This window comes from Actinokineospora spheciospongiae (genome assembly GCF_000564855.1).
GTDB classification, from domain to species: domain Bacteria; phylum Actinomycetota; class Actinomycetes; order Mycobacteriales; family Pseudonocardiaceae; genus Actinokineospora; species Actinokineospora spheciospongiae.
In genome coordinates this window covers 1-57671 of record NZ_AYXG01000027.1, presented here as the reverse complement: position 1 = coordinate 57671, position 57671 = coordinate 1, and the positions used below count along the sequence as shown (strand labels likewise).

Here is a 57671-nt window from a genome sequence, read left to right as displayed (position 1 = left end):
CCCGGGTGCGCCCGCGCGCAGGTCGAGCCGCTCCCAGTACCCGTCGTCGCCCTCGCGGGCGAGCCACTCCCGGAACTGGGTGGAGCGGCGCCCGAGGAGGCGTTCGTCGGCCGTGCCGAGGGGCAGTTCGGCGAGCACCCGCTTCGACCGGCGCGCACCGCGGACGGAGGCGACCATGCCGCGCAGCAGCGAGGCCCCCGGGTGGTCGGCCTGCCACTCGACGGTGTGGACGAACCCGAGCACGACCGCGCCCGCGAACACGCCACCGGGGAAGACCAGCCCGTCCCGCAGTTCCGACGGGGTGTCCTGGAGGATCGCCAGCCGCCACTCGGGGACCTCCGCCCCGGCCAGGGACCAACCGGCCCGACCGATCGCGCTGAGCCCCCAGGTGACGATGACCCCCGGGAACCACGCCTGCGCCCGCAGCCAGCCGAGTACGGCGGGCGCGTCCGCCGGGTCGTGGCCCAGTTCGTCGAACGCGCCGCCCGAGCCGTCGGTCCCGCGCGCGGCCTCGATGAGCACGTCCGCGCCCCGGCGGGCGAACCGCTTGGCCGTCGACGCCATCTGCCCGCGCCCGTAGGGAGTCCGAATCCAGACGACCACCCCGCGGCTCGGCCCGGCCGGGTGGACGTGGTCGACGAGCAGGGTGGTGCCGTCGGCGGCGACCACGGGCAGGTCCCGGTCAACGCGCACCGGGGCCCCCGCCGAAGATCCGGTCCAGGTGGAGGTCGAGCACGGCCACGGCGAGGTCGGCCTCGACCTGCCCGGTGAGCACCTGGGTCATCAGGCCGTCGACGAGCGCGGTCAGCGTGGCGGCCTCCCGCACCGCGTCGCGCTCCCCCGGCACGGCGCGGATCTTCTCGGCGATGAACCCGCGCAGACCCGCACCGCCCTCGCGCAGGGACTCGGCCAGCGCGGGCTCGACCACCGCCCTGGCGAGGAACGCGGTCAACGCGGGCGCCTCGTCCCTGGCCGCCGTGCTCAGCGGCAGCAGCTCCCCCAGCAGCGCCCGGACCACGTCCCGCGCGCTCGGGTCCGGCCCGAGGGCGGTGACCGCCTCGGCGATGCGCCGCTCCACCCGGTCGCTGATCGCGCGGAACGCGAACAGCAGCATCTCGTCCTTGCCGGCGAAGTAGTGCTGCACCCGCCCCATGGACACCCCGGCCTCGGCCGCGACCTGCCGCAGGGTGACGGCGTCGAGCCCCTGCCTGGCCGCGAGCCCGCAGACCGCCGCCGCGATCTGCTCCCGCCGCTCCTGGTGGTCGACCTTCTTCGGCATCGGGCCCCCTTTCGCAATGCGAGTGTATTGCATTGCGGGCGGAGATCAACTGCGAAGGTGTTCCCCCGTGCGGGCGCGGGTTCGCGCCGCGGGTGTCAACACGACCCGCGGCGGAGGTGGACCAGGGTCAGTCGCGGGGCTGCTCGGCGAGGAAGCGCTCGAACTCCGCGCCCAGCTCGTCCGCGCTCGGCACCGGCTCGCCCTCGGCGATCAGCAGGTTCTGCGTGCTCTCGGCGTAGGCGTCGTACTGCTGCTCCAGCGCCTCGACCACCTGCACGACCTCCGCGGACTCGGCGACCTGGCGGGTGATCTCCGCGTCGGTCCGCTTGGCCGTCTCGCGGAGGGCGTCGGTGCCCAGGACCAGGCCGGTCGCGGCCGTCACCGCCTCCAGCAGGCCGACGGCCGCGGTGGGGTAGGTGGTCTGGGCGAGGTAGTGCGGCACGTAGGCGGCGAAGCCCAGGGCGTCGTGGCCCGCCTCCCCGAGGCGCAGTTCCAGCAGCGCCGAGAGGTTGCCCGGGACCTGCACGCGGCTGAACGGGGCCTTCTCGGCGACCAGTTCGGGCCGGGTGGCGTGGGAGATGACCGACAGCTCGCGGGTGTGCGGGACGGCCATCGGGATGCCGTGGCCGCCCACGGTCAGCCGGACCCCCCACCGCTCGACCAGGGTGCGCACGGCGGCCACGACGGCCTCCCAGCGGCGGTCCGGTTCCGGGCCGGTCAGCAGCAGGAACGGGGTGCCCGCCGCGTCGTGGACCAGGTGGACCGCCAGTTCGGGGGCGGCGTAGTCCTGCCAGTGGTCGGTGTCGAAGGTCATCGGGGGGCGGCGGGCGCGGTAGTCGATCAGGTCGTCGACGTCGAAGCGGGCGATCACCCGGTGCTCGTGGACCTCCAGGAGGTGTTCGACCAGCGTGGACCCGGCCGAACCGGCGTCCATGAAGCCGTCGAAGTGGTGCAGCAGGACCGTCCCGTCCAGGTCGGGGACGTCGGAGTCGACCTCGAACAGCTCGTCCGGGCTCTGTGCCACCTGGTACCTCCCACGCCATCACCTGCACCTGTCCTGGGGAGTCAGCGCCGCGGGGGCACCCGGTATTCCCGAGGTCGGGCGGAAGATCGGGCGGGCGTGTGGCGTGGGTGACACGGACAGGGGTGGGGTGGGGGCTTAGCCTGGGCGGGTCCGGGGTGTCAGCTCAGCGGGGAGCGTGTCGTGGCGGTCGTGGCGGTCGGTGGGCGTGAGTTGACCTACGTGCGGCGTGGGGCCGGTGAGCCGCTGCTGCTGATCCAGGGGATGGCCGGGCACCACGGGCTGTGGGGCGAGGAGTTCCTGTCCCTGCTCGCCCGGGACTTCGACGTGGTGGCGTTCGACCACCGCGGGGTCGCCGGGGGCGGGCGGGTCGACGAGCCGTTCACCGTGCGCGACCTCGCCGAGGACGCCGTGGGGGTCCTCGACGGGCTGGGCTGGGACTCGGCGCACGTGCTGGGGATCTCCCTCGGCGGGATGGTGGCCCAGGAGCTGGTCGTGGCGCACCCGCAGCGGGTGCGGTCGCTGGTCCTGGGCTGCACCTACGCCGGGCCCGACGGCGGGGCGCTGGACGGGCCGGGGCCGGTCCGGATGATGACCGCCGCCGCCACCCGCGACGTCAGCAAGTCCCTGCGGGCCGGGTACGAGGCGAACCTGTCCCCCGGGTTCCGGGCGGACGAGGCCGAGTTCGAGCGGTTCGTCGAGGCCGTGCTCTCCGAGCAGGTGCCCGCGCCGGTGATCGCCCTGCAGATGCAGGCCGCGTTGCAGCACGACTCGGTGGCGGGGCTGGCCGACGTCCGGGCCTCGACCCTGGTGGTCCACGGGACCGAGGACGAGATGATCACCCCCAAGAACGGCGACCACGTGGCGAGCCTGATCCCGGGGGCCCGGCTGGAGGTCTTCGAGGGGGTCGGGCACCTGTTCTGGTGGGAGCGGCCCGAGCGGACGGCCGAGCTGGTGCGGGAGCACGCGCTGGGCCGGTGAACCGTGACCGCCACCGGCCCAGGAGGCCGGTGGCGGTCGGTGGATCACTTCTTGCGCTGCTTCTTCTCCCGGACGCGGACCGAGATGCGGACCGGGCTGCCGGTGAAGCCGAACTGCTCGCGCAGCTTGCGCTCGATGAACCTGCGGTAGCCCGCCTCCAGGAACCCGCTGGTGAACAGCACGAACGTGGGCGGCCGGGTCTGCGCCTGGGTGGCGAAGAGGATCTTGGGCTGCTTGCCGCCGCGCACCGGGGGCGGGGTGGCGGCGATCAGGTCGGCCAGCCACGAGTTGAGCTGCCCGGTGGAGATGCGGGTGTCCCACGACTCCAGGGCGTTGCGCAGGGCCGGGGCCAGCTTGCGGACCGCCCGGCCGGTCAGCGCCGAGACATTGACCCGCTCGGCCCACGGGACGCGGACCAGGCCCCGGTCGAGTTCCTTCTCGAGCTGGTTGCGCCGGTCCTCGTCGACCAGGTCCCACTTGTTGAAGGCGAGCACGCACGCGCGACCCGACTCCACCACCATCGTCAGCACCCGCAGGTCCTGCTCGGCGATCGGCTCCGCCGCGTCGAGCAGCACGATCGCCACCTCCGCGGACTCGATGGCGGCCTTGGTGCGCAACGACGCGTAGTACTCGGTGCCGCTGGCGAAGTTGACCCGCTTGCGCAGGCCCGCGGTGTCCACGAAGCGCCAGAGCTGGTCGTCCAGCTCCACCAGGGAGTCCACCGGGTCGACCGTGGTGCCCGCGACCGAGTCGACCACCGAGCGGTTCTCGCCGGTCAGCCGGTTCATCAGGCTGGACTTTCCCACGTTGGGCTTGCCGACCAGGGCCACCCGGCGGGGGCCGCCGACGGCGCCGAAGCGCTCCCGGGGGGTCTCCGGGAGGGCCTTGAGGATGGCGTCGAGGAGGTCGCCGGAGTTGCGGCCGTGCAGGGCGCTGACCGGGAACGGCTCGCCAAGGCCCAGGGACCACAGGGCGGCCGTGTCGGCGAGCAGGCGGTCGTCGTCGACCTTGTTGGCGACCAGGATGACCGGCTGCTTGGAGCGGCGCAGGACCTTGGCCACGGCCTCGTCGGTGGTGGTGGCCCCGACCGTGGCGTCGACCACGACGACCACCGCGTCGGCGTGCTGCATGGCGTACTCGGCCTGGGCGGCGATCGCGCCGGGCAGGCCCTCCAGGCCCGGTTCCCAACCGCCGGTGTCCAGGACGGTGAAGCGCTTGCCCGCCCACAGCGCGTCGTAGGCGACCCGGTCGCGGGTCACGCCGGGGATGTCCTGCACCACCGCCTCCCGGCGGCCGAGGATGCGGTTGACCAGGGTGGACTTGCCCACGTTCGGTCGTCCGACGATGGCCAGGACGGGCACGGCCACCGCGTCGTCGGCCGCGCCCTCGTCGAAGGAGTCGGCCAGGGCGGCCCAGTCGGACTCGTCGGACCAGGTGCCGTCGAGCACACCGTCTGGATCAGTCATCGTGTCGCCTTGTTCTGCTGGGACGAGGGCTGGCGCCGCTCGTCGAGTTCGCGCACCAGGTCCGCGAGGCGGCCCCGGATGGTCTCGGTGGCCCGGGTCAGGCCGGTGCGCCCCTTGCCGACCTCCAGGTCGAACGGCTCGCCGACCAGCAGGTCGACGACGGGGCGCAAGCGCCGCGGGGAGCCCGCGGGCCGGTGCGTGCCGCGGCTGGCGACCGGCAGGACGCGCGCCCCCGTGGTGCGCACCAGCCAGGCCGCGCCCTGCTCGGCGGCGGACACGTCGCCCGCCCCGCGGGTGCCCTCGGGGAAGACGCCGACCAGGCCGCCACCGCGCAGCACGCGCACGGCGGACATCAGCGGCGCCCGGTCCGGGGTGCCGCGGCGCACCGGGATCTGCCCGATGCCGCGCAGCGCCCGGCCGAGCGGGCCGCGGAACAGCTCGCTCTTGACCAGGAACACCGAGCGGCGCGGCAGCATTCCGAAGATGAGCTGCGGCTCCAGCAGGGAGCTGTGGTTGGCGACCAGCACGACCGGCCCGGTGCCCGGCACCCGGTCGCGGTGGTGCACCCGGGTGCGGAACGCCGGGCGGTGCAGGTGGCCCGCCGCGAGCCTGGCGAGGTCGTGCAGCCGGGGCAGCGCGTCGGGCGGCAGGTCCGGGACCTGCTCGCGGCTCACCGCTCGGCCCCGCACAGGCCGCGCTCGCGCACGATCTCCAGCAACTGGGCCAGCACGGCGTCGATGCCCAGGTCGGTGGTGTCGACCTCGACGGCGTCGACCGCGGGCCGCAGCGGGGACACCGCGCGGGTGGAGTCGAAGGTGTCGCGGCGCTGCACGTCGGCCTTGGTCGCGTCCACAGTGGAGACGCGCCCCTCGGCGGAGTCCTGCGCGGTGCGCCGGGCGGCGCGGGCGTCGGCGGAGGCGGTGAGGTAGACCTTGAGCGGGGCCTCGGGGGCGACGACGGTGCCGATGTCGCGGCCCTCGACGACGATGCCGCCCAGGGTGGCGCGGCTCTCCCCGATGATCCGCCGCTGCCGGGAGACCAGCAGGTCGCGCACCCCGGCGACCGCCGACACCGCGGACACCGCGGCGGTGACCTCGGGCCCGCGGATCTCCGCGTCGACCGGCTCGCCGCCCAGCAGCACCGCCGACCCACCCGGGTCGGTGCCGATGCCCAGGTCGACGCCCTCGGCCACGCGCAGCACGGCCGCGCTGTCGGCGGGGTCCACCCCGGCGCGCAGGACGGCCAGCGTCACCACCCGGTACATCGCCCCGGTGTCGAGGTAGCCGGCCCCCAGCGCCCTGGCCAACCCGCGGGCCACGGTGGACTTGCCGGTGCCCGAGGGTCCGTCCATGGCGACGACCCCGCGCAGTTCACCCTGTCCCACCGCTGCCACTCCCCTCGTCCGACCGGCCACTCCGACTGGCCACGCAGCGCCCCATTCTGCCTGCCCACCCGACCCGGGGGACCCCGCGCCCCTCCCAGCAGGCCGGTCACCGCCCTCCCGACCGGAGCAGACCGGAGACTTCCCGTGCGACGACGGGCATTCCCGCGGGGCGCGGCGGCGGGCGGGACACGGTGTGGTGCGCGCGGCCCAGGACCTGCCCCCAACCTGCTCAGCCACCCCGCCAACCGCCGACCCGGCCACCAGCCACGCAAACCCCACCGGCGCAGCCGCCGACCACCCTCGCAACCGCAGGCCCGGCTACGCCCCTGCCCGGGTGGGTGGATGTGTTTGGTCGGGGGTGGCGATCATGTGCAAGCCTGCCCGGGCGGTGGGGCATCCCTTCAACCCCACCCTGTCACGCTGGGCCGCATGATCGCCGTAGGGGCCCCGGCCAAGCACATCCACCCAGCCGGGCACCCCACAAAGACCGGCGGGCAGCCGGGCGCGGCAGGCGGACTTGGACTACGACCTGCCCGCGCTGTCGGAGCTGATGGACCGGGCCGGGCGGACCACGGGGTTCCACACGCGCAACCCGTTCCCGCCCAGCGGGGTGGCGGTGACCGGCGCGGCCGTGGCGGTGCGAGCCGCGCCGGTCGCCGGGGTCACGCGGTCACGCGCTCCGGGAGGGCGTGTTCGCGGGCGTGCTGGTCGAGGAGGCATTCGAGCTTGCGCCGGGTGTCGGAGTGCCTGCGCGGGATGTGCAGGAACATGCGGATCTGTTCCGGGCCGTCCAACTGCCAGGAGTGGGTGTCGAAGACCAGACGCCCGACGGTGGGATGATTGACCTCTTTGTGGCGCATTCTGGAGTCGAGCACCTCGTGGCTGTACCAGAGCGCGGCGAACTGCGGGCTCTGTTCGCACAGGGTGGTGACCACATTGTTGAAGAGCGGGTCGTCGTAGTGCCCCGCGGCGCTGATGCGGAACTGGGCGACGGCCATTCGGGCCATCAGTTCCGGTTCGGCGTAGCGCGACCAGATCTCCGGGTTGGTGAAGAAGCTGATCAATAGATTGCGGTCTTCGGGGGTGAACCCGAAGACCAGTGCGGCCGAGGCGTTGAACCCGAGCAGGTTCCACAGGCTGTCGACCACCAGCGCCGGGCTGGGCAGGCACTCGTCCACCACGTGCCGCAGGTCGACGGTCGTGCGCTCCCCCACGGCGACCGTCGGCTGCGGTGGGGTGATCCCCAGCAACTGGTACAGGTAGCGAACTTCCGACCGGTCCAGGCACAGCGCCCGGCCGATCGCCCTGGCCACCGATTCCGACACGTTGATGTCGCGGCCCTGTTCGAGCCAGGTGTACCAGGACGTGCCGATGCCCGCGAGCACGGCGACCTCCTCGCGGCGCAGGCCGGGCGTGCGCCGCCTGCCCGCTGAAACGGACAATCCGAAATCAGTCGGCGATAATCGTGAACGCCGGGTCTTCAGGAAGTGCCCCAACTCTTCCCGCTGCCGACTGTTTCCCCCACTTTTTGCCATGCGACCGAGCATCACCCCCGGAACGGGTGCTTGTCAAGCCGCAGTGCATCTGGTAATCGGCCGATCACCAGGCGTATTTAAGTTTGTGCAGCAATCACAATCGGCCCAACGACCGCGCGCCGGAGCCCAGGATAAATGACTGTCCGTTCGATTTGTTATTCACGCGTCACAATCGACACACAGCGGTGACGGGAATGTGGTCAACGGGTGCGGCGCAGCGTCTGAATGGCCCAGAGCACGACCGCGGCCAGCGCCAGGACGGCGCCGACGAGGCAGACGGCGGGCCAGCCCGCCGCGGCGTAGGCGGCCCCGGACAGGGCCGAGCCCGCCGCGCCGCCGAGGAAGTAGGTGCCGGTGTAGGCCATGGTGATGCGGCTGCGCGCCTCCGGCCGCAGCGCGTACACGGTGCCCAGGTTCGTCACCTGCACGCCCTGCACGGCCAGGTCGAGCAGCAGCACGCCGACGACCAGCGCCACCGGCCAGGTGCCGCCGCCGAGGGCGAGCACGCCCCAGCTCAGCAGCAGCAGCACCAGCAGCGTCCCGGTGGTGGCCTTCTCCCAGCCGCGGTCGAGGAACCGGCCGGTGACCCTGGCGGCGTAGGCGCCGATCGCGCCGAGCAGCCCGAACGCGCCGATCACCGCTTCGCCGAACCGGTACGGCTCCCCCGCCAGCAGGAACGCCGAGGACGCCCAGAAAGCGCTGAACCCGGCGAAGCACAGGAACCCGTAGGCGCAGCGCAGCCGCAGCACCGGTTCCTCGCGGACGATCGACACGACCGAGCGCAGCAGCGCCGGGTACCGCATCCGGGTGGCCACCGGCACGTCCGGCAGGGTCCGGTGCAGCACGGCGGCGAGCACCACCATCAGCACGGCCGCGACCAGGTAGACCGCCCGCCAGTCGCCCGCGACCTCGGCGATGAGCCCGCCGCCGGTGCGCGCCAGCAGGACACCGATGAGGACCCCGCTCATCACCGTCCCGGTGACCCGGCCGCGCTGCCGGTCGTCGGCGAGCGTGGCACCGAAGGCGACCATCAGCGGCGCCACGACCGCGGAGACGCCCAGCACCGCCGAGATCGCCGTCAGCACCCCGACCGACGGGGCGAACGCGGACGCGGCCTGCACGGCGGCGACCACCGAGAGCAGGGTGACGACCAGCCGCCTGCGGTTGAGCACGTCCGCCAGCGGCACCACCAGCGCCAGCCCGAGGGCGTACCCGGCGGTGGTGACGGTGACCAGCAGCGCGGCGGTCGCGCTGCCCACGCCGAACTCGGCGGCGATGGCGGTGAGCAGCGGCTGGGCGTAGTAGATGTTCGCGACCGCCAGCCCGCCCGCGACGGCGAACAGCGCGACCATCCGCTCCGACATCCCCGCCCCGGGCTCGGCGCGACGGGGTGCGGACGCTGTCTTGGCCACGGGACCTCCACGGGGATGGACTTCACCCCCGATCATCCCGCCCCCGGGTGCCGCCGTGCCAGGCCGCGCCGAACCCCCCACCCGGTGGTACCAGTACCGCCGGGGGCAGTTTGCGCTGCCGGGTGATCCGGCGACCGACAGTGATCAACCCGGTCCGCGATGTCCGAAATGGACCCTCAGACCCGGGGCCGAACGGGCGCGCGCCCACCCGCCGAACGGCGCACCCGCCTGCTGATCGCGCACGTGAGCCGGGCGGTGCAGGTGCGCCGGTCGTCCTCGTCGGTGATGACGACCTCGTAGGTGGCGCTGGAGCGGCCCTCGTGCAGCGCCGTGGCGACCCCGGTCACCAGCCCGGAGGCGACCCAGCGGTGGTGGGTGCACGACAGGTCGAGCCCGACCGCCTGCCCGCCGGGACCGGCGTGCAGCCAGGCCGCGAAGGACCCCAGCGTCTCGGCGAACGCGGCGTTGGCGCCGCCGTGCATGATCCCGACCGGCTGCCGGTTCCCGGTGACCGGCATCGTGCCGACGACCAGGCCGGGGCGGCACTCGACGATGGTGATGCCCAGCTTGGCGATTAGCTGCTCGTCGGCGTAACCGGGTTGCACCTCGACCGGGAACAGTTCTGCGGTCACCGAAACCTCCAAGGGATCTGTCCCAGATCGACGGACGCGTCCGGGGACGCCAGGCTATGTAGGCGCCGCCGCCCGCCCGCCACGGGTTGTGGCGGGGGTCACGGTGGTGCTGGGAGTACCCGTATGGCCTTGCCCCGTACAAACCGACGCAGGCAACGGGGCCGCCGGTCCTGTTAGCGTCGCACCAGCAGCCCGCCGCCGCGGCCCGACACCGGCTCCCGGCCGCTGCCACCACCTCACTTCCCCGACCCACCTAGGCGTTCGCACGCCGTTGGGAGTTCCACCCATGACCAACCCCGCCTTAGCCCACACCACTGTGGACGACCACCTCGGCGACGGCGCCAAGCGCTTCTTCTCCGCCGGGTACAAGCGCGTCGAGTACACCTTCGGCCCGGTCTCGGCGCTGGTCCTCGACCCGGCCGCCGCCTCGGTCGGCACGCACGTCGGCCTGGGCTACCCGGCCGACTGGTCGAAGAAGTCGGCGGGCGTGGACCTGCGCCCGCACCTGAGCACGATCGACGCGATCCTGTTCGGCGTGCAGCTCAGCGAGCTGGTCCTGGTGCGCGCGTTCCTGCCCACCCCGGAGCAGCACCGGGCGATGTGGGTGCGGAAGGTGGCGATCCGGGCCGGGCAGAGCCCGGAGGAGGACCTGCGCGAGCTGGGCCTGGCCGCGCGGCTGGTGTCCACCCGCGAGGAACCGGGTTCGCTGTGCGGCACGGTGTCCGTGGTGGACTGCGCGGTCGGGTCGATGCGGGTGCGCTGCGAGGTGGAGCACCCCGGCGGCGAGGTCCGCCCCGGCCGCGACACCTACGGCAGCCCGGACGTGCTGCTCGGCCCGGCCGCGAGCCGCTACTACGGCACCGGCTTCACCCGCGGCGGGCACCGCGTCGACGACCTGGCGCTGGACCTGCCCGCGCTGCGCGCCACCGCCGCGGTGGAGCTGACCCCGGCGGGCGCCGAGGAGGGCATCGAGGGCGCCTACCAGCCCGCGGCCACCATGGTCGACGCGTTCGCCACCGGCCTGCAACTGGCCCAGGTGCTGCTCTACGAGCTGGACTCCATGCGCCGCAGCGCGAGCAACACGCTGTGGATGCGCAGCACCACCCTTGAAGTGGCCCACCCCGTCCGCCCGGTCGGCGGGCCGCTGCCGCTGCTGACCGAGCTGCGCGACCCCAACCTGATCGAGATGGGCGGCGGCGTGTGGCGCACCGCCGACGTCGTCGCCGAACTCGGCGGCGTGCGGTTCACCTGCGCGGTCGCGCACTCGCTGCCGCGCGGCGTCTGACAAACCCCCACCAGAGAAGGAAACCCATGAAGCTCGCCATTTCCGGCACGTACTCCTCCGGCAAGACCCTCACCTCCTACGCGCTGTCGCACTACATCGGCATCGAGCGCACCCGGGCGCGCACCATGCGCGAGCTGCTGCCGTTCGCGGTGCCGGGCAAGACCCTGGAGCAGTGCAACGGCGCGGAGCTGATCCAGCTCATCGTGCGCAGGCACGTCGAGCGGGTCACCCACGAGAGCCACCTGGTCAACGGCTTCGTCTCCGACGGCTCCTCGTTGCAGGAGTGGCTCTACGGCGCGGTGCGGGTGATCGTCGGCATCAACCCCAACGACTCGGTGCACCTCAGCGACGTCGAGACCGTGGAGAAGACCCCGGAGATGCTGTTCTTCGAGCAGGTCATGGACCAGCTCGGCGTGGCCATCAAGGAGCACGTGAAGAACACCTACGACGCGTTCGTGCACCTGCCCAACGAGCTGGAGCTGGCCAAGGACGGGCACCGCCCGGTCAACGAGCGGTTCCGGCGGCTGGCCGACGAGGGCATCGCCAAGGCCATCGACGAGCTGGGCATCCCCCGCCACGTCATCGGCGGCACCCTCGTGCAGCGGCTCAACGGCATCGTCGACACCTTCGACTTCACCCCGGTGATGGACGTGCACACCGCCATCGAGAAGGCGCAGCAGGAGTACAAGGCGGTCGACATGACCATCGAGACCGACCGCGCCTGGGCCGTCGGCTCCGCGGTCTGACGCCCCCGCCAGAACCAGCAGCAGAGGAGAACACCGCATGGGGCGCGCCGCAGTCCTCACCGGCATCGGCTCCACCGTGCCCGAGCAGGTCGTCACCAACGACATGCTGGCCGCGCGGATGGACACCTCCGACGAGTGGATTCGCTCGCGGACCGGCATCCGCGAACGCCGCCGGGTCGGGGTCGGCACCGCGACCAGCGACCTGGCCGTGGAGGCCGGGCGCCGGGCGCTGAAGTCGGCGGGCGTGGAGTCCGTCGACGCGCTGGTGCTGGCCACCACCACCCCGGACCACCCGTGCCCGGCGACCGCGCCCACCGTGGCCAGCGGGCTCGGGCTCGGCCCGATCCCGGCGTTCGACGTCGCCGCGGTGTGCTCCGGGTTCCTCTACGCCATGGCCACCGCGGCCGGGCTGATCTCGCTGGGCACCGCGGACCGGGTGCTGGTGGTGGGCGCGGAGGCGTTCACCACCATCATCGACCCGGACGACCGCAACACCGCGCCGATCTTCGGCGACGGCGCCGGGGCGGTCGTGCTCACCGCCGGGCACCAGTCCGACCGGGGCGCGCTGCTGGCGTTCGACCTCGGCGCGGACGGCGACCTGGCCGACCTGATCGTCGTGCCCGCCGGGGGATCGCGGCAGCGCACGTCCGGGGTCGAGCCGGGGCCGACCGACCACTTCATGAAGATGCAGGGCAGGACGGTGTTCGTCAACGCCGTCAACCGGATGACCGAGTCGTCGCGGACGGTGCTGCGCCGGACCGGTTGGGACCCCGGTTCGGTCGACTGGCTGGTCGGCCACCAGGCCAACGTGCGCATCCTGCACGCGGTGGCCGACCAGCTCGACCTGCCCGGGGAGCGGGCGTTCGTCAACGTCGACAGCGTCGGCAACACCGCCGCCGCCTCCATCCCGCTGGCCCTCGACGACGCCGCGCGCGCCGGGCGGCTGGCCCCCGGCGACCGGGTGGTGCTGACCGCGTTCGGCGGCGGCGCCACCTGGGGCGCCATCACCCTGGAATGGCCTGACCTGGCCGCCCTGTAAGCAGAAGAACACCAAGGGGAGTCGCACATGGACACAACTGTCAATACCCGGGTCGTCGAGCTGGTCGCGGCGAAGGCCGAGCTGCCGGTCGCCGAGCTGGGGCTGGAGCGCACCTTCGAGGACATCGGCCTCGACTCGCTGCACCTGATGGAGATCGCGCTGTGGATGCAGAAGGAGTACGGGGTCGTCATCCCCGAGGGCGACCTGCGCCACGACCAGCCGCTCGGCGAGGCGCTGGCCTACCTCGACGCCAAGACCCGCTGACCGTGGCGCGCGGCCTGGCCTTCTTCGACGTCGACGGCACGCTGATCACCGTCACCAGCATCTTCCGGTTCCTGGCCTTCGACCTGGCCGAGCGCGGCCACCCGCCGTCGGAGTTCGACGCGCGGCTGGCGGCGCTGGGCGCGCTCAAGGCGGCCGGGGCGTCCCGCGAGGAGGCCAACCGGGCCTTCTTCGCCAACTTCGCGGGACGCCCGGTGGAGGAGCTGGCGGCGGTGGGCAGGCGGTGGTTCGACGCCGAGCACGCCGCGGGCGGGCTGTTCGTGCCGTCGGTGCTGGCCAGGCTGCGCGCCCACCGGGCGGCGGGCGAGGCGGTGGTGCTGCTGTCCGGCTCGTTCCCGCCGTGCCTGCGCCCGCTGGCCCGGCTCGTCCTCGCCGACGCGGTGCTGTGCACCGAACCTGAGGTGCGCGACGGCCGCTACACCGGCGCGGTCGCACACCCCGTCGTCGGCGCGCGCAAGGCCGTGGCCGCCCGGGAACTGGCCTGGGAACGCGGGGTCGACCTGGCCGACTGCACCGCCTACGGCGACCACGACTCCGACCTGCCGGTGCTGGAGCTGGTCGGGCACCCGGTCGTCGTGGGCGACGACCCGGTGCTCGCCGCGCACGCGGACCGGCGCGGCTGGGACCGCCTCCCGCTCGCGGTGCCCGCACCGTGACAACCCCGCAGGACAACCCCGCATGACAACACAGACACGAAGAGGAACGACATGAGCGAGCGCATGACCGTCATGCGGACCACCGCGGCCGGGGAGGCGGGGGCGGTGTTCGCCGCCGCCGAGGTGGACCGGCCCGCACCGCTGCCCACCGAGGTGCTGGTGAAGGTGCACGCGGCCGGGGTGAACCCGGTGGACTGGAAGGTCCGCGGCGGGGTGTTCCCCACCGGCGGCCTCGGCGCCCACCCGTTCGTGCAGGGCTGGGACGTGGCGGGCACGGTCGAGGCCGGTCCCCGGGTGACCCGCTTCTCCCCCGGCGACGAGGTGTTCGGCCTGCTGTGGTTCCCCCGGCAGGCCGGGGCCTACGGCGAGTACGTGACCGCCCCGGCCCGGCAGTTCGCCCGCAAACCCGCCGGGCTGAGCATGGTCGAGGCGGGGGCGCTGCCGATGGCGGGGCTGACCGCCTGGCAGACCCTGGTCGACGTGGCCGGGATCGGCGCGGGCAGCAAGGTGCTGGTCACCGCCGCCGCGGGCGGGGTGGGGCACCTGGCCGCGCAGATCGCGCACGCCCGCGGCGCCATCGTCACCGGCACCGCCCGTTCCGCCAAGCACGACTTCCTCGCCTCCCTGGGTGTGGACGACGCGGTCGACTACACGCAGGTCGAGGTGGGGCAGACCGTGCGCGGGCAGGACGTCGTGCTCGACCTGCTCGGCGGCCCGCACACCATCCCGCTGCTGGACACCCTGCGCCCCGGGGGGCTGCTGATCCTGACCATCGGCCTGATCAGCCCCGAGCTGGCCGCGGCCGCCGAGGCGCGCGGGGTGCGGGTCAGCCCGTTCCTCGTCGAACCCGACCACCAGGGCCTCGAAGCGCTGGCGCGGATGGTCGACCGCGGCGACCTGCGGGTGCACGTCGACCAGGTCTTCCCGCTGGCCGAGGTGGCCAAGGCGCACGAGGTCGGCGAGTCCGACCGCACCACCGGGAAGCTCGTGCTCAGCGTCGCCCGCTGAGCACCCGGTCTCGTCCGAAACCCTGCCCATCCGAGGAGTTCTCGTGTCCACACCCGCGGCGCGGCGCGCCACACCCCTGATCACCCTCATCGCGGTCTGCGTCTCCTGCGGGCTGCTGCCCGCCTCGCTCACCGGCACCTCCATCGCCCTGCCCGCCATCGGCTCCGACCTCGGCGCCGCCCTGGTCAGCCTCCAGTGGGTCGTCAACGCCTACAACCTGGCCTTCGCCGGGGTCATGCTGGCCGCGGGCGCGCTGGCCGACCTGCTGGGCCGCAAGCGGATGTTCGCCACCGGCCTGGTCGTGTTCGTCGCCTGCACCGCCGGCGTGGGCCTGGTGTCGGACATCGTCACCATCGACGTCCTGCGCGCGGTCGCGGGCATCGGCGCCGCCATGGTGCTGACCGCGGGCTCGGCGCTGCTGGCGCAGGCCTACAGCGGCCCGGCGCAGATGAAGGCGTTCGGCGCGCTCGGGTCCTCCTTCGGCCTCGGCCTGGCGCTCGGCCCGTCCACCTCCGGCATCCTCGTCGACCTGTGGGGTTGGCGGTCGGTGTTCCTCGTGCACGCCGCGATCGCGCTGGCCGTGCTGGTGGCGCTGCCGTCGCTGCGCGAGTCGCGCGACCCGGAGGCCACCGGGGTCGACTGGAAGGGCACCACCACGTTCAGCGGTGGGCTCGTCGCGCTGACCCTGGCGCTGGTGGAGGGCCCGCAGCGCGGCTGGGCCGACCCGCTGGTGCTGGCCCTGTTCGCGGTGTTCGCCGTGCTCATCGCCGGGTTCGTGGTGGTGGAGCGGGCGCAGGTGCGGCCGATGTTCGACCTGAACCTGTTCCGCCAGCCCAGGTTCGTCGCGGTGTGCCTGATGCCGGTGCTGCTGGCGTTCGGGTTCGTCTGCCTGCTGGTGTTCCTGCCGTCGTTCTTCATCGGCATCGCCGGGATGGGCCCGCAGCAGGCCGGGCTGACCATGCTGCTGCTGACCGTGCCGGTGCTGGTGTTCCCGGTGATCGCGGGCGCGGTGGTCAAGGCGGTGCCCACGCACGTGCTGCTCGGCCTGAGCCTGGTCCTGGTCGCCGCCGGTGCCGCCTGGCTGACCACGATCGACCGCGACGCCGCCACCGCCACCCTGATCGGCCCGCTGCTGGTCATCGGCACCGGCGTCGGCATCTCCTTCGGCCTGCTCGACGGCGCCGCGATCGGCACCGTGGACCCGGCCCGGGCGGGCATGGCCGCGGGCATGTTCAACACCATGCGCCTCACCGGTGAGGCGGTGGCCATCGCGGGCATGGGGTCGCTGCTGGTCAGCCTCACCCAGGGCAGGCTCGCCGACGGCATCGCCGCCCACCCCGGCACCGGCGAGGTCGGCGAGATCGCCAACGACCTGGCCCAGGGCAAGCTCGGCGAGGTCGCCGCCACCGTCCCGGAGGCCGCCCGCGGCGGGTTCGTCGACTTCGCCGCCACCGCCTACACCGGCGCCTTCCACACCGTGCTGTGGATTCTGGCCGCGGTCTGCGCCGTCGGCGCCCCGGTGATCGTGCTCATGCTGCGCGAGCGCGCCACCACCCCGTCCCCCGAGGCCGACGCCGCGCTCCCCGCCGCGTCCTGACCTCCCGACCCAGGAGCAAGCCGATGAGACAGTCCCTCCCCGTCCTCGTGGTCGGCGCGGGCCCGGTCGGGCTCACCGCCGCCGCCGAACTGGCCCGCCGCGGCGTCCCGGTCCGGCTGGTCGACAAGGCCGACGGGCCCAGCCCGCTGACCAAGGCCCTGATGGTGTGGCCGCGCACCCTGGAGGTCTTCCGCCTCCTCGGCGGCGCCGAGCACATCGAGACCCGCGGCCTGCCGGTCGAGTCGTTCCGCTACTACTCCGACGCCCGGCAGATCTGCCGCATCCCGTTCGGCCGGGAGACCCAGCCCGCGGTCATCACCCAGCCGGACGTGGAGGACCTGCTCCGCAAGGCCCTCGCCGACGCGGGCGGCACCATCGAGTGGTCCACCACCCTCTCCACCCTGTCCCAGGACGACGACGGCGTCACCGCCACCCTGCTGGGCCCCGACGGCCAGGAGTCCACGGAGCGCTTCGCCTACCTGGTCGGCGCCGACGGCGCGAGCAGCCTGGTCCGCAAGCAGATCGGCCTGGAGTTCCAGGGCGCCACCTACGCCAACGTCTTCATCCTCGCCGACGTCGCCGTGGACGGCGACCTTCAGCGCGACGCCGTGCACTACTACTGCTCGGGCGCGGGCATCCTGGTCATGGTCCCGCTCTACAACGGCCGCTTCCGCGTCTTCACCGCGGGCCCGCCCGGGATGAAGCCGGAGGACCTCACCGAGGAGGTCCTGCAGGATTACGTCGACCGCCGCGGCCCCGGCGGCCTGCGCCTGCACGACGTGTCCTGGAAGACCACGTTCAACATCCACGCCCGCCACACCGAGAAGTTCCAGGTCGGCCGCGTCTTCCTGGCGGGCGACTCCGCCCACGTGCACAGCCCGGCGGGCGGCCAGGGCCTCAACACCGGCGTCACCGACGCGCACAACCTGGCCTGGAAGCTGGCCCTGGTCCACCGCGGCACGGCCACCCCGGCCCTGTTCGACAGCTACGGCGTCGAACGCGCCGCGGTGGCGGCGGCGGTCGTCAAGCAGGCCGAGGTCCAGACCAAGGCGTGGATGCTCAAGAAGAAGTGGCAGTCGGTCGCCAGGGACGTGGCGGCCGGGCTGGCGCAGAAGCTCGGCCTGTTCGACCGCTACTACTCCCCGTGGCTGGCGGGCCTGACCAACTCCTACCCGGAGAACTTCGCGGTGTCCGGCCCGGTCACCCGCAGCGCGGGCACCGCCCGCGACCGCATCCTCAGCGGCCACCTCCTGCCCGCGCACGACGTCCGGGTGGGTTCGGAGGTGGCGGGCCTGCGCGCCTCGATGCCCATCGACCGCTACACCCTCCTGGTCTGCCTCCCCGACCCCTCCCTGGGCCGCCAGGCCCAAGCGGCGGTCGACGGCCTGCTGGCCACCCACCCGGACCTCCTGACCACCCGCGTCCTCACCGGCGACGGAGTCCTCTCGGACAACCCACGGCTGGGCTGGCTGGCGTCGAGCCAGTCGAAGCTGTTCAGCCCCAAGAGCTTCACGGTCGCACTGGTCCGCCCCGACGGCTACGTGGCCGCCGTGGACACCACCCCCGACCTGCCCACCCTGCGCGCCCACCTGACCACCATCGCCGTCCCCGCCGCACCGGCACACAAGGAGAAGACCGCATGACCAGCGTCACCGTCCGCGACACCGCCGCCACCATCCAGGAGTTCTTCACCCGCTTCGGCGCGGGCGACGTCCCCGGCATGGTGGAACTGTTCGCCACCCCCGTGGACTTCGCCGTCGCGGGCGCCGAGGACATCGTCCCGTGGACCGGCCCCCGCACCGACCACCCGTCGGTCACGGAGTTCCTGCGCATCGCCACCGAGGACATCACCACGGAGAAGTTCGACATCACCAAGATCATGGTCGACGGCACCGACGGAGTCGTCCTGGGCGCCTTCGCCCACCGGATCACCCGCACCGGCAAGCTCTTCGAAAGCACCTTCGCCCTGCACATCCAGGTCACCGAAGGCCTGATCACCAAGTACCACATGTTCGAAGACAGCCACCGCGCCGCCCAGGCCTGGAGCTAGTCGGATCTTCCCCTCGGAAGCCTCACCGAATCCCCTGGTCCGGGGTTCCCGAGGTGGAGGAAGCGGGCTCTGTTCTCCGTGTTCGGAGACCAGAGCCCGCTCTGCTTTCCGCGACACGAGTGGACGTGGTCAGCGAGGACTCCGGGTCATCGGGACCGGCCAGGACCAGTGGTGTCGGTCAGGATCTCGCGCGCGTGGTCCACGGTGAGCGAGGCGGCCTCGGCGCGGTGGAGGAAGGTGGTGTGGGTGGCGGTCGCGGCGGGGTGTTCCAGGAGGACGGTGGTGTTGTGGTGTTCGATGTGGACCACCGGCGGGAAGTGGTCGATGCCCAGGACCCGGAACCCGGGCTCGGGCGGAACCGCTGCGGGCAGCAATCGAATCCTGTGCAGGTGGGTGTCGCGCAGGTGGTGAAGCTGTTCGCGCATCACAGCCACGGGTACACCGGGGTGTTGCAGGGATCGGGGATGCAGAAGGAACATGCTGATCTCCATCGCCCGCGCGGACGCGGCGGTGGGCGTGGAGTGCGCGGCGGTGGTGTGGGTGATTGCGTCGTTGTAGGCGTTGGTGCGCAGCGGGCGGGGGATGAGGTGGGAGGCGAAGCAGGTGATGGTTTCCGCGATGTGCTCGACCTGGTCGACCGGGTTCTCCTCGGCGTCGGTCATGAGGAGCCAGTCGGTGAGGTCGGCGTCGGCGGTCAACCGGTAGAGGTGGCGTCGGCGGGCGGGGTGGATGTCGAGCAGGCTGCACAGGCCGCCGATCTCCAGGGCGGTGGGAACCCGGCGACCGGTCATGACCCGGTTGAGCATCGCCGGACTCATCGACATCCCTGCGGCGAGATTCCGGGTGGTGAAGCCCCGTGCCTGTCGGGCGGCGTCGAGTTCGCGGGCCAACAGCAGCCCGCGCAGGGTCTTCGCACGGGCCCCGGGTTCCTCGGCGGTTGCGGGGGCAGTGGTGGTGGGTGTGGGCATCGATGTTGTTCCTCGGCTCGTGCTGGTGGTGGGAACGTGGCGGGACCACCCCGGGGCATGAGGTGATCCCGCCACGGTCGAACAGGTGGGTCACCCGGGTGATGGGGCACCGCACCGGACCTGGTGTCGCATCTCGACCTGGGCAGAAGCACATCGCCTGACCTGCTGTCATCCGCGATCGGGTGGGGGTGGGGTTCGTGTCAGCTCCGCTTGTCGCTGCTGCGTCATGGCCAGGAGTTCATCGGCATCCACAGGAATCCACGGGGCGGCCGGTTCATCCGGGAAGGCGTCCAGCAGTCGGGTCATCTCCCGGCAGCCGTCGACCTGCCGAATCCAGGTGAGGTTCGAGGCGGCGAACCAGCGGCCACCGAAGACCACACCGTTGCCCTTCTCGCCCGTCACGATGAAGTCGCGGCAACCCGCACCGACGCGGTACGCGCCGATGACCCCCGAACTGTCGGGTGGCTCGACGTGCAGGGTCCAGCCGTCGGCCACCAGTGTGCTGCGCAGGTCCACCGTCGTCGTGCGGTGCCCGGGCCTGGTGCACGTCCTGGGTGTGTTCGTCATGGGTACAGGCCTGCGGTGCGTTCGTGATCGGCGGCGAACCGGGCCAGAAGCCCGGCGCTCTCGGCGGGGGTGGCGGCGATCGAGAGGAGGTCGTCCACCGACTTTTCGATGTCCTCGGTGTGGGATGGGTCGTCGAGCAGCCCGGAGGCTGTGCCGGACCACAGGTGCACCACAGTGGGCTTGTCGGTGATCCGGTACACCGCGCAGTTGCCGGGGCTGCGGTACCCGCCTTCCTTGAACGGGATCACCCGCACCGTGATCGGTCTGCCGTGCACCAAAGCCAGCAGGTGACGCAGTTGCTGTGCCATCGCCGTCGGACCGCCCACCGGGCGACGCAACACCGCCTCATCGAGGATCAGGGTCCGCTGCGGCTGGGTGGGCTCCAACAGGACCTCGCGCCTGCACGCGGCCCGGGTCAGCGCCGCGTGGGTGTCGACGGGGCGGTTCCACCACAAGGCCCGCGTGTAGGAAGACACCTGGGCCACCAGGGGAATCTCGGTGGTGGAGAACTCGACCACTGAACGGGCATCCCGCTCCACCAACCTGACCGCCAGCTCGTGCGAGGGTGGCATGTTCGTCGTCTCCCACCACCCGCCGGCCTGCGGCCCGTCCGCGAGCGCCGACACCTGCGCCCGCACGGCTCCCGTGGCCCGGTAGGCGGCCAACGCCGCCCCCACCTCCACCGGCTCAAACCGCCGCCGGGCGTTCTCCGAACGGTTCAACGACGCCGCAGACATCCCCAACCAGGACGCCGCCTGCCGGGTCGTCAACCCGCGATCACGACGACACCGCGCCAACGTCATGCCCAGAACCCGATGCCGAACATCGACATCCGCCATCATCGCGCACCTCGGGTGGATGCTGCCGCGCTGATCCATGCCCGGGCGATCACAGCCAAACCGTGGTGGTCGAACCACTGCAAGGCCAACGGCTTGGCAATCGTGGCGACGATCGGCTGAGGCCCCTCGATCACCGGCCCGGGAAACCGACGATCCCGGACGATGAACACCCGCTTCTCCTCCACGCACACACCACGCAACACTGCGATCGCACTGTCACCCGCCGCCAACCGGAACGTGTGACCACCCTCGAAGACCCTGGTGCACGCCATCCGCCCGACTCGATCGGACGGCGTTACGAATTGCCACGTCACCACCCACCCCCAGGCCATGCCGAAACGATTGGAAACAGCATCAGGTAGAACCTCAAGCTCCACAGGCCACATAGATATGGCCGTTGATCGAGGGGCGAGACCAGTCTCGGCGAAACGGGTGCTGCTGGAGTCACACCACTACACTTGTCCCCGGACGGTCGGACGTCCAAGGTCTGATTGACCTAACGTCTGACCTGATATGCCAACTAGGGATAACCGCAGGTCAGGATCGTTTACTAGCGAGCGGAGAAGTGACTTGGGCGAGGAGACGTGGTTGTCCCCGATGAACCCAGAGGGTGTGGAGGTCGACACCAGTGTGGTCGGTGAGACCCTCAAAACCTACCGGGCGAAGCACAGCCTGAGCCAGGCCGATCTTGCCCAGATCCTCCACGTCGACCAGTCCTACATCTCCAAGGTCGAGAACGGGCAGCGGACGATCCGCGACATCGACACCCTCCTGCACATCGCCACTCAACTCGATCTGCCGCCAAGACAACTGGGGATTTCCGATGAGATCCTGCGGCCGATACCGCTTCCGTCGGCTGCTCCGCTGGTCGGCGGAATCGACCCTGTGCAGCACAGCCAGCAAGAATGGCGCAAGCTACGGCGAGCTCTCAACAGCGGCAGAGGCGATCTCGCACGAGTGGCGGCGTCGCTGTACTCGCCTGGGCTTCTTGCCACAGGTGCGCCCTTCCTCGCCCCTGACGCTTGGACACCCGCTCACCCCTTGCCTCTGGAGGGCATCACCCTCGAATGGGAGAACACCGCAACTCCGATCTTGGTCACGGGCACCGAGGCGGAGGCATGTGGTGTCCTCCCTCTGAGGGTGTCGGGCAAGCGTTACGACCGGTACACATCCGCCATTCGCTATCTCGACCCACCCGCGCTGTTCGAGAACCGCCCCAGCTACCGCCTCGTGGATGCCGACCTGGCCAGCACCAAGCCTCGGCTGCGGTTCGGGTTGGGCACCTACTTCGACAAACTAGACCTGTCGGAGGCCATCGCCCACGAACTCGCAGGAGCCGCCAACCGCAAGTCCGAACCCGGTTGGGAAGACCTCCCACTGCGGGGACTCGTGGGCGATCCATTCGACCTGCGCCGACGTGCCGTCATGCCGGCGATCGAAACCCTCACCCTCCGGCGAAACACCGACACCGGCCAAGCGACCTTCTTCCTGCACTGGCGCGACCCGGCGAAGGTGGCCACCGCAGCCGGGATCTACGGACTCATCCCGGCAGGGGAGTTCCAACCGTCGACCATCGCGACCTGGGACCGCGAGAACGACTTCGACCTCTGGCGCAACATCGTCCGGGAGTACTCCGAGGAGTTGCTCGGCGAACCCGAGCGCGACGGTTCACAAGGGGTGCCGCTCGACTACGAGTCCTGGCCGCTGTACCGGGGCCTGCAAACCGCTCGCACCGCAGGGAAAGTCCGCCCCTTCTGCCTGGGGATCGGACTGGACACCCTCACCCTGACCGCCACCATCCTCACCGCCGTGGTCATCGACGACGACGTGTTCGACACCCTCTTCGGCGACTTCGTCGCCGTCAACGCCGAAGGACACCTCGTCACCGCGTCGGACACCACCGCCGTCACCGACGGCCTGCCCTTCGACGAACCCTGCGTGCACCGGCTCCTCACCGACGAACCGATGGCCTCACCCGGCGCCTGCATCCTCGACCGCGCCTGGCGCCTCCGGCACCAACTCCTCGGCCGCCAAGCGGGCTGAGGGTCAATCGGTGACCGGTTCCTGGTGCGGCTGGGTGCGCTCCGCGGGCGGGGCCGTCCACATCATCAGCAGCTCCAGCGCAGCCGCCGCCGGGCTCGCCGGTTCCGGGGAGAAGGTGACCAGCCGCTGGTCCGCCTCCCCCGGGAGTTCGAAGTTCTCGAACCGCAAGGCCAGTTCGCCCACCACCGGGTGGCGGAAGCGCTTGGTGCCGTGGGTGCGCTGCTTGACGTCGCGGCCCGCCCACAGGGTGCGGAAGACCTCGCTCTTCATCGTCAGCTCCCCCAGCAGGGTGGCCAACGCCTCGTCGTTGGGGTGGCGGCTGGCGGCGAGGCGCAGCGCACCCGCTGTGGCGCGCTGGACGTCGTGCCAGTCGACGAAGCGGTTCTGGCTTTCCGGGGAGAGGAAGCCGAAGCGGGCGAGGTTGCGGTCCTTGGGGGTGGTGGCCGGGAAGTCGAAGAAGAGTTGGCGGGAGAGGTGGTTCCAGGCGAGGACGTCCATGCGGTGGTTGATGACCAGGGCGGGGATGCGGTCCATCATGCCCAGCAGCTGCGCCAGTTCGGTGCGGGCGCGTTCGGCCCTGGGCGCCCTGGGGGTGGACGTCCTGGGGTTGGCCAGGCCCTCCAGGTAGCGGCGTTCGACGTCGTCGAGTTCGAGGGCCCTGGCGAGGGAGTCCAGGACGCCCTCGGAGGGGCGTTGGGCGCGGCCCTGTTCCAGGCGGACGTAGTACTCGACGCTGATGCCCGCCAGGGCGGCGACCTCCTCGCGGCGCAGACCGGCGACCCGGCGGCGGCTGATGACCTCGATGCCCGCGCGGGCGGGGTCGAGGCGGGCGCGTCGGGACTTGAGGAACCGGCCCAGCTCGTTGCGATCGTCCACGCGCCCAGTGTGCCGCACCTCCGCAGCCGCAGCGTGGGTCTGCCAGTACCAGTAACGGCAGGGGTCTGGATGGGGGACCGCTTGGGCACCAGAGTTCACCCCGGGCGCCGGGTCGGCGCCGAACCCCGCACGAAAGGCTCGACCGCATGTGCCACAGCACCGACAGCAGGCCCCCCGCCCTCGACAACCCCGGTGAGGTCGCCGAAGAAGGTCTGCTGGAGCTGACCTCGGCGGACGGCACGGCGTTCTCGGCGTTCCGCGCGATCCCCGCCGCGCCCAACGGGGTCAACATCGTGATCCTGCCGGACATCCGCGGCACGCACCCCTACTACCAGGCGCTGGCGAACCGGTTCGCCCAGGCCGGGTACACCGTCGCGGCGATCGACTACTACGGGCGGACCGCCGGGCCGGGGCTGCGCGACGAGAACTTCGAGTGGAAGCCGCTGCTGCCGCAGGTCAAGTCGGAGGAGGTGGCCGCGGACGTGGCCGCCGCCGCCGAGTACCTGACGGAGTTCAACACCGGTCCGGTGTTCACCGTGGGGTTCTGCTTCGGTGGCGGGCAGTCGTGGCGGATGTCGGCGACCGACCTCGGGGTCACCGGGTCGATCGGCTTCTACGGGCTGCCGCGGCTGGTGGAGGACGTCGTCGACGACATCTCCGCGCCGCTGCTGCTGCTGCTCGCCGGGGAGGACGTGGCGACCTCGCAGGACGAGTTCCAGGCGTTCGCGGGCAAGCTCGACGCCGCGGGCAAGGACTACGACCTGCACGTCTACGAGGGTGCGCCGCACTCCTTCTTCGACGCCACCTACGAGCAGTGGCAGGAGGCGTGCGACGACGCCTGGGCCCGGATGGTCACCTTCATCGAGACCCACTCGGCGAAGGTCCCCGCCTGATCCCGGTGGTGGGGCGGCACCCGCCCCACCACCCCCGGCCGAAGGAGCACCACCGTGAGCACCGAACGCTTCGAGCGCGGCGCCGCCCGCCTGGCCGAGATGGGCGGCGACATCGACAACATCGTCGCCCCGCTGGCCGAGGTGGCCCCGGACCTGGCCCGGTTCGTGGGCGAGTTCGCCTTCGGCGACCTCTACACCCGCCCCGGCCTGGACCTGCGGCAGCGGCAGCTCGCCACCATCGCCGCCCTGGTCACCCTGGGCGACACCGAGCGGCAGTTGCGGTTCCACATCAACGCCGCGCTCACCGTGGGCCTCACGCCCGCGGAGATCGTCGAGACGATCATCCACCTGCTGGCCTTCGCCGGTAACCCGCGCGTGTTCAACGCCATGCTGGTCGCCAAGTCGGTCTTCGCCGACCGCGACCTGCTCCCGGTCGTCGGCTGACCCACTCCCCCCGCCGGGCGCCACCACCCGGACCCGGACCCCGCGACGGGTTCCGGGGGGACCGGTGGTCGCGCCCGGGCGGTCAGCCGACGGGGAAACACCCCGGTGCCCCGCCCTCCCCCGGCGGGGCACCGGGGTTTCCGCTTTCCGCGCGGACCACGGGCGACCGGATCGTGGTGGTGAACCCGCAACCCGGGCACGGGCACACCAGCCCGCCCACCCGGTGCGACCCCTAGTCGCAGACGAGGGTCGAGGTCGAGCGGAAGCGGGCGGTGCCGCGTTCCTGTTGGCGGCGGACGACCCACTCGCCGGGGGCGATGCCGGTGCCGCCGTGTTCGGGGTGGACGAGGTGGACCGGTGCGGTGTTGCGGATGAGCGCGATGGCCAGGCGCAGGGGTTCGTGGACATGGATGGTCCACTCGCAGGTGCCCGGGTCGGCGGTGAGGGTGTGCGGGTTGGCACCGTTGGCGCCGCGGACGAGTTCCACGCCCGCGCGGGGGACGGGGGACCACCGGGCCCAGGAGTCCTCGGTGACGACGGGGACCAGGGCGCGGGGGATGATGATGAGGTCGCCCTGGGCTTGCAGGCCGTCGATGACGGGGATGGCGACCTGGAGTTCCAGGTGGTCGAGGACGGTCAGGCCGGTGCGGTCGAGAAGCTGTGCGAGTTCCACGTTGATCACCTCTAGGTTCGTCGTAGGAGTTGGGCGTACTGGGGGCCGGTGAGGCCGTAGGACCAGGCGGCGGCCTCGACCGGGTCGTCCAGCCAGGGCGGGACGCGCAGGCCGTAGCGGCGGCGGGTGCCGTCGCGCTCGACCGAGCCGTTGACCGCCAGCAGGAGGCGGGACGGGCGGTCCCAGCGGGGCAGGTCGTAGAGGAGCAGTTCGCAACCGGGGTTGCCGGGGTCGGGCGCGCGGCCGACGGCGGTCGTACCCGCGTCGTCGAGGTAGGCCTCCCAGCCGATGTTCTCGATGGCGCAGCGGCGGACCTCGATGTTGGCCTCGGCGCTGATCCGCTCGGCGGTGGGGTCCTCGATCACCCAGGCGGGCACCCTGGTTCCCCGCCAGGCGTGCACCGACCACCCGTCGGGGTAGCGCAGGGCCGGGCCGTCCGCGCTGTGCGGGCGCCAGTCCTCGGTGTGCACGGATTCGGGCCGCTCGGCCACGACGCAGACGCCCTCGCGCGGCCACCACCACCCGCAGGAGCGGGCGAGGGTGGTCCACAGGGTGAGGAAGTGCTCGTCGCGCGGGGACCGGCGGGTGCCCAGCAGCCGCGCGCAGGCGTCGTGCCAGCCGACCCAGTCCGCGTCGTGCTGCCCGTACCAGCGCACCGCCGACCGGCCCGCCTCGGCGGCCACCACCGCCACCACACCCTCGCGGACGACCCGGCGCAGCTCGCCGTGCACCATGTTGTCCACAAAGGATCGCGCGGTGGCCGGGCAGGCGGTGCGCTCACCGGGTTCCCCCGGCAGGCCCCACGGCCGCAGGTCCCGTTCGAGCCTGTCGCGAACCCGCGCGGTCCGGGTGGCGAACTCGACCGCGACCCGATCACCCGCCGCCGAACCGATGTCCGCGCGGACCGCGGCGGGGGACCCCACCCACTCGAACGCGGGCGGCGGTCTGCCGATGATGGCGTAGAACTCGGAGATGACCGCCTCGGCGGTGGACCGGTCCGCGGGTTCGGTGGCGAAGGCGTACTCCAGCCACTCCCGGCGGACTTCCTCGACTTGGGACACCAGTTCTGAGACCCGGTATCCCCCGGCGCGCGACCTGCGCCGCGCCCGGCGACTCAAGAGATCAGGGCGCACGCGCCCTTTCGACTCGACATGCGGCAATGGTGGCAGCAGGCGGCGGTCGCGCGCAAGTGGTTGTCGCACCGACTCGCCGCGACGCGTGGTCCACCGCCCCCCGCCCGCCCGAGCTTCGCGCAGGACACGGCTCAGCGGCAGACCACAGTGTCCGGGGTGATCTCGTCCAGCGAAGCCACCCCGGACAACCCCATGGTCAGGTCGAACTCCGCCAGCACGTTGCGCACCACATCAGCCACTCCCCCGCTGCCACCCACGGCGAGACCGTAGATGTGCGGCCGCCCCAAGGTCACCGCGTTCGCCCCCAGCGCCAACGCCTTGAACACGTCCGCCCCCGTGCGGACACCGCTGTCGAGCAACACCGGGTACTCCGCCCCGATCGCCTTCCGAACGGCGACCAGGGCGTCCAGGGACGCGGTGGCGCCGTCGACCTGGCGACCACCGTGGTTGGACACCATGACGGCGTCCACACCGAGGTCGACGGCGGTGCGGGCGTCGTCCGGGTGCAGGATTCCTTTGAGGACGATGGGCAGCTTGGTGCGCTCGCGCAGACCCGCGATGTGGTCCCAGTTGAGCGCGGGGTTGGAGTAGACGTCGAGGAAGGTCTCCACCGCCGCGCGGGGGATGGGCGAGCGGAGGTTGTCCAGGAAGCGGCCGGGGTGTTCGCGGGAGATGGACAGCAGGGTGCGCACGGCGGCGGGGGTGATCTTCACGTCGCGGGCCGGACCGCCGGTGCGGGCGCGGACCAGCTCGCGGAAGCGGGGGTCCGAGGTGTACTGGGCGATGCCGATGCCCTGGGAGAACGGGAGGCTGCCCAGGTTGAGGTCCTGCGGTCGCCAGCCGAGCATGGTGGTGTCGAGGGTGACCACCACCGCGCCCGCCCCGATCGCCGTCGCCCGCGCCAGGAAGCTGTCGACCAGTTCCTCGTCGCGGCTCCAGTAGAGCTGGAACCAGCGCGGGGCGTCGCCCATGGCTGCGGCGGTGCGCTCCATCGGGCTGCTGCCCTGGCAGGAGAAGATGTACGGCACCCCCGCCTCGGCCGCGCCCCGCCCGATCAGCACGTCCGCGTCCCTGGCCACCAGACCCGCCGCCCCGACGGGGGCCAGCAGCAGCGGAGCGGCGAGGTGGGTGCCGAGCAGGGTGGTGGACGTGTCCCGCTCGGCGACGTCGCGCAGCATGCGGGGAACGATCTCGTACCGGTCCAGGGCCGCCCGGTTCGCGGCCATGGTCGCCCCCTCCCCCGCCCCGCCCTCGACGTAGGCCCACGCCTTGCGCGAGCAGCGGCGCCGAGCGGCCGCTCGCAGCGCGGCGGCGTCGGTGGGGACGCGGGGTCGGGTGCCGGACACACCGGCCCGGTAGATCGCCTCTTGCCGAGCCCGACCCGATTCGACCATGCCGCCACTCCCTCACCCTCGCTACCCACCAGTAGCCTACGAGACACCCCCACCCCCGGCACCACCGCGCGGCCCGGCCACCGACCATCACCCGATGGGGGCAGCGCGGCGGGGTGGCGGCAACGCGGGGCAGCAGGGCGGGCGGGGCAGCGCAAGACAGCGGTGTGGGCGGCGCGGGGCGGTGGCGGCGGGGCGGGCACCTGCCGGTCAGCGCCGGACACAGCACCCGCCACGCGCACCCGCAACCACCCGCCCGAGCGGGCGGCCCCAAGCGGGCGGCGTTCCGCCTGCCCGCTCTCGACCGGCACCGGCGACCGGAAGCCCTCGTGGCAACGCGGAACCCCGGCCACCGCACCTCGGGTTCAGCAGCCGCTCACGGCTGGTCGAGGCCGAGGTGTTCGCGCAGCGTGGTGCCCGTGTACTCGGCCCGGAAGACCCCCCGTTCCTGCAGGAGTGGGACGACGGTGTCGGCGAACTCGTCGAGGCCGCCGGGGGTCACGTGCGGGACCAGGATGAAGCCGTCGCTGGCGTCTGCCTGGACCAGGTCGTCGATGCGGGTGGCGATCGTCTCGGCGGAGCCGATGAAGTTCTGGCGGCCGGTGACCTCGATGATCAGTTCACGGCTGGTGAGGCCCTTGGCCTCGGCCAGGGCCCGCCACTCGTGGGCGGTGGCCACCGGGTCCCGGTGCATCCGCACGCTGGCCCGGCCCTTGGCGACCGTGTTCTCCCCCACGACCGGGTCGAAGGCGGGCAGTGGGCCGTCCGGGTCGTGGGTGCTGAGGTCGGTGTTCCAGAGCTGTTCCAGGAACTTGATGGCTGTGGCGGGGCTGACCTGCTGCTTGCGCACGACGTCGGCCTTCTCCGCGGCGTCGGCGTCGGTGTCGCCGAGGACGAAGGTGGCGGCGGGGAGGACCTTGAGCTGGTGGTCCTGCCTGCCGTACTTGGCCAGCCTGCCCTTGACGTCGGCGTAGAACGCCTGGCCCGCCTCCAGGGTGCCGTGCCTGCTGAAGATGGCGTCGGCGGTGGCGGCGGCGAATTCGCGGCCCTCGTCGGAGTCGCCCGCCTGGAGGATGACCGGGCGGCCCTGGGGGCTGCGCGGGACGGTGAACCGGCCGGAGATGTCGAAGTGCTCGCTGCGGTGGGCGAAGGTGCCCGCCGCCGGGTCGCTGAGGAAGGTGCCGGTGTCCTTGTCGGCCACCACCTCGTCGCCCTTCCACGAATCGAACAGTTCCCAGGTGGTGCGCAGGAACGTCTCGGCGCGGGAGTAGCGCTGCTCCTGCGGGAGGAACCCGCCGCGGCGGAAGTTCTCGCCGGTGAAGGCGTCCCACGAGGTGACCACGTTCCACGCGGCCCGGCCGTCCGACAGGTGGTCGAGGGAGGCGAACTGGCGGGCCACCTCGTAGGGCTCGTTGAAGGTGGAGTTGATCGTGCCCGCCAGGCCCAGCCGGTCGGTCACCGCGGCGAGGGCGGCCAGCACGGTGAAGGTGTCCGGGCGGCCGACCACGTCCAGGTCGTAGATCTCGCCGCCCTGCTCGCGCAGGCGCAGGCCCTCGGCGAGGAAGAACAGGTCGAACTTGGCCCGTTCGGCGGTCTGCGCCAGGTGGACGAAGGAGCGGAAGTCGATGTGACTGCCCGCCGCCGGGTCGCTCCACACGGTGGTGTTGTTGACACCGGGGAAGTGCGCGGCGAGGTGGATCTGCTTGCGGGGCTTGCCTTCCGGCGTGACGGTCACCGGTCCTCCTCAGGCGGTCGCGTAGCGGTTGGCGGGGCGCGGCAGGCCGAGCAGCCCGCGCAGGGTGTCGGCCTCGTAGCCGGAGCGGAACGCGCCGCGGGCGCGCAGTTCGGGCACCAGGCCGCGGGTGATGGCGGTCAGGTCGTCGGGGATCGCGCCGGGGCGCAGGCGGAAGCCGGTGAGGCCCGCGGCGTGCCAGTCCAGCAGCAGGTCGGCCAGTTCGGCGGGGGTGCCGGTGAACACGTGCGCGTCGGAGGCGTAGGCCCTGCCCGCGGTCTCGTCGAGGCGGGCGAGCCGGTCGGCGGCGGCGCCGGGCTTGTCGTCGAGGAACACGACCAGGTCGGCGAACACGTGCGGCAGGCCGTTCAGGCGGGCCACGATCCGCTCGGCGTCACTCCGGTCAGTCGGGGTGACGTAGGCGAGGTCGGTCGACCCCGCCGCGAACCGGAAAGGGATCTCCGCGTGCGCCAGGGCGGTGACCAGCGGTTGGCCCTGCGGCGGCCGGGGCGTGATGGACGGTCCCTTGACCGAGAACGCGGCGCCCTCGAAGTCGATGTAGTGCAGCCTGTCCCGGTCGACGAACCGGCCGGTGGCCGCGTCGCGGATCTCCGCGTCGTCCTCCCAGCTGTCCCACAGCCTGCGCACGACCTCGACGTAGTCGGCGGCCTCGGTGAACAGCGAGTCGCGGTCCTCCTCGGGGTCGCGGCGGCCGAAGTGCGGGTACTCGTGCGGGCGCCCCACCCGGACCCGGACCCCGGCGCGGCCGGTGCTGACGTAGTCCAGGGTGGCGATGGCCTTGGAGATGTGGAACGGCTCGGTGTGCGTGGTGACCACCGTGGGCACCAGCCCGATGCCCATGGTGAGCGGGGCGACCCTGGCGGCGATGAGCACGGCGTCGAGCCGCCCGCGCACCCGGTCGGTGGCCTCCGGGGACCCGCCGCGCTGCAACGCGAGGGTGTCCTCGAAGGTGACGAAGTCCAGGGCGGCCGACTGCGCCTCGCGGACCAGGTCGGTCCAGTAGCGGGCGGAGAACAGCTCGTCCGGCCGGGCCAGCGGCTCGCGCCAAGCGGCCGGGTGCCAGCCCGCGCCGTCGAGCGCGACGGCGAGGTGGGGTCCGGGGTCAGGGGTCGTCATGCGGGATCTCCTTCCGGTCCGTCCTGGCCGATTGTGCGCCGGTGCGGGCGGCGGGCGCCCCGGCAGCCAGGGGGTGGGACGGTTGCGCGGATCGGGAATAACCTCAGCTCGCGGTGACCCGCGTGCCGGGGATGGCGGCGAGCAGTTCGCGGGTGTGCTCGGCGCTCGGGTCGGTGAGCACCGCGTCGGTGGGGCCGGACTCGACCAGCCGACCGCGCCGCATCACCCCGACCTCGTCGGCGACCTGCCGGACCACGGCCAGGTCGTGGGTGATGAACAGGTAGGTCAACCCGTGCTCCTGTTGCAGGCGAACGAGCAGCCGCAGGATCTGCGCCTGCACTGACACGTCCAGCGCGGACACCGGTTCGTCGAGCACCACCAGGTCCGGGTTGAGCGCGAGCGCGCGGGCGATCGCCACCCGCTGCCGCTGCCCGCCGGACAGCTCGACCGGCCTGCGGCGCAGCGCCGACACGGGCAGCGCCACCTGTTCCAGCAGCTCGGCGGCCCGTTCGCGCCTGCTCGCCCGGTCGCCGACGCCGAACGCGCGCAGCGGCTCGGCGACGATGTCGCCGAGCGTCATCCTCGGGTTCAGCGAGGCGTACGGGTTCTGGTGGACGAGCTGGAACCGGCGGCGCAGCGCGCGCAGCCGCTCCCCGCGCGCCGCGGTGATGTCCTCCCCGTCGAAGGTGACCGTGCCCGCGTCCGGGGTTTCCAGGCCGACGGCCATCCGGGCGGTGGTGGTCTTGCCGGAGCCGGACTCGCCGACCAGCGCCAGCGTGCGGCCCCTGGTCAGGGTGAAGGACACGTCGTCCACGGCGGCGGTGCCGTCGAAGGAGCGGCGCAGGCCGGTCACCGCGAGCAGCACGTCGGTCCCCGCCGGGCGGCGCGGGCGCAGCGGTTCCCCGGCCAGGGCGGGGGCGGCGGCGAGCAGGTCGCGGGTGTAGGCGTGGGCGGGGGCGCCCAGGACCTCGCGGGTGGGTCCCTGCTCGACCACGGTGCCCCCGGACATCACCGCGACGTGCGCGGCGCGGTCGGCGGCCACGCCCAGGTCGTGGGTGATGAGCAGCACCGCGGTGCCGGACTCGGCGGCCAGCTCCTGGAGGTGGTCGAGGATGGCGCGCTGCACGGTGACGTCGAGGGCGCTGGTGGGTTCGTCGGCGATGATCAGCCGCGGTTCCCCGGCCAGGGCGATGGCGATGAGCACCCGCTGGCGCAGGCCGCCGGAGAGCTGGTGCGGGTACTGCCGGGCGCGCTGCCCCGGCCGGTCCACCCCGGCGCGGCGCAGCAGCTCCACGGCCTCGGCGGCGAGCCGGGCGCGGGGGGCGAGGCGGTGGATGCGCAGCACCTCGGCCACCTGCTCGCCGACGCGGCGCACCGGGTCGAGGGAGACGGTGGGGTCCTGCGGGACCAGGGCGATGCCGGTGCCGCGCACCGACCGCCAGCCCTTCTCCGACAGCCCGGTGAGGTCGCGGCCGTCGAAGGTGATGCTGCCCGCCTCGACCCGGCCGCCCGCGGGCAGCAGCCCGATCGCGGCGTGCGCGGTGGTGGACTTGCCCGACCCGGACTCGCCGACCACGGCCACGATCTGTCCTGGGTGGACGGTCAGGTCCACCCCGCGCACCGCCCGCACCGGTCCGGTGCGGGTCCGGTAGGTCACGTCCAGGCCGTCGATGCGCAGCAACCCCGCGCTCACCCCGGTCATCGTCCACTCCGTTCGCCGTCGAGGGCCCGGCCGAGCCGGTTGGTGGCCAGCACCACCGCGGCGACGGTGAGGCCGGGGAAGGTCGTCATCCACCAGGCGGTGGCCAGGAAGCCGCGCCCGCCCGCGACCAGCGCGCCCCACTCCGGGGTGGGCGGGGTGGCGCCGAAGCCGAGGAAGCTCAGCGCGGACACCTCCAGCACGGCGGTGCCGAAGGTGAGCGTGGCCAGCACCAGGACCGGTCCGAGGGCGTTGGGCAGCACGTGCCTGCCCAGCACCCCGCTCCAGCGGACCCCGCTGGCCCGCGCGGCCTCGACGAACGCCCCGGACCGCACGCGCAGCACCTCCGCGCGCATCAGCCGGGCGAACGCGGCGAGGTTCGACACCCCGACGGCGATGGCCACGTTGGTCGTGCCGAAGCCCAGCGCGGTCACCAGCGCGAGCGAGAGCAGGATCGCCGGGACCGCCTGCACCACGTCGATGACGCGCATGACCACCGAGTCGAGCCAGCCGCCGCGGAACCCGGCGAGCAGCCCGAGCGCCGCCCCCGACACCAGCGCCACCAGCACGGCGATCACCGTGGCCCGCAGCGACAGCGCCGCCCCGTGCACGACCCTGGCGAACACGTCGCGGCCGGTCTCGTCGGTGCCGAACAGGTGCGACGGCGACGGGCCCCGCAACCGCTCGGCGGGCACCCCCGCGATCGGGTCCTGGCCGGTGAACAGCGCGGGCGCCACCGCGGCCAGCAGCACCAGCGCGATCACCACCCCGGAGAGCACCAGCCCCGGTCTGCGCAGCAGGTGCAGTCCGGTGTCCCGGACGGACAGGTCAGGCATCGGCGGTCACCTTCCCGGTGCGGGCGGCCGGTGCGGCCAGGCGGGGGTCGAGCAGCGGGTAGAGCAGGTCGACGGCCAGGTTGACCGCCACGAAGAAGAACGCGGCCAGCACGATCACCGCCTGCACGACCGGGATGTCCTGCGCGGTCACCGCCGCCGCGGTCACCCGGCCGACGCCGTCGCGGGCGAACACGGTCTCGGTGACCACCGACCCGGCGAGCAGGTTGCCCGCCACCACCCCGACCAGCGTCAGCGCGGGCAGCGCGGCGCCGCGCAGCGCGTGTCCGAAGTGGACCCGACCGCGACTCGCGCCCTTGGCCAGCACGACCTCCACGTAGGGTTCGGCGAGCTGGGTGCGCAGGCTCTTGGCCAGCACCTGCCCGATGATCGCGCCGGTCGGCAGCGCCAGCGTGACCGCCGGGAGGACGAGCGAGGCGAACCCGGTGGAACCGAGCGCGGGCACCAGGCGGAGCTGGAACGAGAACACCTGGATGAGCACCAGCCCCACCCAGAACGACGGCAGCGAGATGCCCAGCGGCGGCAGTGACAGCAGGAGCTGCCCCAGCCAGCGCTGCCGGGTGTAGGTGCCCAGCACGGCCACGCCGCCACCGAACAGGACCGCCAGCACCAGCGCCAGGCCGGTCACCGCCAGGGTGGGCGGCAGCGCGGACAACACCAGGTGGGTGGCGTCGTCGCCGGTGCTGACCGAGGTGCCGAAGTCGCCGCGCAGCGCCGCCAGCAGGCGCTTGCCGTACTGCACCGGCAGCGGGTCGTCCAGGCCGTGGGCGGCCCTGGCGGCGGCGACCTCGGCGTCGGAGGCGGTCACCCCGCCCTCGGCGGAGCCGAGCTTGGTCAGCACGGCGTCGCCGGGGAGCAGGTAGAGCACGACGAATGACAGGGTGAACGCCGCCCACAGCACTACGACGGCCTGCGCCAGGCGGCGCGGCACGCTCGTGCGGCTCACGACCCCGACACCCAGGCGTCGAAGAGGCGCAGCCGCGAGGACGCCTCGAACTCGATGCCGTGCGCGGTCGGCCCCACCCCCAGGACCTGGGTCAGCTCGAACACCGGGATGACGTAGGCCTGCTCCACGATCAGCCGCTGGGCCCGCTCGGCGGCGGGGCCGCGGGTGGCCGGGTCGACCGTGGCGGCCTGCTGGTCCAGCGCCTCGTCCAGCGGGCCGGGAGTGAGCTTGCTGCGGTTGGCCGACTTGGTGGAGTAGAGCTGGCGCAGGATGTCCGGGTCGGCGCGGGTGGTGTTGAACCAGAGGAAGTCATAATTCCCGGACTGCTGGATGGTCGTCGTCTCAGCGGTGGTGTGCAGCTCGATGCGCAGGTCGAAACCGATCTTGCGCAGTTGCTGCTGGATCAGCTCCAGGGCGCTCTGGTTCTGGTTGAACACCGCCGAGAACACCACGCTCGCGGTCAACCGCTGCCCGTCCTTGACCCGGATGCCGTCCGGGCCGGGCTGCCACCCGGCGGAGTCGAGCAGCGCCTGGGCGCCCTGCTGGTCGAAGGCCAGTTCCTTCGTCAGGTCCGCGTGCAGCGGGGTGGTGGAGCCGAGGACGCTGGTGGCGGCCCTGTAGTTGGACGACAGGACGGTCGAGGTCACCTCGGGGCGGTTGATGCCCTTGGACACGGCCTGGCGCACCTTCGCGTCGGTGAGCACGCCGCGGGTGGTGTTGGCGGTGAGGTTGAACACGATGCCCGGGTTCGGCCGCACCGGCTCGGTGAACCCATTGCCCGTGAACTGCGGCTCGTCGACCGGCTGCACGTCGGTGATCGCGTCGAGCTGGCCGGAGGCCAGGCTGCCGGTGCGCACCCCGGGCTCGGGGACCACCCGGTAGGAGATCCTGTCCAGGTACGCCTCGCCGGTGTGCCCCCACAGCGGGGAGCCCCAGGCGTAGCCGGGGCGCTTGGCCAGCACGACCTCCCGGTTGGGCTGGAAGCTCTCGAAGACGAACGGACCGGAACCGATCAGCCCGGTGCCCTGGCAGCGCTGCTCGGCGGTCCCGGCGTAGGCGGCGGGCGCGAGCACCCCGAGCGACATGGTGGAGCTGGCCTGGAGGAACTGCGCGCTCGGGACGGAGAACTCGATCTTCACCGTGGCCGGGTCGAGCGCGGTCGAGCCCCGGTAGGCGGCCAGGTACCCGGCGCCGAGCAGGGACTTCGGGCCGAGCGCCTTGATGCCGTCGAAGCTGGTCTTGACCGCGGCGGCGTCGACCGGGGTGCCGTCGGCGAAGGTGGCGCCGGAGCGCAGGTGGAAGGTGAACGCGGTCGAGTCGGGTGAGACCTCCCACCTCTCGGCCAGCCAGGGGGTGATCTCGCCGGTCTCGGGGTTCTGGTCGGTCAGCGAGTCGACCAGTTGGCGGCCGACGTTGAGCGCGGCGTTGGTGCCGACCTGCTGCGGGTCGAGGCAGTCGGGGTTGGAGGAGATCCCCAGCCGCAGGGTGCCGCCGGGGCGCGGCGGCCCGGCGTCGGCGCCGGTCGCGGCGGTCCCCTGGGCGCCGCAGGCCGAGAGCAGCAGCGCCGCGCCCAGCAGGGCCGCGGTCCGGGTGGTTCGGGGTCTCGCGTGGCCGGTCACGGCAGGCCTCCAGGAGCGGGGAAAGGGGCGTTTTCCCGCACGCTAACCGCCGTAAGAGCAGGTCCGGGGGCCTTCTCACCCTGCGGTCGCCCTTGACTGGGCCACTGTCGCCCATCATCCGGGAGCGTGGACAACCGCCGCCGGGACGGGCATCCTGGACAGCGGCACATCCCGTCCGAGTGTTCGCTGTGGACGGTCAACGGCGATGAGGGGGGACGCGGTGCAGACTCCGAGCCCGGTGGCGTCGACGCGGATGCGGGAGGTGCTCGGCCACTTCGCCACCGGCATCGTGGTGATCACCGCCGCCGGACCCGCGGGCCCGGTGGGCTTCACCTGCCAGTCGTTCGCCTCGCTGTCGCTGGACCCGCCGCTGGTCAGCTTCTCCCCCGCCCGCACCTCCAGCACCTGGCCGGTGATCAGGGCGATCGGCCGGTTCGGGATCAACGTGCTCGCCGAGGACCAGGAACCGGTGTCGGCGGCGTTCGCCCGCAGCGGCACCGACAAGTTCGCGGGCATCGCCTGGCGGCCCAGCGCCAACGGCGCCCCCGTCCTCGACGGCGTGTGCGCCTGGCTCGACTGCACGCTGTGGAACGAGTACGACGGCGGCGACCACACGATCGCGCTCGGTCACGTGCACGACCTCGCCGCCGACCCGTCCCGGTCACCGCTGCTCTACCACCGGGGGTCCTACGGCATCGGCTGAGGCGTGGTGAACGCCGCGTCCTCACCCCTGGCGATGCGCAGCGCCTCGGCCACCCGGCCGCGCAGCCGCCGGTCCATGACCCGCTGCGCCAACCCCCGGATCGGCAGCACGGCCCGCGCCCACCCCGGGGCGACGATGGTGCGGCTGCGCCCGGCGATGCCCTCCGCCAGCGCGTCGATCCCCCTGCTCAGCGGGGCGGGCCTGTTGATCGGGCCACCGGTGACCGCCCGCGCGGCCTCGGTGCCGAAACCCCGGCTGGTCATGTCGGTGTCGAGCTCGGCGAAGTAGGCGACCCCGACCCGGGCCCCGCTCGGGCGCAGTTCGGCCCGGAGGGTGTTGCCGAGGGCCTCCACCGCGGCCTTCGAGGCGCTGTAGGCGCCCAGGAGCGGCAGGTGGACGGCCGCGGCCAGGGAGGAGATGAGCACGGCGTAGCCGTCGGGGTGGGCGATGTGCGGGCCCGCGGCGCGCAGCGTGTAGTAGGCGCCCAGCACGTTGACCTGCAAGGTCCGCTCCATGGCGGCGGGGTCGCCGCCGATCAGCGGCAACTGCTTGGCGATCCCGGCGTTGGCCACCACCACGTCGAGGCCGCCCAGCTCGCCGACCAATTCCTCGACCGCGCGGTCGACCTGTTCCCGGTCGGCCACGTCGCAGGGGCGCCACGGGGCGGCGCAGGACGCCGCCACCCGCTCCAGCAGCTCCGGTTCGAGGCCCACGAGGGCGACCCGGGCACCGGAGTCGGACAGGCGGGTGGCGAGGGCGGCGCCGATGCCGCGGGCGGCACCGGTGATGAGGACGCGCATCCACCAAGCCTAGTTTGCGAACGCTATTGTTCGCAAACACCGTTTTCCCGAGTCGGGGCTCATCCGCGATCTTGGACGCATACCGAAGACCGGAAAAGCACCACGGAATTGTGCTGTCCGCCTCGTACGCTGCCCGCGTGTGGGGTCGCCGGTCGGACATCGATGACGAGTTGCGGGGCAGGGTGGAAGCCCTGCCCGGCCTGGGTGCGTCCGCGTGGCTGGAGTTCGACACCGACGTCCGGGCGATCCGGTTCCCCGCCGCCTGGAGCGCGGCGCTGCGCCGCCGCCTCGCCGACGGCACCGCTACCCCGCAGGACGTCCTGCTGGCCGCCTGCCACCGCGACGGGCACCTCCGCGAGGCCGCCCTGCAGATCAGCACCGACCCCAGGATCGCGGCGCTGCGCAGCGGCGACTGGGTCCCGCAGGTGCGCGACCTGGCCCGCGAGCGCTGCGCGGCGGCGCTGCCGGACGCCCTGCCCGCGCTGGTCGGGTTCGCCAGGGCGATGCGCGACCGGGCGCACGGCGGCTGGCTCGCCGAGGCGGTGACGGCGGCGCTGACCACCGCCGCACCCCAGGTGCTGGCCGCCGCCAGGGCCGTGGAGGACCAGAAGGCGCGGCGGATGGTCTTCGCCACCACCGCCGCCGCACTGCCCCTGCCGGAGCTGCTGCACCTCGCCCGCACCGACCGGGACCGCGAGGTCCGCCTGATCTGCGGGGCGGCGGCACTGCGCGCGGCCAGGGCGGCGGACGACCCCGGCGCGGTCCACCCGCTGCTCACCGCCCGCACCTCGGCGCTGCGCGCGGACGCCGTGCACACCCTGGCCCTCGCCGGTGACCTGCGGCCCGCCGCGGCGGCGCTGACCGACCGGACCGCCGTCGTGCGCGCCACCGCCCAGGCCGCCCTGCGCCGCGCGGGCGAGGCCCCCGCCGCCCACTACCGGCGGGTCGACCCGCCCACCCCGGAGTCGGTGGCGGGCCTGGGCGAGACCGGTTCCCGCGCGGACGCCGACGCCGTGACCCCACTCCTGGCCGCGCCCCTGCCCCGGATGCGCGCCGCCGCGGTCGACGCCGTGCACGCCCTCGGCGCCGGGACCCCGGACCTGTTGGCGACACTGCTCACCGACCCGTCCCCCCGGGTCAGCCGCCGAGCGGTGCGGGCACTGCGCGCCACCCCGCCGCCCGAGCCGTTCCTGCGGGGGGCGCTGGCGCCGGGGAACCCCCCGCACCAGCGCACCGCCGCCTACGCGCTCCTGCGCGCGGCCTCACCCGCCTGCCGCCTGCACACCGACCTGCTGCTGCTCGCCGACCCCGCCGACCCGCTGCACGGCGCGGCGGAGCGCGACGTCGCCGAGTGGCTGCGCAGCGGGTCCGCGACGGCCTACCTGCGCCCCGGCGACGCGCCCTGGGCCGACCTGCTCGCCGGGGCCGCGCCCACCCTGGGCCAGGAGCGGGTCCGCGTCCTGCGGTTCCACCTCGGCCTGCGTCACTGATAGCCGCGGATCTCGCAGAACGCGGCGGCCAGGCTCTCGGTGCGGGCGTCGACGTACTCGCCGCCGGTGCGGTCGGCCACCGTGCGCATCTCCGACTCGTTGGCCTCCCCGAACAGGATCGGGAACACCGGGACCGGGGGCGCGGTCGTGAGGAAGTCCAGGTAGGCGGGGAGCCCGACGCCGTCGGTGTTCTCGCCGTCGGTCATCAGGACCACGCTGGTGAAGCGGTCGCCCGCACCGGCGGCGAGCCCGTGCGCGGTGATCAGCGAGTCGTAGACCGCCGTGCCGCCGCCCGCCCGCAGACCGTCCACATCGGACCGGATGGCGGCCAGCGACGGGCCGGGGTCCGCCGCGTCGACGGTGAAGTCGTGCCGAGGCAGCGGGCGGCTGTTGAACGGCAGCAGCACGATCTCCTCCCGCTTGCGGAACCCGCACACCTTCCCCGCCAGTTCGGACCCGGCGCCGGTCAGCTCCTTCAACGCGGCCCTCAACCCGTCGATCCGACCGTCCCGCGCCATGGACCCGGACACGTCGAGCACGTAGACCACCCGCGACGGCCGCCGCAGGTCGTCGTTGTAGGCCTGCAACAGCGCCTCGATCGCCGCCCAGCTATCCGGGAACGGGATCTCGTTGAGCGACCCCGGCACCCCCTGCGGGCGGTCCACCCCGGGCACCGCGGGGCGCCGCGACGTGGTCTCCCCGATCGACCGCTGCACGTCCGGGGTCCGCAGGTACTCGGTCAGCCGCCGGTGCAGGTCGCGCGCCCCGGCGGAGGCGCCCGCGAGCGCGGTCAGCGGGTAGTCGCCGACCACCACGCCGTCGGTCGGGTAGACCAGGGTCAGCGGCTCCGGCAGCCGCCCGGACCGGTTGAGCGCGAGCAGCGACGACTCGTAGCTGACCAGCCCGTCGATCGGCCCGCCCGGCTGCCTGCCCGCGTTGCGCTCGACGTAGGCGTCGGTCAGCCAGTCCGACGACGGCGCGGTCAGCCGGTGCACGGAGAACAGCGCCGCCACCTGCTCGGCCACCTTCCTGATCGCCTCCACGTCGAGCACCCGGCCGCTGCCCTCCAGGGCCGCGGTCATCGCCAGCAGCGCGGAGAAACCGGTGTTGGAGGCGTTCGGGTCGGTCATGGCGAAGGTGAACTGCTCCGCCCGCGCCGCCGCCACCACGTCCGGCCAGCGAACCGGCCTGCCCGCCCAGCCGAGCCGGTCCGCGGTCGACTTCGTCAGCCCCAGCACCACCGGCGAGGCCATGGTCTGCACGGACGTGCCCAGGTGCGACCCGGCACCGGGGAAGGTCCGCAGGTAGTTGGCGGAGGAGAACCACACCGCGTCGTACTTGCCGTCCGCGGTGCCGTCGGCGACCTGCTTCGCCCCGTCCAGGCTGCCGACGAAGGTCAGCTCCACCCGCACGCCGGTCGCCTCGGCGGCCTTGTCCAGCACCGGCTCCATGTCCGCCAGCTCACTGCCCGCCAGCACCCGCAGCGTCCCCGGCTCCCCGGGTCCGACCGCGGGCGTCTCCTGCGTGCACGCGGTCAGGCAGAGCGCCGCGAGCAGCACCGCACCGAGAACCCTCATCCCCCACACCTCTTCCCGGACGCCCGCATGGCCACCAACCGGTCGACCAGCGACCGCATCTCGTCGAACGACGGCGACTCCGCCGCGGTCACCGGCGGGTCGGCCAACCCCTTGGGCTGCACGGTCCGCCCCTGCGGCCGGAACCCGTGCTCGGCCACCAACCGCGCCAGCTCGTCGTCGTCGCGCAGCACCTGCCCGACCCGCTGCCCCTTCGCGTCGAGCGCGATCAGCGTGTGCACCGAGGCGATCCCCGGGTTCGGGTAGAGCACGTCGTGGCCCTCGGGGAGCACCTTCGCCGACAGGTACTGCGACTCGTAGACGAACGCCATCGAGGTGCGCGGGTTCTGCCCGGCGTACTGGTCGAACAGGTCCTGGCTCTTGATCGGCTTGCTGCCGCCCTGCGCGGCGAACAGCGGGCACACCTGGGCCGCCACCGCCGCCATGTTCTCCGCCCCGATCTCGGCCCGGTTCTGGTTGCGGGTCCACGCGGCGGCGGCCAGCAGCAGGAACCCGGAGTTCGAGGCGTCCGGGTCGGTGGAGTACAGCAGCACCGGGGTCTGGTCGGTGGCGGGGCCGTCCGCGTTCAGCGCGCTCCACGTCGTACCCGCGCTGACGAGTTCGAGCACCCGCCCGAGGTCGACCACGTCCTGGTCGGCCACCGACCGCACGACGCCGTTGGCCCTGAGCGTGGTGACCGTCTCCGACAGCGTGGCGATGACCATCGGCGAGGAGAAGACCTCGTACGGGTCCAGCGCGGGCAGCTCGTGCCGGATCGCCTGGTCGTCCAGGATCTCCCGGGCGGTGGTGCGGCTGCCGGGGAAGGCGAAGTCGTAGCCGTGCCCCTCCCGCCGCAGCGGGTCCACCATGTCCAACGACCCCCTGGAGTCCACCACGACCCGCAGCGCCAGGCACCGCAACCGCTCGACGACCCTGGGGTCGCGGAAGAACTCCTCCTTCTCCGACCCGATCACCCCGTGCACCTCGGCCACCGGTTCGTCCACACAGGACCCACCCGCAGCGCCACTCCCACCGCCCTTGGCCACGTAGACCGCGACGACGGCGATGATCGCCACGCCCAGCACCAGCGCCACCAGCCGCGCCGTGCCCCCGCGCCTCCCCGGCGCGGTCACCGGAGCCCGTCCGTGTTGCACCACAACGTCAATCTCCTGTTCCTGTGTCCAGCAGCCGCAGGTCGGGCGGCACGAGGGTGGCGGTGTCGAGCAGGACCCGCAGCAGGTTGCGCTTGATGGCGTCCGGGGGCGCCGAGTCGGCGGTGACCCCCGCAACCCCGGCCGCGGCCAACCGCTTGCGCACCCCGTCCACGGCGTGCTCGGCCCGCCGGTCGGTCCACCCCCGTTGGCGGGGGACCTCGTTGAGCCTGCGGCTGGTCTCGTTCCAGGACAGCGGGTGCGCGTCGTCGGCGCGCAGCAGGTACAACTGGAACAGGGCCACCAGCACCAGCCGCTCCCGCGGCGACAGCGGCCAGGCCAGGTCGCGGGTGCCGGTCTCCGGGCGCACCCGGTCCGCACCGCGCCGCCCCGAGCTGACCAGCAGCTCCACCACGTGCAGGCGGCTGCCCTGGATGTAGAGCGGGGCGTAGCCGTGCGGCACGGTGGTCTCGTGCTCGTGCAGCAGCGCGGGCGCGTCGGAGATGCGGATCGGCAGCCTGCCGCCGTTGCGCAGCGTCCACCGCCCGTCCGGGGCGCAGCGCAGCGTGGCGTGCTCCCGGCTGACGTACCAGTCCCCGGCCCCGACGGTCACGTGCACGTCGGGGCTGTTGCGGCCGAGCACCAGCGTGCTGTGCGCGCGCGGCGCCGCGGCGTACCCGCCCTCCTCGCCGAGGACGAACAGCGCGCCCACCGGCGCCGGGGCACCGCCGAGCAGCGGCTCGTGCCGCAGCAGGCTCGGCGTCAGCGGTTCGAGGAAGTACATGCCCATCGACGGGGGCTCCTTGGTCGGTGCGGGCCGGTCGTGCCGGTCGGTGCGGGCCGGTCGTGCACGACGTTAGGGCCGCGGTGGCGGGAGCCCTCCCGCGTCGCGGGTGTGGTCATCCGGCCGCGCGGGCCCCGGCGGCGCGGCGGGCCCGCGCACCCCGAACGCCAACAGCGCGCCCGCCACCGCCAAGGCGAACAGAATCCACACCCCGGCGACCCCGCTGAACACCAGCGCACCGCCGACGATCCCACCGACCGCGCCCCCGGCCACCACCTCGGGCACGCGCACCCCCGCCAAGCGCCCCCCGGCCCGACCGGTCGCGGACTCCCCCGGCCCCCGCGCCCCCGGCTCCACCGCCCCGGTCCCGGCAGGCGCCCGCTCCCCCTCCCCACCGAACAACCACGTCTCCGACCCGATGAACCTCCGCCACCCCGCCCTCGCAGGCGCCCCCTCCGACCCGGCAGGCTCCCGCCCCGCCGAGCCACCAGGCACCCACCTCTCCGACCCCGCAGGCCCCCGACCCTCTGATCCAGCAGGCGCCCACGCCGCCGAACCAGCAGGACCACGCCCCTCCGGCCCATCAGGCACCCACGCCTCCGGTCCCGGAGGCTTCCGACCCTCCGACCCGGCAGGCACCCAACCCTCCGAACCGGCAGGCCCACGTCCCTCCGACTCACCAGGCGCCCATGCCTCCGGCCCCGCAGGCCCCCGCCCCTCCGACCCGGCAGGCACCCAGCCCTCTGAACCAGCAGGCCCCCGGCCCTCCGGCCCAGCAGGTTCCCACCTCTCCGGACCGGCAGGCGTCCGCCCTTCCGGTCCGGCAGGCGGCCAGCCCTCCGAACCAGCGGGCATCCGCCCCTGTGGCCCGGCGGGCGTCCCCCTCCCCGGTTCCCCTGGCTGCCGCCCTTCCGGCCCGGCGGGCGTCCGCCCGTCTGGTTCGGCGGGCGCCGACCGCTTCGGTGCTCCGGTTCCCCGCCCGCGCGGCCACGCCGGTAATCGCTTCTGCGGGGTGGCCGACCGGCCGCGCTTGGGCTTACCGGCCGCCAATTCCCCCGCCAGCGATGCCCGCAGGCGGCTGAGCTGCTCGTCGCGGAGGGCTTCCCGCGCGGCGGCGGCGAGGTCGCCCGCGCTCTGGTAGCGCTCGTCCGGCTTCTTGGCCAGGCCCTTGGCCACCACCGCGCGCAGCCCGTCGCCGATCGACTCCGGGAGCGGTGGGGGCGGGGTCTGCATGTGCGCGACCAGCACGGACATGTCGTCCCCGGCGAACGGCCGCCGCCCGCTGAGGCACTCGTAGAGCACCACGGCGAGGGCGTAGACGTCGGCGCGGTGGTCGGACCTGGTGCCGTCCAGGCGCTCCGGGGCGATGTAGTGCGGGGTGCCGACGATCTGGTTGAGCCCGGTCAGCGGTTGCGCCTCGATCGGCTGCGCGATCCCCCAGTCGAACAGCCAGGCGTGCTCGCCGCCCGCCGCGGAGACCTGCTCCAGCAGGATGTTCGACGGCTTCACGTCCCGGTGCCGCAGGTGCTTGCGGTGCGCGGCGTCGAGCGCCGCGGCGACCTGGGAGACCACGTGCACCGCCCGCTCCGGGTCGAGGCCGCCCGGGTGGGCCTTGATCTCGGTGGAGAGGTCGGTGCCGTCGACGTAGCGCATGGCGATGTAGGGCTTCTCGCCCACGGAGTAGTTGTAGACCGGCAGCACGTTCGGGTGGTCGATCTGCGCGGCCAGTTCGCACTCCTGCCGGAACCGCCGCTCCAGGTCCGGGTCGGTCAGCGCCCCCGCCGAGAGCAGCTTCAACGCCACCTGCCGGTTGTGCAGCATGGTGTCCTCGGCGACGTGCACCTCGCCCATGCCACCGCGGCCGAGCAACCGCACGAGCCGGTAGCGGGTCACTTCGTCGCGCACCATCGAACCTCGCACTCCAGCGTGAGCCCGGTGCGGGGCCCGGGAGTCCGGAGTCTAGGCACGCGGGTGCGGGTGGGCTCCCGAGTTCAACTCCCGGTCACCCACCCGCCGCGCGTTGTTCGCCCAGCCCGGCCCGTTCAGCCGGGCACGGTGCCGGTGGCCGCCCGCAGCGCGACGAGGAGGGGTGGATTCCGTGGCCGGTCCGGCGGGGGTGAACGTCCCGGGCGCGGCACCCGCTCGTGCCGGTCGTCCGGTCAGACGGGCTCGAGCAGGCAGTTCTTCAACCTGAACGCCTCACCCAGGTCTTGGCCGACGTAGTAGCCGTCGGGGACCACACCGCCGCGGAAGTCGGCGCACGCGGGTCCGCCCCAGTAGTCGTTGAGCAGCATCCCGTCCACAACGGCGAAGCGCGTGGTGTAGTACGACGCCCGGTAGAACCAGCCGGTGCTCTTCAAGTCGAGGTGGTAGCCGTCCTTCTTGATCAACCAGCGCGCCCACCCCTGCTCGTCCACCTCTTGCAATTGGAACTGGCAGGCGGAATCGATGTCCTCGTACATGACGATGTAGTCCGCGAACGCCACGTTCGAGGGCCAGTCACTGCGCGGGCCGAGGTACCCGGGGATCATTGTCTTCCCGTTGTTGCTCAGGAAGTCCGCCTTGCAGCGGTACCACGTGTCCGGGCTGACCGCCGCCGCCTCGCCGGGCAGGGTGAGGGGTGGTCCCTTGGGAACGAACGGCTGGTCGTCTGCGGATGGGAATCTCGCCGGGTCCGACATGGCTGCTCTCCTCACGGTAGTCATCGCAGACTGCGTGTTCGGCATCCGACGTGACAACCCGGGAACCCCGGCATCACCTGTCCGGGACGGGCCACACACACCGATCGAAGGAACGTCCCGGCGGTGCGGCAAGCCGGGACGCTGATCGGGTGGGGCGGGGGTTCCGGCAGGCCCCCGACGCCTGCCGGAACCCCCGCCCGGTCCGGTGCCCCGCCCGCGGCCCTCCGGGCGGCGCGGGCGTGACCAGGACTCCCACCGCCCGCGAGGACGGCTCATCCCCCGGGCGCGGAGCCACATCCGACTCAACGAGCCGAGGACGTCCCGGAAACGCCCCGCGCCGGGAAGACCGGCGGCACGCGGGGAGGAACCCGAGGTGCCCCGTCAGGCGCGGCCGGGTGGGTTCGGCACTACGGCGTCACCACCTCGGGGATGAGCTGCCCCCGGCTCACCGCCGCGTCCAACTCCGCCTGCGACAACTTCCAGACGACGGTGTCGCCGCCGGTCGGGCCGGAGAAGGTGAACACCGGCTGGGCGTGCTTCGCCAGCCAGGGCAGCAGGTCCGGTGAGGCGTAGCCGTAGCCCTGGCTCAGTGGGCGGCTCTGCGTGAGCACGTAGTCGGCCCGGTGTTGCCGCAGGGCGCCCAACGACACCCAGGTGCCCACGTGCAGGTCGTTGCCCTCGCCGGAGTGCAGAGCGAACTGCGCCGTCGGGGACGTCAACCCGACCCGCGACCCCGGCGGCACCTGGGTGTCGAGGTAAGCCCGGGCCTGCTGGTAGGCGTTGTCGCGGACGCTGCGGGCGTGGATGGCCGACGCCAACCCCGCCAGCACCACCAGCGCCGCCGCGACGGTGAACACCGGTCGGGCGCGCAGGGTCCACCGGGGCGGTTCGGTGAAGGCGATGCCCACGGCGAGCACGCCCGGCACCACGACGAAGTAGCCCATCTGCTCCTCGAGCGTGCCGAAGGCCAGCGCGAAGAGGCCGAGCAGCCCCATCACCGAGGCGACCAGCCCGACCAGCCGCCGGTCGGCCCGCGTGGACCGCAGCGCCCACAGCCCGGCCGGGACCGCCAGGCCCAGCAGCACGTAGGACGTGCCGAACCGGGTCAACTGCGAGATCAGCGCGTCCAGCAGGCTCGGTGCCTGCGCGGAGTTGAACCCGGTGATCTGGTCCAGCCCGGCCATCCGCCGCACCCCGCCGACCTTCGCCGCCCACCAGCCCGGCAACCGCCCGGTGACCCCCAGCGCCACGAGGTAGGCGGCGTAGGGCACGAGCCCGGCCGCGACCACAGCCAGTCCCTGCCGCACCGGCATCGTCTTGCGCCACACGACCGCCAGCACCAGGGGCAGCAGGGCGGGCACGACCGCGACGTCCTTGGCCACCACGGCGAGGCCCAGCAGCACCCCGCCCAGCACCGCCACCCACCGCCTGCGCGACAGGACGCAGAGCAGCCCGGCGAGCACGAACACGAACGCGGGCGTCTCCAGCATCACCCGGCTGTCGTTGCGCAGCACGAACGGGTCGGCGGCGAGGACGACCGCACCCACCACGGCGATCCACGGCCGGGTGACCCGCAGCAGCAGCGCGTAGGCCAGCCCCACGCCCACCGCCCCCAGCACGGCGTTGACCCACCGCAACTGGAACACCAACGAGGTCGGGTCGGCGGAGAGCCCGAAGACGTCGATCACCGCGCCGTTGATGAGGAAGGTCAGCGGCGGGTGCAGGTGGAACGGCTGCCCGGCCAGGTTCGGCCACTCACCCCGGCTGACCGACAGCGCCAGCCGCGAGTAGGTCACCTCGTCGATGAACAACTCGTTGGCGGTCACCAGCCCCCACACCCGCAGGGCCAGCGCCAACACGACCACCGCCGCCCCGGCACCCACCAGCCACCCGGCCCCGGGCGCCCGCCGGTGCGACACCACCACCGGTTCCCCCGCCGGGGGAACAGCCACCGCGGTCACGAACCCACTCCCACACCAGAGCCGGCATCCCCCGCCACCGCAGGCCGATCCGCACAGGCAGGACCACCCCGTCCCAGCGCAGGCAGCACCCACCCGGCGCCCGCAGGCACCGCTCGCCCGGCGCCCACGGGCATCACCCGAGCCGTGCTCACACGACCACCTCCGCCACGGTCCGCTCCACCCAGTCCTCCACGTCGTCCACTCCGGACACCGCGGTCGCCCCGGCCGACTCGGCCAGGAACGCGCGGGTCTTCTCCTCCCAGGCGAACCCCGCGCACGGCACCCCCGAGCCGACCGCGAACACCAGCGCGTGCAGCCGCAGCCCCAGCACCGCCGAGGCCCGCCCCACCACCGCCTTCGCCAGTCCCGGCGGCAACTGCGGGCCGACCACCGGGACGTCGGCGCCGAGCCGCTCGGCGAGTTCCCCGGCCAGCACCGAGTCCCGCCGGGCCAGGCCGAGGCCGTAGTCCGCGTGGGTCGACAGCGCCACCGCCGCGACTTCCCCACCATGGTCGCGCCACCGCCGGGCGGCGCGCAAACAACTGTCCACAGCCACCCCCATCCGCTCGTCGGACGGCAGCGCCTTCAACGACAGCAGCAGCAGCGGCCGGTCGCGGTCCACCCCGGCGGCCACCAGTGCCCGGTCCGCCGCCTCGGGCGATTCGGGTTCCAGTCGCAGCGCCAGGTCGCCCACGTTCGGCACCTCGACCCCGAGCGTGCGCACCGACAGTTCGTCGCGCACGGTGATCCGGCCCGCCCGGGCCGCGGCGCGCAGGCCGCGCATGGCCAGCGGGGGCGTGCCCGGGTAGACCCCGATCGCCAGGTAGAAGGTGTCGCGCCCGGCCGCCTCGGCCGCGGCGACGACCGAGGGCAGCAGCCGGACCAGCGGCGGCAGCCCGGCGCCGAACATGCCGCCGCCGACGACCAGCACCGCCTGGCACCAGCGCAGCGCGGCGGCGAAGGACAGCGGGGTCATCGGCCGCGCGGGCACGGCGTGGGTCCACTCGACCATGCGGGGGTTGCGCGAGAGCACGCCCACCTCCGCGGTCGCGGGCAGTTCCTGCAACGCCCGCGCCAGCAGCGCCTCGTCACCGGTGTTGCCGTTGCCGAAGTTCCCCACGACCAGCACCCGACGACCGGACAACCCGCTCAACCCGGTCACCCGAGCCCCCTCTCCACTCCGGACAAGACAGAACCGCACAGACTCACCGGGAACGCCAGGACCGCGTCCGCCACCGGTGGATGCCCTGGTGGGCCAGGCTCGCGGCGGGCACCACCGCCCGAGGGCGGGTGAACTGGAGAATCCACGCCGTGCGCGTCCCCTCCCCCAGGTTCGGGTGCGCGGAGTGCACCGTCTCGAACAGGTGCATCGCCGCCCCGCCCACCGGCAGCGGGCAGTCGACCGCGGCCGACTCGTCCACGCCCACCGTCCGCAGCGCTCCCCGCCGCCCCGGCACCTCCTCGTGCGCCAGCACACCGCCGAGGTGGCTGCGCGGCACGTACCGCATGCAGCCGTCGCGGGCCCCGACGCCGCCCATCGGCACCCACACGTTGAGCCGCCGCTCGGCGAGGCCGGACCGCTTGTGCACCCGGTCCTGGTGCCACACCGTCTCGAACCCGCACCCGGGCGGTTTGCGGATGCTGTGGTCGAACCGGAACCAGGTGCCCGGCCCGAGGACCTGCCTGGCCAGGGCGCGGCTGCGCCGGAACACCGCCGAGCGGCGCAGCGCGGGCGAGAGCACCGACGGGTACAGGATCTCCGGCACGTCGGCGCCGAAGTCGCCGTCCGTCGCCCCCAGGTCCAGCACGCTGGTGGCGGGCAGCGCCGGGAACGACTCGAACAGCCGGTCCAGTTCCGCGGCGACCTCCGCCACCTCGGCCGCGGTGAACAGCGAGGGCACCGCCAGGAAGCCCTGCCCCAGCAGCGCGTCGCGCTCGCGTTCAGCGACCACCGTGTGCGGCATCCGCGCTCCACTCCCGAATCGCCGACAGGTAGCTCTCCTCCTGCCGTTCGGCCAACCAGTCCCACGAGTACGCCCGGGCGAACTCCCGCCCCGCCGCGCCGAGCCGGTCGGCCCGCTCCGGGTCCAGGGCCAGCGACACCAGTGCCGCGCCCAGGGCGTCGGTGTCGAAGCACGGGACCCGCACGCCGACCGCCTCGGGTACGACCTCGCGCAGGCAGTCGATGTCGAAGGCCACCACCGGGCTGCCCGCCGCGGCGGCCTCGACCGCCACCATCCCGAACGTCTCGAACCGCGACGGCACCGCGACCACGGCGGCCCCGGCGAACAGGCGGTACTTGTCCACCCCGGCCACCCACCCGGCGAACCGCACCCGGTCGGCGATCCCAGCCCGCGCCGCCAGCGCGCGCAACCGCTCCTCGTCCGGCCCGGTGCCCGCGAGCACCAGGTCCCCCGGCAGGTCGCCCGCGCGCGCGGCGAACGCGGTGAGCAGCAGGTCCAGGCCCTTCTGGGCGATCTCCAGCCTGCCGACGAACACCACGTCGCACCCGCGCGGTTCGCGCACGTCGAACGCCCGCGCGTCCACGCCGTTGCCGACCACGTCGACCCGGGCGGTGCGGTTGATCCGGCGCAGTTCCCGCGCGATGCCGTCGGACACCGCGACCATCCGCCGGTGCGTGCGCACCCCGGCGCGTTCGACGAGGTGGAACGGCAACCTGTACTGCCGCGCCTTCTCCCTGGCGTTGAGCCACTGCACCATGCCCAGCGTGGGCCGGTTGGTCCACAGTGGAGCCGCCATGGTGGAGATGGGTGCGAAGAAGTCCTCGACCACCAGGTCGGCCCGGTGCCTGCGGGAGACGAACGGCAGCGCCACCGCGTAGCCCGCGATCCGCCCCAGGTAGGTGCGCCCCGACCCGACGCCGACGTGCAGGTAGCGCACGCCGTCCTCGACCCGGTCGACGCAGCCGGGCCAGCGGGTGGTCAGCACGGTGATGTCGTGGTTGCGGGCGAGCCTGCGGTTCATCTCGTGCGTGCGCACCGCCCCGCCGCCGGACCCGGGCAGCGCCGGGTCCTCGAAACCCAGGTGCAGCACCCGCAGCCGCTCACCGGGCGCAGGCTGCGGCCGACCCGACCGCAGCCGCCACAGCGCGAACAGCCCGAGCGCCACCGCCAGCACGGCCCAGGCCGGGGTCCAGGTCCGCGCGAGCCACAACGGCGGCAGCGCGACCAGCGTGGCCAGCACGGCCCCGAGCGGCACCGGCAGCGGCTCGGTGCGCACCGCCACCACGGCCGCGGCCACCGACCCGAGCGCGGTGCCGACGGCCAGCCCCGGCACCCCGCCGAGGAACCAGCCCGCCGCCAGCCCGGCGACCAGCAGTCCGACCGCGACCGCCAGCATCCCGGTGACCTGCCCGAACGCGCCGCGTGCCTGGTGCACGGTGGCCACCAGGGTCACCACGCCGTAGCCGAGACCGGCGACGGCGGTGGCCACCACGAGCCCCCCGACACCGGACAGGTGGGCGGGCACGACCAGGCCGAGGACGTCGGCGGGGGCGGTGACCAGCACAGCGGCGGCGGGCAGGCCGAGCCACCCGTAGGCCGACAGCGCCGAGCGCAGCGCGTCGCGCCGGTCCGGGCCCGCCAGCCTCGGGTACAGCACGACGGCCAGGGCGGTGGCCACGTACAGCGGGGCCCGGCCCAGGGTGCTGGCCAACTGGAAGCCCGCGGTGTCGGTGTCGGCCCCGGCGAGCACGGGGGCGAGCACGATGTCGGTCGCGGTGAACACACCGAGCAGCGCCTGCGCCCTGGTCAGCCCGGCCGTCTCCCGCCACCGCGACCGGTCGCCCAGCAGCCCCGGCCGCCAGCGCAGGTCGCGCCAGGCGGGTTTGGCCGTCCCAGTCGGACCGAGGTCACCGAGCTGCGATCCGGCGGTCTGCGGCACGCCGTCGCCGACCGCCCGCGCGGTCAGGCCGCCGACGAGCAGCACCGCCGAACCGACCACGAACGCGCCCAGCGCCCCGGCCGCGCCGAACCCGGCGACGACCGCCACCGCGCCCAGCGCCACCCGGACGACGACCTCCGCCACCCGCAGCACGGCGAGCCGGGCGAACCGCAGTTCCCCCTGCAACCAACCGATCGCGGTCCCCGGCAGCACCACCGCGGCCACCGCGGCGGCCGTGGCCAGCACCGCGGGCACCGGCGCGTACACCGCGCTGATCCCGCCCAGCACCAGCGCGACGAGCAGGGCGCCGACCAGGCTCAGCGCGACGCTGTGGGCCATGGCCGAGCGGCGCCCCGGGGAGCCGGGCGGGTGCACGCGCACCGCCTTGGCCAGCGCCCACGGGATCGCCGCCGAGGCGGTCCCGGCCAGCAGCAGCATGGTCTGGCCCGCGGCGAACACGGCGTACTGGGCGCCGTCGAGCAGGTGGGCCAGGACGATGCCGTAGCCGTAGCTGACCAGGCTGACCACCATCGTCGCGCCCGCCACCTGCAGGCCCGCGCGGGCCAGCGGCGCACCGCTCACCGGCGCTCCACGGCGGTGGACGAGGTCGCGGGCAGGGGGTTCACCCCGGTCAGCAGGTGTTCCTCGGTGGCCAGTTCGACGCTGACCGGCTCGACGTTCCACCGGGCCAGCACCGACTCGGCGTCGAGTTCGTCGCAGCCGTGCAGCAGCGCCGTGCCGTGCTCACCGTCCACCCGGACCTGGTCGGTCAGCCTGCCCCGGGGGGCCGGGACGTCGCGGGGCACCCGGAAGCGCACGGCGGTCGCCATGTCGGAGCGGGCGTGGCGGCGGCTGCGGCGCGCGGTGCCGCGGCGGGTGATCTCGGCGCCGACCACCCCGGCCAGCAGTTCGGCGCTGCGGTCCCAGGTGAACGCGGACGCCCACGCCCGGCAGCGGTCGGACACCGCGGCGGCGGTGTCGTCGTCGGCCAGGGCGGTGAGCGCGTCCACCACGCCCTGGCCGAGCGCGGCGGCGTCCGGCACGACCCAGCCGGTGCGGCCGTCGAGCACCGAGTCGTCGATGCCCGCGGCGGCGATGGCCAGGCACGGCACGCCGAACCTGGCCGCCTCCAGCACCGTGCAGCCCCAGCCCTCGCCCTGGGAGGTGGAGGTGGTGAGCCAGGCGCGCTGCATCAGCTCGTCGCGCTCGGCGTCGGAGAGCCTGCCGCGGAAGCGCAGCGAGCCGCGCAGGCCCAGTTCGCCCGCCAGCAGCTCCAGCGGCCTGCGCAGCGGGCCGTCGCCGATGACCTCCACCCGCAGGTTCGGCACGGCGGTGAGCACCTCGGGCAGCGCGCGCAGCAGCAGGTCGACCCGCTTGTGCGCGACCAGCCTGCTCACCAGCACGATCGTCGGGTCGGGGTCGCGCGGACCGGCGCGCAGCACCGACGGCTCGTTGCCGTTGGGCACGATGAACACCGGGCCCCGCGCGCCCAGCCGGGTGCGCATGTCGCGGCGGGTCGACGGGGAGACCGCGACCATCGCCCGGTCGCGGTAGACGCGCCTGCTGACCGGGCCCTCCAGGAACCGGCCCACGGCGGCCACCGGCTTGCTGAAGTGCGCGCCGAACTGGTCCTGGTGCACGTGGTGCACGACCTGGACGACGGCCGTGGACTTCGGCACGAACGCTGGGGCGAAGAACGGGATGCCGTTCTGGCAGTCCACCACGGCGTCGAACAGCGAGCCGACCCGCAGCAGCGCCGAGGCCGCCGCCGGGTACAGCGAGAACTGCCCGCCCCGGCGCAGGACCTGCACGCCGTCGATCACCTCGCGGGCGGCGGCGCCCTCGGGGCGCGAGGTCAGCCAGGTGACCTTCACCCCCGCGGCGGCCCAGCGGCGGGCGATCTGGTGGGCGTACAGCTCGGCGCCGCCCGCCTGCGGGTGCCTGATGTCACGCCAGTTGACCAGCAGGACCGAGCGACCCCGCAGCGCGTGCAGACCGCTCACCGGTCCGTCCGAACCCGACACGCCGCTCATCCGTTCGTCCCGAGGAGACCGAGGGCCGCGCGGAACGCGGGCAGCCCGTCGCGCAGCGGGCGGAAGGTGGAGCGGGCGTCGTCGGTCCAGTTCACCGGCAGCTCGACGACGGTGCCGCCCTGGGCCTGCACGCCGCGCAGCAGCTCGACGTCGAAGGCGAAGCCGGTGACCGCGCAGCCGGACAGGGCGCGCTGCACCGCGCGGCGCTCGAAGAACTTGAAGCCGCACTGGGTGTCCGACACCCCGGGCACGACCCGCCTGGTCAGTGCCCGGAACGCGGCGCCGCCGACGCGCCGGGTGACCGGCTGCCTGCGCACGATGGCCGCGCCGGTGGCGTAGCGGGAGCCGATCACCGCGGTGGCGCCCTGCTCCAGCAGCTCGGCGGCCGGGCCGAGGGCGTCGATGGGGGTGGCCAGGTCGGCGTCGACGAACCCGACGAACCGGGCGGAGCTGGTCATCATGCCGCGCCGGACCGCCGCGCCCTTGCCCGCCGTGGAGCAGCCGATGACCTCCACCGGCACGGCGGCGGAGGCCGCGGTGCGGGCCACCCGGGAGGTTGCGTCGCTGCTGCCGTTGTCCACCACGACGATCCGCGTCGACCACGGCACCCCGGCCAGGTAGTCGGCGGTGGCGGTGAGCGACACCCCCAGTCTGCGCGCCTCGTTGTAGGCCGGGATGACCACCTCGAGGTCCACAGCGGAGCGCCGTGGCCGGGGGATGGCCGGGTCGGACACCTGTGCCCGGAGGGCGCGGGGCGGCAACTGGCTGGCCTGGGTCACACGAGGGCTCCCGTCGTGATTGCGGATTCCTGCGATCTGTTCCTGCCTGCGGTGGCACAGCGGCTCTGACCATAGGACACGGTCGGTCGCGGCGTAACACAGGAGGGGTACCTGTTCACAACACGAAACGGCGAATTCACCGTTACGACGACACTGAGAGTATCGAGTGAGCGGGGTCACGATCCACCATTTCCGCAGGTGGACGCCGGTCCCGGAAATGGTTGAAGGCGGAAACAGTCAACGTTTGCGCAGCTCAGAGGCCCCCCATGGGCAATTGCTCCGTTTGCCACAATGTGTCACACCACTGTTGTCAGCAAACTCGAACTTAATTCACAGCTTCTGCGGTGGTCCGATTTTTCCGTCCTGACCCGGACTCCGGAGCGCTACCTGCGAAAGTAGGAAAATGCGGGGAGCGGTCAATCCGAAGCCGTCCGGACGAAGCGACCGTCCACTCCAGACGGTGGTTGACCTGCCCGCAGCACCCGCATCGCCACCGCGCCGACCAGCGGGCCGGGGGCGAGCAGCAGGAACGCGTACCGCCAGCCCGCGGCCTCGGCGAACACCGGCACGAGCGCGATGCTGACGGTGGTGAGGGTGAAGCCGAGCGCGGTCTGCGCGGTCAGCGCGGTGCCCACGTACCGCTGGTCGGCGGTCTCGCTGAGGACGGTGGAGAACACCCCCGAGTCGGCGATGACCGCCGCGCCCCACACCACGCACAGGACCGCGAGCGCGGCGGGCCCCGCGGCGAAGGCGATCGGTGACAACAGGCAGCACGCCCCGCTCACCGCCAACGCCCCCACGGCCGCGGACGAGCGCCCGCACCGGTCCGAAGCCCACCCGCCGAGCAGGCACCCGACAACACCGGCGACCCCCAAGGCGAAGAAGACCAGGACCTCCGCAGCCGCGCCCCCGGTCCCGGCGGCGACCAGGAAGGCGGGTAACCAGGTCCACAGCGCGTACAACTCCCACATGTGCCCGAAGTAGCCGAGGTTCACCAGCCGCGGCCCCCGTTCCCCGAACATCGCCACGGCGTACCGGGGGTTGCGCGGCGGCGCACCCACCGCGGCGTGCGGCCCCGGCCGCACGGACACGACCGCCACCACCGCCCCCACCACCCCCAGCCCGGCCGCGACGGCGAGCACGCCCCGCCACGGCAGGTGCCCGACCCCGCCGAGGAGGTGCGGCAGCGCCGACCCCACCGTCAACGCCCCCACCAGGATGCCGAGCGACCGCCCCCGGGTGGCCGACTCCGACCAGGACGCCATCAGCTTCATGCCCACCGGGTACACCCCCGCCAGGCACACCCCGGTCAGGAACCGCAGCGGCACCGCACCGGCCATCCCGTCGACGGCCACGGCGAGCACCGCCGTGCACGCGGCGGCGGCGAGAGCGCAGGCGGCGAGCAGCAGGTGCGGCCGGACCCGGTCGGCGAGGGTGAGCGCGGCGGACCCGACCGCGCCCACGACGAACCCCACCTGCACGGCCCCGGTCAGCCACACCGCCTCGGCCGCCCCGATCCCCCACTCCTGCCGCAGGCCCGGCACCACCGCCGACACCGAGAACCAGACGGCCAGCGCCAATACCTGCACCACCGCGATCCGCATCCGCACGCTTCCCCCAACCCTCGTCCGTTCACCGCGGACGAAGATTACGGCGGAACGGTTTCGGGGGCGAAAAGTTGTCCACAGGCCCCTTTGCGGTCCACTGGGGACAGTCAGCCGCGACCGACCACCGCGTACCCGACGACCCCGAGCGCGATCACCAGAATCCCCAACCACGCCACCGCACCCGGCGCCGCCCCACCCAGCACCAGCGGCTCCGCCACCGCGACGAACACGACCTCCCCCGCCTGCGTCGCCTCCACCGCCGCCAGGTGCACCGGGTCGTCCCGCACCCGCCGGGTCGCGGCGAAGAACAACGCCGTCGCCACCACCCCGGACGACAGCGCGACCAAAGCCGTCCCGGCCACCTGCGTCCCCGACGGCAACCCGGTCCGCACCCCACCCACCACGGCGAGGACAACCCACCCGGGCAGGCTGCCGACCGTCAGCGCCAACACCCGCTGGAACGTGTCCAACCCACCACCGAGGTCCATCGACTTGCGGTTGCCCACCGGATAGGCGACCGCCCCCACCAGCACCGCGACAACCCCCACGACCACGGACCAGCCGAGCCCCCCGGGCGCCTCCAGGACGGTCAACGCCACCCCACCCAACACCACCAGCGACAGGACCAGCGCCACCGGGGGAATCCGCCTGCGGGCCGGATCGCGATAGAGGACGGGGGCCAACACCATGCCGCAGACGATCGTCACCTGCCACACCGCCGCGACCACCCACCCGGGCGCACTGTCGGCGGCGAAGCACAACGGCGCGTAGAACAGCCCGAACCCGACGGTCCCCCACACCAGCCACCGCCCCGGCGCCGCCCGCAGCGCAGCGCCGACCGGACGCAGCCCACCACGCAACCCCACCAGAGCGGCGAAGACGGGCAGGGTGATCAGGTAGCGCAGCGCCGCCGTCCACTCCCACGCCCCACCACTGACGGACAGGCCCCGGTTGGCCACGAAGGACACCGAGAAGAACAGCGCGGAGAGCAACCCGAGCCCCATCGCGGCGGGAAGGCCGGAGAGGGCCAACGGGCGGACGCGGGGCACGCGGAGCGGGAACGGAGTGGACACCCCGCGATTCTGAGCCAGAGACGGCCCACTCCACCAGCAAACCACCCATGACGGACAGCACAGCGAACCACTCCGCACGGCCCGGGGCCTGCCCGCAAAGCCGCTCGGCCACCCCGCACCGGCAGCCAACCGCCCAGAACCCGCCGCCGCCAGCCGCCGGACAACTGGCTTCCGAAGTGGTCGGCGACTGCACCGGGGAGGTTCGGTGCGGCTGGTGACCGGGGCGGTGTTGGTGGGGTGGCTGGTTACCGCCGCACCAGCGGGTTCGCTGTGGCCGGGGGTCACGCCGAATCTCGGCGGCACAGCGGCCGACCACCCCAAGAATGGGCGGCCCGCCCGCACCTCACCCACGCACCGGCAACCAACCGCCCAGACCCCGCCGCCCGCCAGACAACTGGCTTCCGAAGCGGTCGGCGGCTGCACTGACAGGACTCGATGCGGCTGGTGACCGGGCCGGTGGTTGGTGGGACAGTTGGTTGCCGCCGTGCCAGCGGGTCCGCTGTGGCCGGGGGTCACGCCGAACTTCGGCGGCACAGCAGCCGACCACCCCAAGCATGGCCGGCCTGGCCACCAGCCACCCCTGCAACCGCCAGCCCGGCGAGCACACGTCTGGGCGGGTGGATGCGCTTGCCACCCGGCCACCCCACGAACCGCCTGCTCGGCCACGGACATGCCCGGGTGGGCGGACGCGATTGGCCAACCAACCACCCCGAAACCGGCAGCCCGGCCACGCCCCTGCCCGGGTGGGTGCATGCGCCTGTCGGTCGACCACCCCCGCAACCGCAGGCCCGGCGAACACACGCCCGGGTGGGTGGACGCGCTTGCCACCCGACCACCCAACAACCGCCAGCCCGGCGAGCGAATGCCCGGGTGGGCGGATGTGCCTGGCCAGCCGACCACCCCGAGAACCGCCGGCCCGGCGAGCGAACTGCCCGGGTGGGTGGA

General features: G+C 73.3%; 53 protein-coding genes (1 of these 53 running past the window's edge). 15 read left to right on the top strand and 38 right to left on the bottom strand.

Going from position 1 to position 57671, the window contains the following annotated elements; all coding sequences use genetic code 11:
* From UO65_RS03480 to UO65_RS03470, 3 genes are all read right to left on the bottom strand, one after another.
* A protein-coding gene (locus UO65_RS03480; RefSeq protein WP_052020609.1) for a CocE/NonD family hydrolase crosses the window boundary here: on the bottom strand, positions 1 to 693 show its 5' end (the start). 927 nt of this gene lie to the left of the window's left edge; 693 of the gene's 1620 nt are visible here — the first part of the coding sequence; the start codon lies at positions 691 to 693; its stop codon lies off the left edge, out of view.
* The gene (locus UO65_RS03475; protein WP_035278628.1) at positions 683 to 1279 is read right to left on the bottom strand and encodes a TetR/AcrR family transcriptional regulator; all 597 of its coding nucleotides are present in this window, start codon (positions 1277 to 1279) and stop codon (positions 683 to 685) included. Before UO65_RS03475 ends, UO65_RS03480 begins: the two co-directional genes overlap by 11 nt.
* Positions 1280 to 1406: 127 nt before the next feature.
* Positions 1407 to 2303, bottom strand: a complete 897-nt coding sequence (locus UO65_RS03470) for a proteasome assembly chaperone family protein (RefSeq protein WP_035278626.1) — start codon at positions 2301 to 2303, stop codon at positions 1407 to 1409.
* 180 nt (positions 2304 to 2483) lie between these two features.
* Here UO65_RS03470 and UO65_RS03465 point away from each other — a divergent pair, with 180 nt between their 5' ends.
* Complete coding sequence (locus UO65_RS03465) at positions 2484 to 3281, top strand: alpha/beta fold hydrolase (protein ID WP_052020607.1); 798 nt, start codon at positions 2484 to 2486, stop codon at positions 3279 to 3281.
* 44 nt (positions 3282 to 3325) lie between these two features.
* On the opposite strand, the gene der is transcribed toward UO65_RS03465, so the two are convergent.
* From der to UO65_RS03435, 7 genes are all read right to left on the bottom strand, one after another.
* The gene (der, locus tag UO65_RS03460; RefSeq protein WP_035278624.1) at positions 3326 to 4747 is read right to left on the bottom strand and encodes a ribosome biogenesis GTPase Der; all 1422 of its coding nucleotides are present in this window, start codon (positions 4745 to 4747) and stop codon (positions 3326 to 3328) included.
* Positions 4744 to 5421, bottom strand: coding sequence for a lysophospholipid acyltransferase family protein (locus UO65_RS03455; protein ID WP_035278680.1), 678 nt, complete (start codon positions 5419 to 5421; stop codon positions 4744 to 4746). The genes der and UO65_RS03455 overlap by 4 nt, the downstream gene beginning before the upstream one ends.
* Complete coding sequence (gene cmk / locus UO65_RS03450; protein WP_035278678.1) at positions 5418 to 6098, bottom strand: (d)CMP kinase; 681 nt, start codon at positions 6096 to 6098, stop codon at positions 5418 to 5420. The genes UO65_RS03455 and cmk overlap by 4 nt, the downstream gene beginning before the upstream one ends.
* A 555-nt stretch (positions 6099 to 6653) precedes the next feature.
* On the bottom strand, positions 6654 to 6797 hold the full coding sequence (locus UO65_RS36535) for a hypothetical protein (protein ID WP_161784421.1): 144 nt from the start codon (positions 6795 to 6797) through the stop codon (positions 6654 to 6656).
* Positions 6794 to 7666, bottom strand: coding sequence for a helix-turn-helix transcriptional regulator (locus tag UO65_RS03445; protein ID WP_063935874.1), 873 nt, complete (start codon positions 7664 to 7666; stop codon positions 6794 to 6796). Before UO65_RS03445 ends, UO65_RS36535 begins: the two co-directional genes overlap by 4 nt.
* Positions 7667 to 7866: 200 nt before the next feature.
* Complete coding sequence (locus UO65_RS03440) at positions 7867 to 9078, bottom strand: MFS transporter (RefSeq protein WP_233427426.1); 1212 nt, start codon at positions 9076 to 9078, stop codon at positions 7867 to 7869.
* Positions 9079 to 9254: 176 nt separating this feature from the next.
* On the bottom strand, positions 9255 to 9710 hold the full coding sequence (locus tag UO65_RS03435; RefSeq protein ID WP_052020603.1) for a hotdog fold thioesterase: 456 nt from the start codon (positions 9708 to 9710) through the stop codon (positions 9255 to 9257).
* Between the two features lie 286 nt (positions 9711 to 9996).
* Between UO65_RS03435 and UO65_RS03430 the strand changes: the two genes are divergently transcribed.
* The 9 genes from UO65_RS03430 to UO65_RS03390 are packed head-to-tail and all read left to right on the top strand — an operon-like array spanning position 9997 to position 18373.
* Positions 9997 to 10995: an AvrD family protein gene (locus tag UO65_RS03430; protein WP_035278621.1), complete on the top strand. Its 999-nt coding sequence runs from the start codon at positions 9997 to 9999 to the stop codon at positions 10993 to 10995.
* 26 nt (positions 10996 to 11021) lie between these two features.
* The gene (locus UO65_RS03425) at positions 11022 to 11741 is read left to right on the top strand and encodes an AAA family ATPase (RefSeq protein WP_035278620.1); all 720 of its coding nucleotides are present in this window, start codon (positions 11022 to 11024) and stop codon (positions 11739 to 11741) included.
* Between the two features lie 37 nt (positions 11742 to 11778).
* Positions 11779 to 12780 (top strand): beta-ketoacyl-ACP synthase III, encoded by a 1002-nt coding sequence (locus tag UO65_RS03420; protein WP_035278619.1) that lies wholly within the window; start codon positions 11779 to 11781, stop codon positions 12778 to 12780.
* A 27-nt stretch (positions 12781 to 12807) separates the two neighbouring features.
* Positions 12808 to 13044, top strand: coding sequence for an acyl carrier protein (locus UO65_RS03415; protein WP_035278618.1), 237 nt, complete (start codon positions 12808 to 12810; stop codon positions 13042 to 13044).
* A gap of 2 nt (positions 13045 to 13046) precedes the next feature.
* The gene (locus tag UO65_RS03410) at positions 13047 to 13718 is read left to right on the top strand and encodes an HAD family hydrolase (protein ID WP_035278617.1); all 672 of its coding nucleotides are present in this window, start codon (positions 13047 to 13049) and stop codon (positions 13716 to 13718) included.
* 51 nt (positions 13719 to 13769) lie between these two features.
* Positions 13770 to 14726 carry an NADP-dependent oxidoreductase gene (locus UO65_RS03405; protein WP_035278616.1) on the top strand — a complete coding sequence of 319 codons (957 nt, stop codon included), beginning with the start codon at positions 13770 to 13772 and terminating at the stop codon, positions 14724 to 14726.
* Between the two features lie 43 nt (positions 14727 to 14769).
* The gene (locus UO65_RS03400) at positions 14770 to 16323 is read left to right on the top strand and encodes an MFS transporter (RefSeq protein ID WP_035278615.1); all 1554 of its coding nucleotides are present in this window, start codon (positions 14770 to 14772) and stop codon (positions 16321 to 16323) included.
* A 23-nt stretch (positions 16324 to 16346) separates the two neighbouring features.
* Positions 16347 to 17966, top strand: a complete 1620-nt coding sequence (locus UO65_RS32980; protein ID WP_084175265.1) for an FAD-dependent monooxygenase — start codon at positions 16347 to 16349, stop codon at positions 17964 to 17966.
* Complete coding sequence (locus tag UO65_RS03390; RefSeq protein ID WP_035278614.1) at positions 17963 to 18373, top strand: nuclear transport factor 2 family protein; 411 nt, start codon at positions 17963 to 17965, stop codon at positions 18371 to 18373. Before UO65_RS32980 ends, UO65_RS03390 begins: the two co-directional genes overlap by 4 nt.
* Before the next feature lie 146 nt (positions 18374 to 18519).
* Here the strand turns inward: UO65_RS03390 and UO65_RS03385 are convergent, their stop codons facing one another.
* The 4 genes from UO65_RS03385 to UO65_RS35430 all read right to left on the bottom strand — a co-directional run bounded on the left by UO65_RS03385 (position 18520) and on the right by UO65_RS35430 (position 20932).
* On the bottom strand, positions 18520 to 19341 hold the full coding sequence (locus tag UO65_RS03385) for a helix-turn-helix domain-containing protein (RefSeq protein ID WP_035278612.1): 822 nt from the start codon (positions 19339 to 19341) through the stop codon (positions 18520 to 18522).
* Positions 19342 to 19509: 168 nt separating this feature from the next.
* Positions 19510 to 19908 carry a hypothetical protein gene (locus tag UO65_RS03380; protein ID WP_152551961.1) on the bottom strand — a complete coding sequence of 133 codons (399 nt, stop codon included), beginning with the start codon at positions 19906 to 19908 and terminating at the stop codon, positions 19510 to 19512.
* Positions 19905 to 20750: a helix-turn-helix domain-containing protein gene (locus UO65_RS03375; protein ID WP_035278608.1), complete on the bottom strand. Its 846-nt coding sequence runs from the start codon at positions 20748 to 20750 to the stop codon at positions 19905 to 19907. Before UO65_RS03375 ends, UO65_RS03380 begins: the two co-directional genes overlap by 4 nt.
* Positions 20747 to 20932: a hypothetical protein gene (locus tag UO65_RS35430; protein ID WP_152551960.1), complete on the bottom strand. Its 186-nt coding sequence runs from the start codon at positions 20930 to 20932 to the stop codon at positions 20747 to 20749. The genes UO65_RS03375 and UO65_RS35430 overlap by 4 nt, the downstream gene beginning before the upstream one ends.
* A gap of 385 nt (positions 20933 to 21317) precedes the next feature.
* On the opposite strand from UO65_RS35430, the gene UO65_RS03365 reads away from it, so the two are divergent.
* Positions 21318 to 22790 carry a helix-turn-helix domain-containing protein gene (locus UO65_RS03365; protein ID WP_233427425.1) on the top strand — a complete coding sequence of 491 codons (1473 nt, stop codon included), beginning with the start codon at positions 21318 to 21320 and terminating at the stop codon, positions 22788 to 22790.
* Between the two features lie 3 nt (positions 22791 to 22793).
* On the opposite strand, the gene UO65_RS03360 is transcribed toward UO65_RS03365, so the two are convergent.
* A complete protein-coding gene (locus UO65_RS03360; RefSeq protein ID WP_035278604.1) occupies positions 22794 to 23666 on the bottom strand; it encodes a helix-turn-helix transcriptional regulator in 873 nt (290 codons plus the stop codon).
* 146 nt (positions 23667 to 23812) lie between these two features.
* Between UO65_RS03360 and UO65_RS03355 the strand changes: the two genes are divergently transcribed.
* On the top strand, positions 23813 to 24559 hold the full coding sequence (locus tag UO65_RS03355; protein WP_035278602.1) for a dienelactone hydrolase family protein: 747 nt from the start codon (positions 23813 to 23815) through the stop codon (positions 24557 to 24559).
* A gap of 54 nt (positions 24560 to 24613) precedes the next feature.
* Positions 24614 to 25003 (top strand): carboxymuconolactone decarboxylase family protein, encoded by a 390-nt coding sequence (locus UO65_RS03350; protein WP_035278600.1) that lies wholly within the window; start codon positions 24614 to 24616, stop codon positions 25001 to 25003.
* A gap of 232 nt (positions 25004 to 25235) precedes the next feature.
* Here the strand turns inward: UO65_RS03350 and UO65_RS03345 are convergent, their stop codons facing one another.
* From UO65_RS03345 to UO65_RS03305, 9 genes are all read right to left on the bottom strand, one after another.
* On the bottom strand, positions 25236 to 25676 hold the full coding sequence (locus tag UO65_RS03345; protein WP_035278669.1) for a hypothetical protein: 441 nt from the start codon (positions 25674 to 25676) through the stop codon (positions 25236 to 25238).
* 11 nt (positions 25677 to 25687) lie between these two features.
* Positions 25688 to 26737, bottom strand: coding sequence for a DUF6745 domain-containing protein (locus UO65_RS03340; RefSeq protein WP_233427424.1), 1050 nt, complete (start codon positions 26735 to 26737; stop codon positions 25688 to 25690).
* Positions 26738 to 26940: 203 nt separating this feature from the next.
* Complete coding sequence (locus tag UO65_RS03335; protein WP_035278598.1) at positions 26941 to 28203, bottom strand: alpha-hydroxy-acid oxidizing protein; 1263 nt, start codon at positions 28201 to 28203, stop codon at positions 26941 to 26943.
* Between the two features lie 373 nt (positions 28204 to 28576).
* Positions 28577 to 29935 (bottom strand): NtaA/DmoA family FMN-dependent monooxygenase, encoded by a 1359-nt coding sequence (locus tag UO65_RS03330; RefSeq protein WP_035278596.1) that lies wholly within the window; start codon positions 29933 to 29935, stop codon positions 28577 to 28579.
* 9 nt (positions 29936 to 29944) lie between these two features.
* Positions 29945 to 31069, bottom strand: coding sequence for an LLM class flavin-dependent oxidoreductase (locus UO65_RS03325; protein ID WP_035278594.1), 1125 nt, complete (start codon positions 31067 to 31069; stop codon positions 29945 to 29947).
* Positions 31070 to 31172: 103 nt separating this feature from the next.
* Positions 31173 to 32771: a dipeptide ABC transporter ATP-binding protein gene (locus UO65_RS03320; protein WP_035278592.1), complete on the bottom strand. Its 1599-nt coding sequence runs from the start codon at positions 32769 to 32771 to the stop codon at positions 31173 to 31175.
* Positions 32768 to 33604, bottom strand: coding sequence for an ABC transporter permease (locus UO65_RS03315; protein ID WP_035278590.1), 837 nt, complete (start codon positions 33602 to 33604; stop codon positions 32768 to 32770). The genes UO65_RS03320 and UO65_RS03315 overlap by 4 nt, the downstream gene beginning before the upstream one ends.
* Positions 33597 to 34568, bottom strand: coding sequence for an ABC transporter permease (locus UO65_RS03310; protein ID WP_200873294.1), 972 nt, complete (start codon positions 34566 to 34568; stop codon positions 33597 to 33599). The genes UO65_RS03315 and UO65_RS03310 overlap by 8 nt, the downstream gene beginning before the upstream one ends.
* Positions 34565 to 36187, bottom strand: coding sequence for an ABC transporter substrate-binding protein (locus UO65_RS03305; protein ID WP_035278588.1), 1623 nt, complete (start codon positions 36185 to 36187; stop codon positions 34565 to 34567). Before UO65_RS03305 ends, UO65_RS03310 begins: the two co-directional genes overlap by 4 nt.
* Before the next feature lie 220 nt (positions 36188 to 36407).
* Here UO65_RS03305 and UO65_RS03300 point away from each other — a divergent pair, with 220 nt between their 5' ends.
* Positions 36408 to 36890 carry a flavin reductase family protein gene (locus UO65_RS03300; RefSeq protein WP_035278663.1) on the top strand — a complete coding sequence of 161 codons (483 nt, stop codon included), beginning with the start codon at positions 36408 to 36410 and terminating at the stop codon, positions 36888 to 36890.
* Here UO65_RS03300 and UO65_RS03295 read toward each other — a convergent pair.
* The gene (locus UO65_RS03295) at positions 36875 to 37690 is read right to left on the bottom strand and encodes an SDR family NAD(P)-dependent oxidoreductase (RefSeq protein ID WP_035278586.1); all 816 of its coding nucleotides are present in this window, start codon (positions 37688 to 37690) and stop codon (positions 36875 to 36877) included. The two genes, UO65_RS03300 and UO65_RS03295, sit on opposite strands and share 16 nt — an antisense overlap.
* A 137-nt stretch (positions 37691 to 37827) precedes the next feature.
* Between UO65_RS03295 and UO65_RS03290 the strand changes: the two genes are divergently transcribed.
* The gene (locus UO65_RS03290; protein ID WP_152551959.1) at positions 37828 to 39180 is read left to right on the top strand and encodes a hypothetical protein; all 1353 of its coding nucleotides are present in this window, start codon (positions 37828 to 37830) and stop codon (positions 39178 to 39180) included.
* Here UO65_RS03290 and UO65_RS03285 read toward each other — a convergent pair.
* From UO65_RS03285 to UO65_RS03225, 13 genes are all read right to left on the bottom strand, one after another.
* Positions 39174 to 40757, bottom strand: coding sequence for a VWA domain-containing protein (locus UO65_RS03285; protein WP_035278584.1), 1584 nt, complete (start codon positions 40755 to 40757; stop codon positions 39174 to 39176). The genes UO65_RS03290 and UO65_RS03285 overlap by 7 nt on opposite strands.
* Positions 40754 to 41887, bottom strand: a complete 1134-nt coding sequence (locus tag UO65_RS03280) for a hypothetical protein (protein WP_035278582.1) — start codon at positions 41885 to 41887, stop codon at positions 40754 to 40756. Before UO65_RS03280 ends, UO65_RS03285 begins: the two co-directional genes overlap by 4 nt.
* Before the next feature lie 28 nt (positions 41888 to 41915).
* Positions 41916 to 42695: an FHA domain-containing protein gene (locus tag UO65_RS03275; RefSeq protein WP_152551958.1), complete on the bottom strand. Its 780-nt coding sequence runs from the start codon at positions 42693 to 42695 to the stop codon at positions 41916 to 41918.
* A gap of 66 nt (positions 42696 to 42761) precedes the next feature.
* On the bottom strand, positions 42762 to 44597 hold the full coding sequence (locus UO65_RS32975; protein ID WP_052020598.1) for a protein kinase domain-containing protein: 1836 nt from the start codon (positions 44595 to 44597) through the stop codon (positions 42762 to 42764).
* A gap of 251 nt (positions 44598 to 44848) precedes the next feature.
* The gene (locus UO65_RS03265) at positions 44849 to 45370 is read right to left on the bottom strand and encodes a hypothetical protein (protein ID WP_035278579.1); all 522 of its coding nucleotides are present in this window, start codon (positions 45368 to 45370) and stop codon (positions 44849 to 44851) included.
* Positions 45371 to 45777: 407 nt separating this feature from the next.
* Positions 45778 to 47331: an ArnT family glycosyltransferase gene (locus UO65_RS03260; RefSeq protein WP_152551957.1), complete on the bottom strand. Its 1554-nt coding sequence runs from the start codon at positions 47329 to 47331 to the stop codon at positions 45778 to 45780.
* A 148-nt stretch (positions 47332 to 47479) separates the two neighbouring features.
* A complete protein-coding gene (locus UO65_RS03255; protein ID WP_161784419.1) occupies positions 47480 to 48493 on the bottom strand; it encodes a polysaccharide pyruvyl transferase family protein in 1014 nt (337 codons plus the stop codon).
* A gap of 43 nt (positions 48494 to 48536) precedes the next feature.
* Positions 48537 to 49295 carry a phytanoyl-CoA dioxygenase family protein gene (locus UO65_RS32970; RefSeq protein ID WP_052020596.1) on the bottom strand — a complete coding sequence of 253 codons (759 nt, stop codon included), beginning with the start codon at positions 49293 to 49295 and terminating at the stop codon, positions 48537 to 48539.
* Positions 49273 to 51816 carry a glycosyltransferase gene (locus tag UO65_RS37185; RefSeq protein ID WP_200873293.1) on the bottom strand — a complete coding sequence of 848 codons (2544 nt, stop codon included), beginning with the start codon at positions 51814 to 51816 and terminating at the stop codon, positions 49273 to 49275. The genes UO65_RS32970 and UO65_RS37185 overlap by 23 nt, the downstream gene beginning before the upstream one ends.
* Complete coding sequence (locus UO65_RS03240) at positions 51813 to 53267, bottom strand: glycosyltransferase family 4 protein (protein ID WP_035278576.1); 1455 nt, start codon at positions 53265 to 53267, stop codon at positions 51813 to 51815. Before UO65_RS03240 ends, UO65_RS37185 begins: the two co-directional genes overlap by 4 nt.
* Positions 53264 to 54046, bottom strand: coding sequence for a glycosyltransferase (locus UO65_RS03235; RefSeq protein ID WP_233427423.1), 783 nt, complete (start codon positions 54044 to 54046; stop codon positions 53264 to 53266). The genes UO65_RS03240 and UO65_RS03235 overlap by 4 nt, the downstream gene beginning before the upstream one ends.
* Positions 54047 to 54462: 416 nt before the next feature.
* Positions 54463 to 55650, bottom strand: a complete 1188-nt coding sequence (locus UO65_RS03230) for an MFS transporter (protein ID WP_052020594.1) — start codon at positions 55648 to 55650, stop codon at positions 54463 to 54465.
* 110 nt (positions 55651 to 55760) lie between these two features.
* Complete coding sequence (locus UO65_RS03225) at positions 55761 to 56726, bottom strand: multidrug resistance efflux transporter family protein (RefSeq protein WP_052020589.1); 966 nt, start codon at positions 56724 to 56726, stop codon at positions 55761 to 55763.
* Positions 56727 to 57671 lie beyond the last annotated feature (945 nt).

What these genes read in the sequence shown, in the direction of transcription:
- UO65_RS03445 (WP_063935874.1), bottom strand. Translation starts at nt 7,666, where the DNA reads ATGGCAAAAAGTGGGGGAAACAGTCGGCAGCGGGAAGAGTTGGGGCAC.
- UO65_RS03240 (WP_035278576.1), bottom strand. Translation starts at nt 53,267, where the DNA reads ATGAGCGGCGTGTCGGGTTCGGACGGACCGGTGAGCGGTCTGCACGCG.
- UO65_RS03375 (WP_035278608.1), bottom strand. Translation starts at nt 20,750, where the DNA reads ATGATGGCGGATGTCGATGTTCGGCATCGGGTTCTGGGCATGACGTTG.
- UO65_RS03230 (WP_052020594.1), bottom strand. Translation starts at nt 55,650, where the DNA reads ATGCGGATCGCGGTGGTGCAGGTATTGGCGCTGGCCGTCTGGTTCTCG.
- UO65_RS03285 (WP_035278584.1), bottom strand. Translation starts at nt 40,757, where the DNA reads ATGAGGGTTCTCGGTGCGGTGCTGCTCGCGGCGCTCTGCCTGACCGCG.
- UO65_RS03295 (WP_035278586.1), bottom strand. Translation starts at nt 37,690, where the DNA reads ATGCGCGTCCTCATCACCGGTGCCGCCCGCGGCATCGGCGCCGCCCTC.
- UO65_RS32970 (WP_052020596.1), bottom strand. Translation starts at nt 49,295, where the DNA reads ATGCCGCACACGGTGGTCGCTGAACGCGAGCGCGACGCGCTGCTGGGG.
- UO65_RS03430 (WP_035278621.1), top strand. Translation starts at nt 9,997, where the DNA reads ATGACCAACCCCGCCTTAGCCCACACCACTGTGGACGACCACCTCGGC.
- UO65_RS03355 (WP_035278602.1), top strand. Translation starts at nt 23,813, where the DNA reads ATGTGCCACAGCACCGACAGCAGGCCCCCCGCCCTCGACAACCCCGGT.
- UO65_RS03275 (WP_152551958.1), bottom strand. Translation starts at nt 42,695, where the DNA reads ATGGGCATGTACTTCCTCGAACCGCTGACGCCGAGCCTGCTGCGGCAC.
- cmk (WP_035278678.1), bottom strand. Translation starts at nt 6,098, where the DNA reads ATGGACGGACCCTCGGGCACCGGCAAGTCCACCGTGGCCCGCGGGTTG.
- UO65_RS03405 (WP_035278616.1), top strand. Translation starts at nt 13,770, where the DNA reads ATGAGCGAGCGCATGACCGTCATGCGGACCACCGCGGCCGGGGAGGCG.
- UO65_RS03380 (WP_152551961.1), bottom strand. Translation starts at nt 19,908, where the DNA reads ATGACGAACACACCCAGGACGTGCACCAGGCCCGGGCACCGCACGACG.
- UO65_RS03315 (WP_035278590.1), bottom strand. Translation starts at nt 33,604, where the DNA reads ATGCCTGACCTGTCCGTCCGGGACACCGGACTGCACCTGCTGCGCAGA.
- der (WP_035278624.1), bottom strand. Translation starts at nt 4,747, where the DNA reads ATGACTGATCCAGACGGTGTGCTCGACGGCACCTGGTCCGACGAGTCC.
- UO65_RS03320 (WP_035278592.1), bottom strand. Translation starts at nt 32,771, where the DNA reads ATGACCGGGGTGAGCGCGGGGTTGCTGCGCATCGACGGCCTGGACGTG.
- UO65_RS03425 (WP_035278620.1), top strand. Translation starts at nt 11,022, where the DNA reads ATGAAGCTCGCCATTTCCGGCACGTACTCCTCCGGCAAGACCCTCACC.
- UO65_RS03325 (WP_035278594.1), bottom strand. Translation starts at nt 31,069, where the DNA reads ATGACGACCCCTGACCCCGGACCCCACCTCGCCGTCGCGCTCGACGGC.
- UO65_RS03475 (WP_035278628.1), bottom strand. Translation starts at nt 1,279, where the DNA reads ATGCCGAAGAAGGTCGACCACCAGGAGCGGCGGGAGCAGATCGCGGCG.
- UO65_RS03385 (WP_035278612.1), bottom strand. Translation starts at nt 19,341, where the DNA reads ATGCCCACACCCACCACCACTGCCCCCGCAACCGCCGAGGAACCCGGG.
- UO65_RS32975 (WP_052020598.1), bottom strand. Translation starts at nt 44,597, where the DNA reads ATGGTGCGCGACGAAGTGACCCGCTACCGGCTCGTGCGGTTGCTCGGC.
- UO65_RS03265 (WP_035278579.1), bottom strand. Translation starts at nt 45,370, where the DNA reads ATGTCGGACCCGGCGAGATTCCCATCCGCAGACGACCAGCCGTTCGTT.
- UO65_RS32980 (WP_084175265.1), top strand. Translation starts at nt 16,347, where the DNA reads ATGAGACAGTCCCTCCCCGTCCTCGTGGTCGGCGCGGGCCCGGTCGGG.
- UO65_RS03415 (WP_035278618.1), top strand. Translation starts at nt 12,808, where the DNA reads ATGGACACAACTGTCAATACCCGGGTCGTCGAGCTGGTCGCGGCGAAG.
- UO65_RS03420 (WP_035278619.1), top strand. Translation starts at nt 11,779, where the DNA reads ATGGGGCGCGCCGCAGTCCTCACCGGCATCGGCTCCACCGTGCCCGAG.
- UO65_RS03390 (WP_035278614.1), top strand. Translation starts at nt 17,963, where the DNA reads ATGACCAGCGTCACCGTCCGCGACACCGCCGCCACCATCCAGGAGTTC.
- UO65_RS03335 (WP_035278598.1), bottom strand. Translation starts at nt 28,203, where the DNA reads ATGGTCGAATCGGGTCGGGCTCGGCAAGAGGCGATCTACCGGGCCGGT.